The sequence below is a fragment of the Amycolatopsis sp. NPDC006131 genome, from assembly GCF_040614175.1.
Classification (GTDB): domain Bacteria; phylum Actinomycetota; class Actinomycetes; order Mycobacteriales; family Pseudonocardiaceae; genus Amycolatopsis_E; species Amycolatopsis_E tucumanensis.
The window spans coordinates 1-55,825 of sequence record NZ_JBEXTX010000036.1 but is presented as its reverse complement, the minus strand read 5'-3'; the positions used below and the strand labels follow the sequence as shown (position 1 = coordinate 55,825).

Annotated in this window: 56 protein-coding genes and 4 tRNA genes (1 of these 60 cut by a window edge); 21 read left to right on the top strand and 39 right to left on the bottom strand. The window is 72.6% G+C overall.

The annotated features are described in order from the left end of the window. Positions 1 to 765, bottom strand: partial view of a glycosyltransferase gene (locus ABZ215_RS20125; RefSeq protein ID WP_020420725.1) — the 5' portion only. 72 nt of this gene lie to the left of the window's left edge; 765 of the gene's 837 nt are visible here — the first part of the coding sequence; its start codon is at positions 763 to 765; the stop codon falls past the left edge of the window. Between the two features lie 68 nt (positions 766 to 833). Here ABZ215_RS20125 and ABZ215_RS20120 point away from each other — a divergent pair, with 68 nt between their 5' ends. Beyond that, a complete protein-coding gene (locus tag ABZ215_RS20120; protein WP_354950764.1) occupies positions 834 to 2,171 on the top strand; it encodes a hypothetical protein in 1,338 nt (445 codons plus the stop codon). A 5-nt stretch (positions 2,172 to 2,176) separates the two neighbouring features. Here ABZ215_RS20120 and ABZ215_RS20115 read toward each other — a convergent pair whose 3' ends face one another. The 15 genes from ABZ215_RS20115 to ABZ215_RS20045 form a co-directional block, all read right to left on the bottom strand. Next, entirely contained in the window at positions 2,177 to 2,407 is a 231-nt protein-coding gene (locus tag ABZ215_RS20115; RefSeq protein WP_020420727.1) for a hypothetical protein, read from the bottom strand. Then, complete coding sequence (locus ABZ215_RS20110) at positions 2,404 to 2,967, bottom strand: DapH/DapD/GlmU-related protein (protein WP_017987940.1); 564 nt, start codon at positions 2,965 to 2,967, stop codon at positions 2,404 to 2,406. Before ABZ215_RS20110 ends, ABZ215_RS20115 begins: the two co-directional genes overlap by 4 nt. Then, positions 2,964 to 4,973, bottom strand: a complete 2,010-nt coding sequence (locus ABZ215_RS20105; protein WP_354950762.1) for a hypothetical protein — start codon at positions 4,971 to 4,973, stop codon at positions 2,964 to 2,966. Before ABZ215_RS20105 ends, ABZ215_RS20110 begins: the two co-directional genes overlap by 4 nt. Then, on the bottom strand, positions 4,970 to 6,211 hold the full coding sequence (locus ABZ215_RS20100; protein ID WP_354950760.1) for an oligosaccharide flippase family protein: 1,242 nt from the start codon (positions 6,209 to 6,211) through the stop codon (positions 4,970 to 4,972). The genes ABZ215_RS20105 and ABZ215_RS20100 overlap by 4 nt, the downstream gene beginning before the upstream one ends. Further along, positions 6,208 to 6,567 carry a hypothetical protein gene (locus ABZ215_RS20095; RefSeq protein ID WP_354950758.1) on the bottom strand — a complete coding sequence of 120 codons (360 nt, stop codon included), beginning with the start codon at positions 6,565 to 6,567 and terminating at the stop codon, positions 6,208 to 6,210. The genes ABZ215_RS20100 and ABZ215_RS20095 overlap by 4 nt, the downstream gene beginning before the upstream one ends. A 31-nt stretch (positions 6,568 to 6,598) precedes the next feature. Beyond that, entirely contained in the window at positions 6,599 to 8,755 is a 2,157-nt protein-coding gene (locus ABZ215_RS20090) for a glycosyltransferase family 2 protein (protein ID WP_354950756.1), read from the bottom strand. Beyond that, a complete protein-coding gene (locus ABZ215_RS20085) occupies positions 8,752 to 9,678 on the bottom strand; it encodes a glycosyltransferase family 2 protein (RefSeq protein WP_354950754.1) in 927 nt (308 codons plus the stop codon). The genes ABZ215_RS20090 and ABZ215_RS20085 overlap by 4 nt, the downstream gene beginning before the upstream one ends. A 72-nt stretch (positions 9,679 to 9,750) precedes the next feature. Further along, entirely contained in the window at positions 9,751 to 10,776 is a 1,026-nt protein-coding gene (locus ABZ215_RS20080; RefSeq protein WP_354710619.1) for an SDR family oxidoreductase, read from the bottom strand. After that, on the bottom strand, positions 10,776 to 11,579 hold the full coding sequence (locus ABZ215_RS20075) for a glucose-1-phosphate cytidylyltransferase (protein WP_020420734.1): 804 nt from the start codon (positions 11,577 to 11,579) through the stop codon (positions 10,776 to 10,778). The genes ABZ215_RS20080 and ABZ215_RS20075 overlap by 1 nt, the downstream gene beginning before the upstream one ends. Next, positions 11,580 to 12,854: a class I SAM-dependent methyltransferase gene (locus tag ABZ215_RS20070; protein WP_020420735.1), complete on the bottom strand. Its 1,275-nt coding sequence runs from the start codon at positions 12,852 to 12,854 to the stop codon at positions 11,580 to 11,582. It lies immediately after the preceding gene. Between the two features lie 216 nt (positions 12,855 to 13,070). Beyond that, positions 13,071 to 14,144 carry a methyltransferase domain-containing protein gene (locus ABZ215_RS20065; protein ID WP_354710621.1) on the bottom strand — a complete coding sequence of 358 codons (1,074 nt, stop codon included), beginning with the start codon at positions 14,142 to 14,144 and terminating at the stop codon, positions 13,071 to 13,073. Next, positions 14,141 to 14,806 (bottom strand): PIG-L family deacetylase, encoded by a 666-nt coding sequence (locus tag ABZ215_RS20060; protein WP_237335652.1) that lies wholly within the window; start codon positions 14,804 to 14,806, stop codon positions 14,141 to 14,143. Before ABZ215_RS20060 ends, ABZ215_RS20065 begins: the two co-directional genes overlap by 4 nt. A gap of 17 nt (positions 14,807 to 14,823) precedes the next feature. Then, complete coding sequence (locus ABZ215_RS20055) at positions 14,824 to 16,347, bottom strand: sugar transferase (protein ID WP_020420738.1); 1,524 nt, start codon at positions 16,345 to 16,347, stop codon at positions 14,824 to 14,826. 568 nt (positions 16,348 to 16,915) lie between these two features. Beyond that, the gene (locus ABZ215_RS20050) at positions 16,916 to 17,722 is read right to left on the bottom strand and encodes an IclR family transcriptional regulator (RefSeq protein WP_354950751.1); all 807 of its coding nucleotides are present in this window, start codon (positions 17,720 to 17,722) and stop codon (positions 16,916 to 16,918) included. A 215-nt stretch (positions 17,723 to 17,937) separates the two neighbouring features. Next, a tRNA-Val gene (locus ABZ215_RS20045) sits at positions 17,938 to 18,012 on the bottom strand. A gap of 385 nt (positions 18,013 to 18,397) precedes the next feature. Here ABZ215_RS20045 and ABZ215_RS20040 point away from each other — a divergent pair. The 6 genes from ABZ215_RS20040 to ABZ215_RS20015 all read left to right on the top strand — a co-directional run bounded on the left by ABZ215_RS20040 (position 18,398) and on the right by ABZ215_RS20015 (position 21,052). Further along, a complete protein-coding gene (locus tag ABZ215_RS20040; RefSeq protein WP_017987927.1) occupies positions 18,398 to 18,823 on the top strand; it encodes an SsgA family sporulation/cell division regulator in 426 nt (141 codons plus the stop codon). 113 nt (positions 18,824 to 18,936) lie between these two features. Beyond that, positions 18,937 to 19,009, top strand: a tRNA-Gly gene (locus ABZ215_RS20035). Between the two features lie 25 nt (positions 19,010 to 19,034). Further along, positions 19,035 to 19,105: transfer RNA gene (locus tag ABZ215_RS20030), tRNA-Cys, on the top strand. 1 nt (position 19,106) lies between these two features. Beyond that, positions 19,107 to 19,181 (top strand) — tRNA-Val (locus tag ABZ215_RS20025). 164 nt (positions 19,182 to 19,345) lie between these two features. Further along, on the top strand, positions 19,346 to 19,864 hold the full coding sequence (locus tag ABZ215_RS20020; RefSeq protein WP_020420740.1) for a hypothetical protein: 519 nt from the start codon (positions 19,346 to 19,348) through the stop codon (positions 19,862 to 19,864). A 579-nt stretch (positions 19,865 to 20,443) separates the two neighbouring features. Next, entirely contained in the window at positions 20,444 to 21,052 is a 609-nt protein-coding gene (locus tag ABZ215_RS20015) for a LysE family translocator (RefSeq protein WP_354950749.1), read from the top strand. 21 nt (positions 21,053 to 21,073) lie between these two features. Here ABZ215_RS20015 and ABZ215_RS20010 read toward each other — a convergent pair whose 3' ends face one another. Further along, positions 21,074 to 21,946: a LysR family transcriptional regulator gene (locus ABZ215_RS20010; protein WP_020420742.1), complete on the bottom strand. Its 873-nt coding sequence runs from the start codon at positions 21,944 to 21,946 to the stop codon at positions 21,074 to 21,076. A gap of 74 nt (positions 21,947 to 22,020) precedes the next feature. On the opposite strand from ABZ215_RS20010, the gene gabT reads away from it, so the two are divergent. Beyond that, positions 22,021 to 23,349 carry a 4-aminobutyrate--2-oxoglutarate transaminase gene (gabT, locus tag ABZ215_RS20005; protein ID WP_354950746.1) on the top strand — a complete coding sequence of 443 codons (1,329 nt, stop codon included), beginning with the start codon at positions 22,021 to 22,023 and terminating at the stop codon, positions 23,347 to 23,349. 212 nt (positions 23,350 to 23,561) lie between these two features. Here the strand turns inward: gabT and ABZ215_RS20000 are convergent, their stop codons facing one another. The 6 genes from ABZ215_RS20000 to ABZ215_RS19975 are packed head-to-tail and all read right to left on the bottom strand — an operon-like array spanning position 23,562 to position 27,450. Continuing rightward, complete coding sequence (locus tag ABZ215_RS20000) at positions 23,562 to 23,837, bottom strand: muconolactone Delta-isomerase family protein (protein ID WP_020423184.1); 276 nt, start codon at positions 23,835 to 23,837, stop codon at positions 23,562 to 23,564. 13 nt (positions 23,838 to 23,850) lie between these two features. Further along, complete coding sequence (locus tag ABZ215_RS19995) at positions 23,851 to 24,552, bottom strand: alpha/beta fold hydrolase (protein ID WP_354950744.1); 702 nt, start codon at positions 24,550 to 24,552, stop codon at positions 23,851 to 23,853. After that, positions 24,549 to 25,397 carry a class III extradiol dioxygenase subunit beta gene (locus ABZ215_RS19990; RefSeq protein WP_354950742.1) on the bottom strand — a complete coding sequence of 283 codons (849 nt, stop codon included), beginning with the start codon at positions 25,395 to 25,397 and terminating at the stop codon, positions 24,549 to 24,551. The genes ABZ215_RS19995 and ABZ215_RS19990 overlap by 4 nt, the downstream gene beginning before the upstream one ends. After that, positions 25,390 to 25,734 (bottom strand): protocatechuate 3,4-dioxygenase, encoded by a 345-nt coding sequence (locus ABZ215_RS19985; RefSeq protein WP_354950740.1) that lies wholly within the window; start codon positions 25,732 to 25,734, stop codon positions 25,390 to 25,392. The genes ABZ215_RS19990 and ABZ215_RS19985 overlap by 8 nt, the downstream gene beginning before the upstream one ends. 10 nt (positions 25,735 to 25,744) lie before the next feature. Continuing rightward, positions 25,745 to 26,608, bottom strand: coding sequence for a formyltetrahydrofolate deformylase (gene purU / locus ABZ215_RS19980; protein WP_354950738.1), 864 nt, complete (start codon positions 26,606 to 26,608; stop codon positions 25,745 to 25,747). Beyond that, positions 26,605 to 27,450 carry a methylenetetrahydrofolate reductase gene (locus ABZ215_RS19975; protein WP_354950736.1) on the bottom strand — a complete coding sequence of 282 codons (846 nt, stop codon included), beginning with the start codon at positions 27,448 to 27,450 and terminating at the stop codon, positions 26,605 to 26,607. The genes purU and ABZ215_RS19975 overlap by 4 nt, the downstream gene beginning before the upstream one ends. Before the next feature lie 162 nt (positions 27,451 to 27,612). Here ABZ215_RS19975 and ABZ215_RS19970 point away from each other — a divergent pair, with 162 nt between their 5' ends. From ABZ215_RS19970 to ABZ215_RS19960, 3 genes are read left to right on the top strand one after another with little or no spacing between them, the layout of a single operon-like run. Beyond that, positions 27,613 to 28,332, top strand: coding sequence for a PIG-L deacetylase family protein (locus ABZ215_RS19970; RefSeq protein WP_354950734.1), 720 nt, complete (start codon positions 27,613 to 27,615; stop codon positions 28,330 to 28,332). After that, positions 28,329 to 29,027, top strand: coding sequence for a 4-carboxy-4-hydroxy-2-oxoadipate aldolase/oxaloacetate decarboxylase (locus ABZ215_RS19965; RefSeq protein ID WP_354950732.1), 699 nt, complete (start codon positions 28,329 to 28,331; stop codon positions 29,025 to 29,027). The genes ABZ215_RS19970 and ABZ215_RS19965 overlap by 4 nt, the downstream gene beginning before the upstream one ends. Next, positions 29,024 to 30,427, top strand: coding sequence for an aminomethyl transferase family protein (locus ABZ215_RS19960; protein ID WP_354950730.1), 1,404 nt, complete (start codon positions 29,024 to 29,026; stop codon positions 30,425 to 30,427). The genes ABZ215_RS19965 and ABZ215_RS19960 overlap by 4 nt, the downstream gene beginning before the upstream one ends. Before the next feature lie 49 nt (positions 30,428 to 30,476). Here ABZ215_RS19960 and ABZ215_RS19955 read toward each other — a convergent pair whose 3' ends face one another. Beyond that, a complete protein-coding gene (locus ABZ215_RS19955; protein WP_354950728.1) occupies positions 30,477 to 32,087 on the bottom strand; it encodes a DASS family sodium-coupled anion symporter in 1,611 nt (536 codons plus the stop codon). Positions 32,088 to 32,358: 271 nt separating this feature from the next. Further along, positions 32,359 to 32,952: a TetR/AcrR family transcriptional regulator gene (locus ABZ215_RS19950; protein WP_020423195.1), complete on the bottom strand. Its 594-nt coding sequence runs from the start codon at positions 32,950 to 32,952 to the stop codon at positions 32,359 to 32,361. A 75-nt stretch (positions 32,953 to 33,027) separates the two neighbouring features. Between ABZ215_RS19950 and ABZ215_RS19945 the strand changes: the two genes are divergently transcribed. Next, a complete protein-coding gene (locus ABZ215_RS19945) occupies positions 33,028 to 34,350 on the top strand; it encodes a cytochrome P450 (RefSeq protein WP_020423196.1) in 1,323 nt (440 codons plus the stop codon). Positions 34,351 to 34,386: 36 nt separating this feature from the next. Here ABZ215_RS19945 and ABZ215_RS19940 read toward each other — a convergent pair whose 3' ends face one another. Then, entirely contained in the window at positions 34,387 to 35,184 is a 798-nt protein-coding gene (locus ABZ215_RS19940) for a sigma-70 family RNA polymerase sigma factor (RefSeq protein WP_354950725.1), read from the bottom strand. A gap of 64 nt (positions 35,185 to 35,248) precedes the next feature. Between ABZ215_RS19940 and ABZ215_RS19935 the strand changes: the two genes are divergently transcribed. Then, complete coding sequence (locus tag ABZ215_RS19935; protein ID WP_354950723.1) at positions 35,249 to 35,899, top strand: nitroreductase; 651 nt, start codon at positions 35,249 to 35,251, stop codon at positions 35,897 to 35,899. A gap of 21 nt (positions 35,900 to 35,920) precedes the next feature. Here the strand turns inward: ABZ215_RS19935 and ABZ215_RS19930 are convergent, their stop codons facing one another. The 5 genes from ABZ215_RS19930 to ABZ215_RS19910 form a co-directional block, all read right to left on the bottom strand. Then, entirely contained in the window at positions 35,921 to 37,081 is a 1,161-nt protein-coding gene (locus ABZ215_RS19930; protein WP_354950721.1) for a hypothetical protein, read from the bottom strand. Further along, a complete protein-coding gene (locus tag ABZ215_RS19925) occupies positions 37,078 to 37,644 on the bottom strand; it encodes an RNA polymerase sigma factor (protein WP_354950772.1) in 567 nt (188 codons plus the stop codon). Before ABZ215_RS19925 ends, ABZ215_RS19930 begins: the two co-directional genes overlap by 4 nt. A 58-nt stretch (positions 37,645 to 37,702) precedes the next feature. Then, entirely contained in the window at positions 37,703 to 38,734 is a 1,032-nt protein-coding gene (locus tag ABZ215_RS19920; RefSeq protein WP_354950719.1) for a zinc-dependent alcohol dehydrogenase, read from the bottom strand. Between the two features lie 28 nt (positions 38,735 to 38,762). Next, complete coding sequence (locus ABZ215_RS19915) at positions 38,763 to 39,029, bottom strand: DUF1876 domain-containing protein (protein ID WP_237337807.1); 267 nt, start codon at positions 39,027 to 39,029, stop codon at positions 38,763 to 38,765. Between the two features lie 79 nt (positions 39,030 to 39,108). Beyond that, entirely contained in the window at positions 39,109 to 39,840 is a 732-nt protein-coding gene (locus tag ABZ215_RS19910; protein ID WP_020423203.1) for a peptidase E, read from the bottom strand. A 53-nt stretch (positions 39,841 to 39,893) separates the two neighbouring features. Here ABZ215_RS19910 and ABZ215_RS19905 point away from each other — a divergent pair, with 53 nt between their 5' ends. Both ABZ215_RS19905 and ABZ215_RS19900 read left to right on the top strand, forming a co-directional pair. Next, a complete protein-coding gene (locus ABZ215_RS19905) occupies positions 39,894 to 40,529 on the top strand; it encodes a GntR family transcriptional regulator (RefSeq protein ID WP_354950716.1) in 636 nt (211 codons plus the stop codon). Next, positions 40,526 to 40,987: an OsmC family protein gene (locus ABZ215_RS19900; protein WP_020423205.1), complete on the top strand. Its 462-nt coding sequence runs from the start codon at positions 40,526 to 40,528 to the stop codon at positions 40,985 to 40,987. The genes ABZ215_RS19905 and ABZ215_RS19900 overlap by 4 nt, the downstream gene beginning before the upstream one ends. Positions 40,988 to 41,027: 40 nt before the next feature. Here the strand turns inward: ABZ215_RS19900 and ABZ215_RS19895 are convergent, their stop codons facing one another. Next, the gene (locus tag ABZ215_RS19895; RefSeq protein ID WP_237337810.1) at positions 41,028 to 41,720 is read right to left on the bottom strand and encodes an alpha/beta fold hydrolase; all 693 of its coding nucleotides are present in this window, start codon (positions 41,718 to 41,720) and stop codon (positions 41,028 to 41,030) included. Positions 41,721 to 41,812: 92 nt separating this feature from the next. On the opposite strand from ABZ215_RS19895, the gene ABZ215_RS19890 reads away from it, so the two are divergent. Further along, on the top strand, positions 41,813 to 42,799 hold the full coding sequence (locus ABZ215_RS19890) for an NAD(P)-dependent alcohol dehydrogenase (protein ID WP_354950714.1): 987 nt from the start codon (positions 41,813 to 41,815) through the stop codon (positions 42,797 to 42,799). Here the strand turns inward: ABZ215_RS19890 and eda are convergent. The 6 genes from eda to manD all read right to left on the bottom strand — a co-directional run bounded on the left by eda (position 42,789) and on the right by manD (position 49,974). After that, on the bottom strand, positions 42,789 to 43,394 hold the full coding sequence (eda, locus tag ABZ215_RS19885) for a bifunctional 4-hydroxy-2-oxoglutarate aldolase/2-dehydro-3-deoxy-phosphogluconate aldolase (protein ID WP_354950712.1): 606 nt from the start codon (positions 43,392 to 43,394) through the stop codon (positions 42,789 to 42,791). The two genes, ABZ215_RS19890 and eda, sit on opposite strands and share 11 nt — an antisense overlap. A 572-nt stretch (positions 43,395 to 43,966) precedes the next feature. Next, positions 43,967 to 44,938, bottom strand: coding sequence for a sugar kinase (locus ABZ215_RS19880; protein ID WP_354950710.1), 972 nt, complete (start codon positions 44,936 to 44,938; stop codon positions 43,967 to 43,969). Continuing rightward, on the bottom strand, positions 44,935 to 45,969 hold the full coding sequence (locus ABZ215_RS19875) for an L-idonate 5-dehydrogenase (protein ID WP_354950708.1): 1,035 nt from the start codon (positions 45,967 to 45,969) through the stop codon (positions 44,935 to 44,937). Before ABZ215_RS19875 ends, ABZ215_RS19880 begins: the two co-directional genes overlap by 4 nt. Continuing rightward, positions 45,966 to 47,333, bottom strand: coding sequence for an MFS transporter (locus ABZ215_RS19870; protein ID WP_020420513.1), 1,368 nt, complete (start codon positions 47,331 to 47,333; stop codon positions 45,966 to 45,968). Before ABZ215_RS19870 ends, ABZ215_RS19875 begins: the two co-directional genes overlap by 4 nt. A gap of 35 nt (positions 47,334 to 47,368) precedes the next feature. Continuing rightward, positions 47,369 to 48,769: a mannitol dehydrogenase family protein gene (locus tag ABZ215_RS19865; RefSeq protein WP_354950706.1), complete on the bottom strand. Its 1,401-nt coding sequence runs from the start codon at positions 48,767 to 48,769 to the stop codon at positions 47,369 to 47,371. Continuing rightward, positions 48,766 to 49,974, bottom strand: coding sequence for a D-mannonate dehydratase ManD (gene manD, locus ABZ215_RS19860; protein WP_354950704.1), 1,209 nt, complete (start codon positions 49,972 to 49,974; stop codon positions 48,766 to 48,768). The genes ABZ215_RS19865 and manD overlap by 4 nt, the downstream gene beginning before the upstream one ends. A 93-nt stretch (positions 49,975 to 50,067) precedes the next feature. Between manD and ABZ215_RS19855 the strand changes: the two genes are divergently transcribed. Next, on the top strand, positions 50,068 to 50,775 hold the full coding sequence (locus ABZ215_RS19855) for a GntR family transcriptional regulator (protein WP_027936229.1): 708 nt from the start codon (positions 50,068 to 50,070) through the stop codon (positions 50,773 to 50,775). A gap of 39 nt (positions 50,776 to 50,814) precedes the next feature. Here the strand turns inward: ABZ215_RS19855 and ABZ215_RS19850 are convergent, their stop codons facing one another. After that, complete coding sequence (locus ABZ215_RS19850) at positions 50,815 to 52,377, bottom strand: AMP-binding protein (protein WP_354950701.1); 1,563 nt, start codon at positions 52,375 to 52,377, stop codon at positions 50,815 to 50,817. Positions 52,378 to 52,510: 133 nt separating this feature from the next. Between ABZ215_RS19850 and ABZ215_RS19845 the strand changes: the two genes are divergently transcribed. The 4 genes from ABZ215_RS19845 to ABZ215_RS19830 all read left to right on the top strand — a co-directional run. Then, positions 52,511 to 53,749, top strand: a complete 1,239-nt coding sequence (locus tag ABZ215_RS19845; RefSeq protein ID WP_354950699.1) for an acetyl-CoA acetyltransferase — start codon at positions 52,511 to 52,513, stop codon at positions 53,747 to 53,749. A 105-nt stretch (positions 53,750 to 53,854) separates the two neighbouring features. Next, positions 53,855 to 54,469 carry a TetR/AcrR family transcriptional regulator gene (locus tag ABZ215_RS19840; protein WP_354950697.1) on the top strand — a complete coding sequence of 205 codons (615 nt, stop codon included), beginning with the start codon at positions 53,855 to 53,857 and terminating at the stop codon, positions 54,467 to 54,469. A gap of 106 nt (positions 54,470 to 54,575) precedes the next feature. Continuing rightward, positions 54,576 to 55,553, top strand: coding sequence for an amidohydrolase family protein (locus ABZ215_RS19835; protein WP_354950695.1), 978 nt, complete (start codon positions 54,576 to 54,578; stop codon positions 55,551 to 55,553). Between the two features lie 13 nt (positions 55,554 to 55,566). Further along, a partial coding sequence (locus ABZ215_RS19830) for an SDR family NAD(P)-dependent oxidoreductase (protein ID WP_354950693.1) occupies positions 55,567 to 55,825 on the top strand: 259 nt, incomplete at its 3' end.

Below are 55,825 nucleotides of genomic sequence, written 5' to 3'. Positions count from 1 at the left end.
CGCCGCGCCGACGAGCCGGTCGACCGGCCGCACGCCCCACACCGGATCGCTGGCCAGCCCCTCGGACAACGCGCGCTGCTCGGCGTACTCCGCGCGCTGGGCCCGCGCCGACAGGGAGTCCCGCCCGATCCGGAACGCCGCCAGCGACTCGCGCTGGCCGAAGAAGTCGCCGTGGCCCAGCAGCCCGATCCACAGCGCCAGGTCCATCGGGAACTTCCAGCGCGCGTCCCACCCGCCGACCGCGTCGAACTGCGCGCGGCGGAACAGCGCGCCGCCGGGCTCGCCGAGCGGGTTGCCGCCGTGCCGGACGACCTTGCGGATCACCGTGCTCGCCTCGTGGCGGCCGATCAGCCCGCGCAGCCCCCGGTTCGCGGCGAGCACCTCGCCGGTCTCGTTGATCATGTCGCGGCGCGAGCACACCAGCGCGATGGCCGGGTCGGTCGCCAGCACCTCGTACTGGCGGCGCAGGCAGTCGGGATGCAGCAGGTCGTCAGCGCACACCAGCTTCACGAAGCGGCCGCTAGATTCGGCCACCACGCGGTTCCAGTTCTCCGCCAGCGGCAGGACGCGGTCGTTGCGGAGCACCTTGAGCCGCGGATCGGCGAAGCCCCGCAGGACGTCCGGGGTCTCGTCGGTCGAGGCGTTGTCCAGTACGACGAGCTCGAAGTCGTCGAAGGTCTGGGAAAGGACGCTGGAGACGGTGTCGGCGATGTACCGGCCGGACTGGTAGGCGGGGACGCACACGGAGACCGCGGCCGCGCTCACTGCTTTTCCCCCTTCCGGGTGTAGCTCTGAACAGGCAAAACGGTGATGGGTCACGCATGCTGGCACGCGTGGGGATCTTGGCGATGGTTGCCCTGCTCGTGGTGGGGCTGTTCGGCGGCTGGCCTCCGGCTGATCGGGACGACCCCCCGGTGCCACCGGCCGTGACGCTGCTGCCCGGCGCCGGGGATGGGCTCGTACTCGGCGTGACGCACGCACAGTACAGCCTCGACTCGTGGCTCACACCCGGGCAGCGCACGAGTGGGGAACAGATCCTCGGCGCCACCCCGATGCTGCAGAACCAGCACATCATGGGCTTCGGCGTGGGCAATCCCGAGCCGGCGCCCGGCAGCTTCGACTGGTCCCGCCTGGACGAGCGGATGGACCTGATCGAGCGCACCGGCGGCACCCCGGTGATCACCCTGTGCTGCGCGCCCGACTGGATGAAGGGCGGCGCGCCCGGCACGACCGACTGGGACGACCTGGCCGCCGCCCCGCTGCCCGCGCACTTCGACGACTTCGCGCGCCTGTCCGCGACGGTCGCGAAGCGCTACCCGCAGGTCAGGTACTTCCAGGTGTGGAACGAGCTCAAGGGGTTCTGGGACGCCGAGGCGGGCGCCTGGGACGTGAAGGGCTACACCGACCTGTACAACCAGGTCTACGACGCGGTGAAGGCGGTGCGGCCGGACGCGCTGATCGGCGGCCCGTACGTCGTGCTGAACACCTGGTCCTCGGCCGCGGCCACGGATCACCCGTCGGAGATGCGCGGCCCGTACGGCGTGGTGGACCAGCGGTCGCTGGACGTCGTGGAGTACTGGAACCAGCACAAGCACGGCGCCGACTTCGTCGCGCTGGACGCCTCCACCGGCACCCGGGACAAGGGCCTGATCACCACGCCGGACAAGGCGAGCCAGCTCTACGCCGACGCGACCCGCTGGGCACGCAGCCTCACCGGGCTGCCGGTGTGGTGGTCGGAGTTCTACCCGGAGACCGCTCCCCCGCCCGCCAGGACCTGGTCCACCGCCGAGGGCGCCGAGGACACGGTGCCGGTGGACCAGGCGCGGGCGGTGGCCACGCTGGACGCGGTGGCCCGGGCCGCCGAGGCCGGCGCGGCCGCGATGCTGCTGTGGCAACCGGAGGCCAGCGACGACCTGCCCTACGCCGCGTTGTGGTCCGCGGCGCGGCCCGGCACGAACGTGCTGCGGCCGACGAGCCTGACCGCCGCGTGGACGTGGCTGGCGCCGCGGTTGCGCGAGGGGCTGGTCGACGTGCAGCGCCCCGCGAACCTGGTCCAGTTCAGCGCGCCCGGCGGCGAGGTCGTGGTCAACCCGCGGGCCGAGAGCGGGCTCGTCCGGTCGGATGGTCTGAGCGTGCGGGTGCCCCCGCTGACGATCCGGTTGCCGGGCTGAGCCGGTCACAACGTCAGTCCCACCACGATCCGCCAGATCGCGCCGATCGCGGTGAGCACGGTCAGCCCCACCGCCACCAGGTCCAGTGTGCGGATCCGCTCGGTGCGCGCGGAGGCGGTGTCGGTCGACCGGCGGCCGACGGCCATCTCCTTGAGCACCGTCCGCACCACGAGCACGACGAGCAGCGCCACCCCGAACAGCGCCGTGACCAGGGTGAGGAAGTCGGCCTGGCTCACGCCGGCTCCGCCACGACGGACGTCTGCCGCACCAGGCGGGCAGGCACCCCGGCGTAGACGCCGGGCACCGGGCAGTCACGCGCCACCACCGCGCCGGCGGCGATCACCGCGTCGTCGGCGATGCGCACGCCGGGCAGGATCTGGGCCCGCGCGCCGACCCACACCCGGTCGCCGATCACGACCGGGCGGGCCTCGGCGACGCGGGACACCGTGCCGTCGGGCAGCGTCGGGTGGTGCGAGGTGATGATCATGACCTGGGGGCCGAACTGGCAGGCCGCGCCGATCGTGATCGGCCCGACCGACTCCAGGTAGCACTCGGCGTTGAGGAACGTGCGGCGGCCGATCTCGACGTTGCGCAGCGCGCCGTGGATCCGCAGCCCCGGGAAGATGTTCCCGGAGTGGATGCGCGCGCCGAACGCGCGGTAGCCCAGCAGCCGCAGCGGCCGCGGCACCAGCGCGCTGCCGAGCAGGCCGTTCACGATCGCGCCGACGGTCATCGACCACAGCTCGATGTGCACCTGGTCCTTCAGCCGCCGTCCCAGGGACCGGGTCTGGTTCACGTGTTCCCTCCGCCACTGCCCTGCACGAACCGGTCGGCGGGCGTCGTCCGGCCGAGCACCAGCGAACCCTGGTCGTCGAACACCAGGCGGTACAGCCCGGTGGCCTCGAGCTCGCGCACGAGGTCGGCGCCGTAGGTGTCGGGCACCTGCTCGAAGATCTTCATGTAGGCCCACTGCGGCTCGGTGAGCACAAGATAATCGGGGCCCTTCAGGCGCAGGCAGGCGACCAGCGCGGGGACGTCGTCCATGACGTCTTCGCAGTAGCCGTCGACCTCGAACTGGGACACCTCGCCGACCCGCGCGAACGACAGCGGCACCGAGTTGACCAGCGAGTCCACCCGCTGCCCCGGCTGCGCCTCGTGCACCGCCCAGCTCGCGGCGGCGATGTCGCTGGCGTGGAAGCTGATGTAGGCGTCGTTGCCGCCGCGCGCGGTGACCGTCGAGGCGAGCAGCCCGGTGAGCACGACCCACGGCACCCCGGCGGCGAGGACCGTGTGCCCGGGGCGGTTGCGCCAGCGCAGCCTGCGGGCCGCGGTGACGGACTTCTCCAGCGCGAGCGACGCGGGCAGGGCCATCACCGGCAGCGAGAAGAGGAAGCAGCGCATGAACACCTCGCCGCCGTAGGGCTGGGCCACGGCGAGCCCGAACGGCGCGACGCACAGGGCGGGCAGCAGCCACGACTTCAGCGAGTCGCGGCGCATCAGCCAGATGCCGTAGGCGGCCATGCCGGCGACGAACAGCGTGATCCCGATGCGCACGGTGAGCACCACGAGCCGGCCGGGGCTGCCCGCGAACCGGGCCACGATGCCCTCGTCCACCGAGGACCCGACGTCGCCGAGCGGGCTGAGGATCATCTGGACCAGCTGGCCGCTCCAGAACTCCGACGCGCCCAGCGAGAACCACACCACCGCGCCGCCGAGGACCACGAACGGCATCCACGCCGGCCACAGCCGCCCGAACACCAGCAGGAGCAGCAGCAGGACCCCGAGCACGTACGGGGTCAGCTGGTGGGTGGGCGCGAGCGCGAGCCCGATGAGCACCACCGCGCCCTGCGCGACCAGCCGCGCCTTCGGGCTGGACCGCGGCGCGAGCCGGGCCCGCAGCCGCGCCTTGACCGGTTCGGTGAGGCGGGGCCGCACGAGGTGCCGGAAGGTCAGCGTCAGCGCGGCGAGCATCAGGATCATCGCCGTGCCCTGCGGCGAGAAGTAGTCCTGCTCGGTCCAGTTCGCCACGAGGTAGAGCCACGGCGCGATCCACGCCGCGCGCCGGTTGCCCAGCGCGGACACGGCCAGCGCGCGCACGCCGAGCACCGCGAGCCCGGACAGCAGCACCGGCGCCCAGTTCAGGAACGGGATCGCGTCGGGCAGCCCGGCCGCGCGGGTGATCATCGCGACCAGGGCGAAGAACCCGGCCCAGGAGAACCGCGCGTCGTAGTCGTGCAGGATGTCGCCGTGTGTGGCGATGTAGTCGGCGAACCCGGCGTGCAGCCAGGCCACCGGCAGCCGCGCGACCTCCTCGACCGCGGGTTGCAGCCCGTAGACGCCGAGCACGCCGACGAGCGTGTAGAGCGAGAGCAACCAGGTGCGCGGGCGGTACCGGAGCAGTTCCAGCACCACCGCGGCGACCAGCAGCGGGTAGGACAGCAGCGTGGGCACCGACAGCTCGGCGACGAGCCCGAGCCCGCCGATCGACTCGGGCGGGATCGGGTGCAGCCCGATGATCCACAGCACCACCGCGACCCCGGCGAGGCCGGGACCGAAGAACGGGTCGGCGAGGAACGCGGGCCGTCCGGCGCCGGTGCCCAGCCGGGGCCGGGACTCGACCGCGCGGGACGGCGGTTCCGGCTTCGGCTGCGGAGCGAGCCTGCCGGAGGCCGGGATGTAGCGGGTGGGCGTGCCCGCCGGGGGCGGCTGCGTGAACCGCATCGGCTCCCGCGGCCGGGGCGAGGGGCGGCTGGTGCGGTTCGGGCGGACCGGGCGCAGGAAGCGGGTGGGCGGTTCGGTCACGGACGCGCCCCGAACACCCGGCGCCGCAGGTCGGCCAGCACCGCGGCGGCGATCACGGCCTGCGCCACGAGCATGCCGACCCCGAAGCCGAACTCGGTCGGCACCAGCAGCGCGAGCACGACGGCGGAGGCGGCGGTCACGGCCTGGAGCACCGCGACGCCGGCGCCCCGGCCCGCGGCCAGGTGCACGGCCACGCCCAGCACCACGACCAGCCGCGGCACCTGGGCGGCGAGCAGCACCCGCAGCAGGTCGGTGCCCGCGGTGTACTCCGCGCCGAAGATCGCCAGCATCACCCAGGCCAGCGCGGCGCCGACGGCGAGCAGCGGCACGAACACCAGCACCAGCCGCTTGCCCGCGTCGGTCACCAGCGACCGGGCGTGGCCCGGCTCGGCGGACAGGCGCACCACGAGCGGGTTCACGAACGCCGTCGCGGCGACGTCGAGCGCGTTGATCGCGGTCCAGACCACGAAGAAGACGGCGTTGGCCTCGGCGCCGAAGCGGTGCAGCACGATCAGCGGCACCAGGTTGTACAGCACGACCACGCACACCATGGCCGGGTAGCTCGGCGCGAGCAGCCGCACGATCTCCCGGCGGCCGGGCAGGACTCCCGGCGCGAGCGCGGGCGAGGTGCGGCGCACCGAGCGCCAGATCAGGACGGTCACGACCACGACCCCGATCAGCGTGGGCACCGCCCAGGACAGCACCAGCCCGAGCGCGCCTGCCAGCGGCCCCAGCCCGGCGAGCAGTCCCAGCCGCGCCACGGAGAACGCGGTGTTCTCCACCGGCACCCAGCGGGCCAGGCCGAGCCCGGTGAGCACCTCGTCCTGGAACTGGAACACGGTCCAGCCGATCCCGGCGACGAGGAACCAGGCGACCCCGGCGGGCACCCGGTGCACCACCTCGGCCCCGGCGGGCACGAGGACGAACACGACCGAGCCGACGACGCCGCCGGCCAGGACCGCGAGATAGGTGCGCAGCAGCAGCCGCGGCCGCTGCGCGCCGGCGCGGGGCAGCCAGCGCAGGACCGCGGGCCCCAGGCCGAGCTCGGCGATCCCGGCGACGAGCAGGAACCCGGACACGAACGCCGAGGTGTCGCCCACCGCGGCGGGCGGCAGCAGCCGCGCGGCCAGCACCCAGCCGATCATCCCGGCCAGCGCGGTGATCGCGGCCGAGGCCGACAGCGCGAGGCCGTCGGCCACCATGCCCTTGCCGGGGGCGGTCTCCTTGCCGACCGTCATCGCGCCTCGCCGGGACGGCTTCGCAGCACGTGGTGCGCCAGTGGGAGCGCGGTGAGGAACGCGAGCACCACGACCGCGGCCTCCGGGTGCCAGAACCGGGTCAGCACCAGCACCTGCGCCACGATCAGGGTGATCGCCAGCGAGATGCCGACCGCGCTCACCCAGGTCACCGACAGGTGCCGCACGTTGACGTAGGAGATCAGGGCCCAGCCGGGCGCGGTGAGCACGAACACCAGGACCGCCAGCGGCCGCAGGAAGAAGTCCAAACCGGACCAGACGAGCACGATCGTGACGAGGCAGACAGCAAGCAGCCCGTAGGCGGTGTACCGCCGGATCCTCAGCTGCTGCTCGACCACACGCGCCCTTCCTGCCCGTCGCCCTCCATCTTCACCGGCGGCCGGTTCCGGCCTCACCCCGGGCCCGCATCAGCGCCGCCGCGCCGCCGAGCAGGCCGAGGCGCTCGTCGCGGCGCAGCTGCCGCAACCGCGACCGGGCGGCGCGGTCGGACAGCGGGAGTTCCGGGGTGCGGGACGCGAGCCGGGCCGCCCCGCGAGGCACCCGGCGCAGGATCGAGAACGCCGAAACCGGGCGGCGGCGCACGGACAGCACGAGCATCGCGGCCAGGCCGACGCCGTAGCCGCGCATCCGCTCCCGCAGTTCCAGCCAGTCCGCGCGGTGGATGTGCCGGGCCACGGCGTGCGGGGTGTGGACCACCGCGCCGCCGGCGTAGGCCAGCCGCACGAACAGGTCCAGGTCCTCCCCCGCCATCGTCGGCGTGCCTGCGCCGAGCAGCGGGTCGAAGCCGCCGAGCTCCTCGAAGACCTCCCGCCGCCAGGTCGCGCAGCTGCCCGGGCCGTAGCGCGCCATGGACAGCGGGTAGAGCGGGTCCTCGCGCGCGGTGTCCCGGTCGATCCGCTGCCACCGCACCGAGTTGCTGTAGCCCTTGAGCCGTTCGAACAGGACCTCGGCGTCGGTCTCCAGGCTGGCGGGCAGCACGAGCGAGGTCACGCACCCCACCGCGGGGTCGGCGGCGAACTCCTCGGTGACCGCGTCGAACCAGCCGGGTTCGACGGTGATGTTCTCGTCGACGAACGCGATCAGGCCGTGGCTCGCGACGCGGGCGCCGGTGTTGCGGGCGACGCTGACGCCCTTGCGCGGCTCCACCACGTACCGCGCGCCCAGCGCCTCCACCTCGCCGCGCAGCCAGTCGTCGCCCTCGGGCAGCCGCGGCAGGTTGTCGACCACGATCACCTCGAGGTCCGGGTAGCCGGCCGCCAGCGCGGCGCGGGCGCTGGCCACGGCCTGCCGCTTGCGGTACGCGGTCGGGATCACGACGCTGACCGGCGGCCGGGTGAACTCCGGCCGTCGCCGCGGGGCGGGCGCGGTGGCCAGCTTCGGCAGCCGCACGACGCCGCGTTCCACCGGGAGCAGCAGGACGTCGAGGGTGCGGTCGCCGTCGCGGACGAGCACCTGCGCCGCGCGGTAGTGGCCGACCGGCCGGTGCGGCACGGGCAGCTCCTCGGGGGCGGTGCGGGCGTCCACGGTGGCGATGTGGATCGGCCCGTGCACCAGCGACGACGACGGGCGTGGCCGCGCCGGGCGGATCTGCGCCTTGCCGCGCAGGTACCCGGCGGCGGTCGAGGACACCACGGTCACCAGCCCGAGCACGCCGGCCGCGCCGGAGGTGCGGAACAACGCGAGCCGCCCGAACTCGCGCACCGCGGCGGCCGGGATGGTCCGGCTCAGGTAGTCGCGCTCGGTGGACAGCGCCGCCTCGCTGCCGACCAAGCGCGAGACGTAGGCCTTGGAAAGCCCCTCGCCCCAGCCGCGGCGGCGCAGGTACGCCCACGTGGTGCGCTCCGGGGTGACGCGGTGGCGCACCACCGCCTGCGGCCGGAACACGATCCGCGCGCCGGGCGAGGCCTGGCGCAGCCGGATGCACAGCTCGGTCTCCTCGCAGCCGAGCGGCGTGCGCCCGATGCGGCCGAGGTCCTCGGAGAACAACCCGGCGAGCGTGAACGCCTCGCGGCGGAAGGACATGTTGCAACCCATCAGGTTGCGGACCGGCGCCTCCGCCGTGGGCTGCCCGGTGTAGGTGCAGCCGACGACCCAGTCCAGTTCGCCGTGCACCGACCCGCGGCCGGCGGGGAGCTTGGCCGGCCGCCGCCCGCCCGGCCAGCGCGGGCGGGCCGAGCCGCCGACGGCCAGCACGTCCCGGTCGCGGTAGCCGGCCAGCAGCTGCTCCAGCCAGTCCGGCGCGGCTTCGGCGTCGTCGTCGAGGAACGCGATCACGTCGCCCTTGGCGAGCCCGACCGCGGTGTTGCGGGCGCCGGACAGGCCGCGCCGCCCGGCGTTGGGCACCACCGTCACGCCGACGAACTCCGCGGCGGCCCGCCGCTCCAGCTCCGGGTTGTGGTCGATGACCACGATGATCTCGCGCGGCGGCGCGGACTGGTCGCGGGCGGAGGCGACCGCCGCGGTCAGGTCGTCCCAGCGCTCCTCGGTGTAGGCGCAGATCACCACGGTGGTGTCGAACGAGGTCATGCTTCGGGCGCTCCCGTGTCCAGCGCGAGCGCCGCCGGGGTTTCCACGACCGGGTCCGGGGTGAACAGGCCGAACCGGCGGCTGCGGCGCTGGCGGCCGACCCGCTGCCACTCCGCGACCAGCGTGCGCAGCACCCGGCCGCCGTCGGAGAAGGTGCGCAGGTTGGTCTCGCCGTGCAGGCGCGCCCGCTCGACGCTGGGGACCTCGGTGATCCACAGGCCCAGCGCGGCCATCCGGCAGTTGATGACGGTCTCGATCTCGAAGCCGTCGCCCCACAGCATCTCCTCGCCCGCGGGCGCGAACACCGGCGGCAGGTTCAGCAAGGCAACCAGATCCCGCCAGAACGCGTTGTAGCCGTAACAGAGATCGGTGAACCCGGCGCTGAAGAGCGTGTTGGACAGGCGGTTGAGCCCGGCGTTCCCCGCGGCGCGGAGGTGGGTGATGTCGTGGCTGCCGCCACCGGGGGCGAACCGGGTGCCCTTGGCGAAGTCGGCGCCGTCGGTGAGCGCTTCCACGAACCGAGGGATCTCCGCCGGATCGGCCGAGCCGTCGGCGTCGAACATCACGATCACGTCGCCGGACGCGGCGAGGAAGCCGCAGGCCAGCGCGTTGCCCTTGCCGCGCCGGGTCTGCTTGATGACCCGCACGCCCGGCCGCGCGGCACGCGCGATCTCCGGTGTGCCGTCACCGGTGTCGGCGTCGACGACCAGCACCTCGTGCACGGGCGGCAGCTCGGGCAGGATCTCACGCAGGTTCGCCGCCTCGTTCTTCGCCGGCACCACGACGGTGACGCGCGGGTCGGGCCCGCGGCGGGGCGGGTGCGCGGCGGCGAAGGCGAACGCGTCGCCCAGGTTCTCGTAGTCGGTGACGGGACTGGGGGAATCCATGATCGTCAACGCCGTGCTGTCCTTGCTGGCGGGCACACCGGGTCGGCTGGTGCGCGGGTCGGGGAAGTGCGGGGCTGGTGCTCGATCGTGTGACGCGCGGCCCTGCGGTCAGGTTCGGTGTCTTCGCAGATCTTCCGCGAGACGGCCGCCTGCCTGCTCGGACTTCAGCCACGCGAGGCGGGTGTAGCGCTGCGTGAACGCGTCCATGGTCAGGCCGTGGCGGGTGTAGTGCCCGGCCAGCTCGCGGGCGCCGTCCTCGACGGACCAGACGGCCGCGTACCCGGGAAGCGCTTCCCGGATGCGGGAGAAGTCCACCCGGTAGGAGCGGGGATCGGGGCCCGCCTCGCCGGTGATGAGCAGCTGCGAGCCCGGCACGGCGGTGACCACGGACTCGGCGATCTGGCGCACCGTGAGGTTGTTGGCCTCGGTGCCCACGTTGAACGCCCGGTCGTGCACGGCTTCGGCGGGCGCGGTGAGCGCCGCCGCGAACGCCGTGGCGATGTCGTGCGCGTGCACCAGCGGCCGCCACGGCGTGCCGTCGGAGAGCACCCGCACCTGGCCGGTGAGCACGGCGTGGCCCACCAGGTTGTTCAGCACGATGTCCGCGCGCAGCCGCGGGGAGAACCCGAAGGCGGTCGCGTTGCGCAGGTACACCGGGCTGAAGCCGGAGTCGGCGAGGTCGTGCAGGTCGTCCTCGACGCGCACCTTGGACTCCGCGTACGGGGTGACCGGGCGCAGCGGCGCGTCCTCGGTGACCAGGTCGTCCCCCGCCGCGCCGTACACGGAGCAGGTCGAGGCGTACAGGAAGCGGCGCACGCCGGCGTCCTTGGCGAGCTTGGCCAGCTGCACCGAGGCGGTGTGGTTGATCTCGTAGGTCAGCTCCGGCGCGAGCGCGCCCAGCGGGTCGTTGGACAGCGCGGCCAGGTGGATCACGGCGTCCACACCGGACAGCCGGTCGGCCGTGACGTCGCGCAGGTCCACCGGGTCGCCCGGCGGGTCGTCCGGGGCGGGCCCGAGCACGCACGCGGCGAACAGGCCGGAGTCCAGGCCGAGCACCTCGTGCCCCGCCTCGCGCAGCACCGGCGCCATCACCGATCCCAGGTAGCCCTGGTGGCCGGTCAGCAGGACCCGCATCAGCGCACCTCCGCCGGGATCGGGGACGGGCGTTCCCACAGCATCCACGGGCGCGCGCCGCTCTCGTAGGCCGCGTCCAGCGCCGCGCGTTCCTTGAACGTGTCGGCGGGCTGCCAGAAGCCGCGGTAGGGGTAGGCGATCAACCGGTCCTTCTCGGCCAGCGCGGCGCAGCCGTCCTCGACCAGGTCGCCGTTCTCCGGGAGGTGGTCGAAGATCTCCTGCCGCAACACGAAGTAGCCGGCGTTCTCCCACAGCGGCAGACGGCTGGCCGAGCTGATCCCGGACACGCGGTTGGTGCCGTCCCGGAACTCCACGCAGTGGAACGACGACTGCGGCGGCACCACCATCATCGAGGCGCCCGCGTCGGAGGCGGCGAGGTTGTCGACCATGACGTCGAGCGGGGCGTCGGTGAGCACGTCGGCGTAGTTGGCGAGGAACATCTCCTCGCCCTCGACGTGCTTGCGGACCCGGCGCAGCCGCTCCCCGATCGGCGACTCGACGCCGGTGTGCACGAACGTGATCGACCAGTCGCTGATGTCGGTGGACAGCAGCTCGACCTCACCGCCGCGCAGCACGAAGTCGTTGGACGCGGTCTCGGTGTAGCTCAGGAAGAAGTCCGTGATGTGCCGCGCGCCGTAGCCGAGGCACAGGATGAAGTCGGTGTGCCCGAAGTGCGCGTAGTACCGCATCACGTGCCACAGCAGCGGCCGCGGGCCGACCATCTGCATCGGCTTGGGCACGTCGTCCGCGGGGCCGTTGCGCATGCGCATGCCGTAGCCGCCGCAGAAGAGCACCACCTTCATTCAGTTCACCTCGACAGCGTGCAGCACGGGATTTCTCGGGGAGACGATCTCCAGCTCCGGGATCGCGAACACCAGGCGGCCGCCCCAGTCCGCGACATGGGCCAGTTGTTCGGTCAGCTCGGCGCGCAGGTTCCACGGCAGCACGAGCACGTAGTCGGGCCGGTCCGCCGCGATCCGCTCGGGCTCGTGGATCGGGATGCGCGTGCCGGGGGTGAACCGGCCGTGCTTGTACGGGTTGCGGTCCACTGTGTACTCGAGCAGGTCGGGCCGGATCCCGCAGTGGTTGAGCAGGGTGTTGCCCTTGCCCGGCGCGCCGTAGCCGACGACCCGCTCGCCCCGGCGCTTCGCGCCGATCAGGAACTCCAGCAGCGACAGCCGGATCTCCTCGACGCGGCGCGCGAAACCGGCGTAGCCGGACAGCTCGTGCAGCCCGGCGGCGCGCTCCCGGTCGAGCACCTCGGCGACCCGCGGGGACGGCTCGCCGGCGGCCTCGGCCGGCCGCGCCCACACGCGGATCGAGCCGCCGTGCGTGTCCAGCAGTTCGACGTCGGTCACGGCCAGGCCGCCGGTCGCCAGCGCCCGCTGCGCGGAAGCGAGCGTGTAGTACTGGAAGTGCTCGTGGTAGATCGTGTCGTACTGGGTCAGCTCGACGAGGCTGAGCAGGTGCTGCACCTCGATCGAGACCCAGCCGTCGTCGGCGACGAGCGCCCGCAGGCCCTTCGTGAAGCCGAGGACGTCCGGGATGTGCGCGTAGACGTTGTTGGCCACCACCAGGTCCGCGGGCCCGTGCTCGGCGCGGACCGCGGCGCCGGTCTCCGGGGTCAGGAACGCCGTCAGGGTCGGCACCCCGGCCTCGCGGGCGGCCGCGCCGACGTTGACCGACGGCTCGATGCCCAGGCAGCGCAGGCCGCGGCCGACGACGTTGCGCAGCAGGTAGCCGTCGTTGCTGGCGACCTCGACGACGAAGGAGTCCGGGCCGAGCCCGAGGCGGCTCACGGCGGTGTCGACGAACTTCCCGGCGTGCGCCAGCCAGGAGTGGGAAAACGACGAGAAGTAAGCGTATTCGGTGAACGTCTCGACGGGATCGATCAGGGGCGGCAGCTGGGCCAGCAGGCACTCCGGGCAGATCCGCAGGTGCAGCGGGTACGCCGGCTCCGGCGCGTCGAGATCCGCCGCGGCGAGGAACGACTCGCAGGGCGGGCTCGCGCCGAGGTCGACCACGCTGCGCAGACCCGGCGAACCGCACAGGCGGCAGGACAGCGTCTGGGCTGACATGGTGCGGCTTGCTCCCCGGTGATCGATCCTCCCGCCCCGGAAAAGGGGCCTATGTCAACGTGACTATAGGGATGGCAGTGGCCAGCGTTACGAGCAACCGGGTGATCAGTTCACCCCGATCGGGTGATCACTACCACTCGCCGCAGTGCCCGAACTCACGAGAAGTCACCACGACGAGATCATCTTCGCGTTTTGACCGGTTTGACCGGCCACGATTCACGCCACGATCCACTCGCAGTGGTCGCCGTCGAGCTGCGGGAAGGCGGCGCGCACCTCGGGCTCGAGATCGGGGACGAACAGCAGGACGGCTCGCGGGATCGGGTGGGTGAGGACTTCCGTTGATACCACCGGAATCCGGGTACCGGGCATCCGCCGACCGTGCTTCGCGGGCGAGACGTCCGCGATCTCCGGCAACAGATCGATATCGATTCCGGCGCGGCGCAGCAACACCACCGCCCGGGACGCGGCGCCGTAGCCGACCACGCGCTGCCCCGCGTGCTCCCGCAAGCGCGCGCGGATGCGGTCGCAGCCCGCTTCGACGGCCCGGCCGAGCCCGGCGACGACCGGGATCCGGTCGGCGCCGGCGGCGCGTTCCCCGGCCACCAGGCCGTCGGTCTCCGCCGCCGGGCTCGCGTCCCGGGCGAGTTCGAGGAGCACGGTGCCGCCGTAGAGGTCGAAGGTCCAGCTGCGGCCGGGCCGCAGGCCCGCGGACGCGGCGAGGGTGATCGCCGCCGGAGCCGAGTAGTAGGCGAAGTGCCCGTGCCGCAAGGCGTTCCACTGCCCCTGCCGGACGATCGAGGCCAGCGAGTGGAACTGCATCAGCAGGGCGCCACCGGGGGCGAGCCGCGCCGCGCGCCGGGCCATGGCCGCGCGCTGGTCCGGTTCGTGCATCAGCCCGAAGCAGTCGACGACCACGTCCGCTGGCTCGTCCGCGGCCGCCTCCCGCATGCCCGCGGCGCGCAGCAACGGCAGCCACGAACCGCCGTGCGGGCTGCCGAACTCCGCCACCGTCGCGCCCGGCCGCACCAGCCCGGCACCCGTGAGCCGGGTGACCGCGGCGGCGGCCTGGTCGGTCAGCGCCTTCGGCTCCACCCCGGCGGGTTCCTCGGCCGTGCCCGGATCCTCGGCCAGCTGGGCAAGCGCGCACCGCGCGCACATCCACATCCGCAGCGGCCACACCGGATCCGGGCCGGGGTCGGCCGCGGGCGGGAACAGGTCGCACGGCGGCTGCTCCCCCAGGTCCAGCACGACCTCGCCGTCGGTGGCGCCGCACGCCCGGCAGGTGATCACCGCGACCCCTCCCCGAGCGCCAGCGCGAGCTTGTCCACGTAGAAGGCCTCGGCGTAGCGGGTGTGCTGCTGCACCCCGCGCAGCCGGGCGAGGCCGAGGAACGCGTCGCGGGTGTACCAGTCGCGGCCGTGCTGCGACGGGTAGTGCTTGGCCAGCAGGTCGGCCTTCGCCTCGGCGACCTCCTCGGTGAGCGGCTGGTACACGGTCGGCTGGCCGAGGTCGCCGTCCCACTTGAGGATCTCGTAGCCGAGCACGGGCTGGTCGCGGAACACGGTGGGCACGATCTCGGCGAGCAACCGGTGGTCCTGGTGGCGGTCGCCCGGCTGCGGCGCGAACACCAGGTCCGGGGTGACCCGGCCGCGCAGCGCGGTGACCGCGTCCTTGACCGCGTTCCAGTGCGCGGGCATCCGCCCGTCGGGCAGGTCCAGCACGGTCAGCTCGACGCGCGCCGGCGCGCAGAACTCGGCCAGCGCGGCCTCCTCCTCGGCGGCGCGCTCGGTGCCGCCGCCGGACAGGACGAGCGCGTGCACCTCGAGGTCCGGCCGGCGCGCGCACAGCGTGAGCAGCGCGCCGCCGGCGCCGATGGCGAGGTCGTCGCAGTGGGCGCCGAGCAGCGCGACCGAGCGGAGACGGGGGAAGGTGAGAGCCTGCACGTCGGGCAAGGGTGCCAGAGGCGGCGTCAGTACGCGCCCCGGCCTCCGGTGACCGCGCGGAAGGTCTTCCACAGGATCGCCATGTCCAGCGCCAGCGACCAGTCCTCGACGTACCGCAGGTCGAGGCGGACGCTCTCCTCCCAGGACAGGTCGCTGCGGCCGCTGACCTGCCACAACCCGGTCATGCCCGGCTTGACGAGCAGCTTGCGGCGCGCGGCGCGCTCGTAGTTCTCGGTCTCGGCGGGCAGCGGCGGCCGCGGGCCGACCAGCGACATGGTGCCGCCCAGGACGTTGAACAGCTGCGGCAGCTCGTCCAGGGAGTACCGGCGCAGCACCGCGCCGACGCGGGTGATGCGCGGGTCGCGGCGGAGCTTGAACAGCGGGCCGGAGCCCTCGTTGTCGCCGAGCAGGCCGTGCCGCAGGCGGTCGGCGTCGATCACCATGGTGCGGAACTTGACCATCGTGAAGGTGCGGCCGTCCCGGCCGACGCGCAGCTGGCGGTAGAACACCGGGCCGCGGTCGTTGAGCTTGATCAGCGCCGCGATGCAGAGCAGGAGCGGCGCGGCCAGCACGAGCAGCGCCGCGGCGCCCATGCGGTCGACGACGTCCTTCACGACCCGGCGGCCGCCGGTGAACGTGGGCGCGGAGACCCGCAGCAGCGGCATGCCGAGCACTCCGGACACGTTGAGCCGGGGGCCCGCGATCTCCATCAGCACCGGGGCGACTACCAGTTCCGCGCCCGTGCCCTCCAGGTCCCACGCCAGCCGCTGCAGCCGCTCCGGTGTCCAATGCGGATCGGAGGTGACCGCCACGACCCGGTAGCCGCCGCGGCGGACCTGGTCGGCGAGCTCGTCGAGGCGGCCTGCCACCGCGATGCCGCCGATCTCGCCGGTGCCGCGTTCGCCCTGCCCGGTCGCGGTGCACACGGCCGACACCTGCCACCCGACGTGCGATTCGGTGCGAGTGCGCTCGATCAGGTCGCGCAGGGTGTCCGGCGACCCGGCCGCGATGACCGAGTGCATGCACTCGCCGGCGCGGCGCTTGCGGTGCAGCACCTGCCGCAGTCCGTACCGCAGCGGGAACGCGATCAGCGCGACGGCCGGGACCGCGTAGAAGACCCACGGCTGCACGTCGAGCGCGCCGAAGAGCAGCCCGGCGAGCGCGACGACCACCGCGGCGATCACGAGGCTGCGGCCGAGGCGGCGGAACTCCTCGGTGCCTTCGCCGAGCACGTGCTGGCTCCACGCGTGGTTGACCGGCAGCGAGCACAGGATCGCGAACGCGGTGCCCGACGCGTGCAGGAAGTAGGGCCGCCCGGTGATGTTGAGGATCAGCAGCGCGCCGGTCACGATGACCAGCAGCGTGGCGACCACGTCCGCGGTGATCACGTAGGCGCGGTACCGGGTCTCCCACGGCTGGGCGGCCGCGCGGGGGGCGGCCTTCTCGCCCGGGCCGACGGCGTGCAGCCGGGCGTGGCCCGCGAGGCCTCGCGTCTCGGAACCCAGGACCGCCTCCCCGAGCGGCATGGGCTTCCGCACCGGCTCTTCCATCCGACCTCCCGCGACGTCCGGCTGGGTGCCGGCGCGCCCCGATCACGCCGACGATTACGCAAAGTAATCGTGCTCTTTGCTCCGCCGACCCCGGCTGGGGTGGCATCTGCCCTGGAATCGGTGACGTTCAGAGTGGTGTTACAAGCCACTCCAAGGAATTTCCCGGTGGTCCGGCGACTCTCCGGCCACGGTTCGATCACGGCGAGATGACGGACCGCGGTCGTTGCTCAGCCGCAAACAACTACTCCTGGTAGCCGGTTAATTGACCACTTCCCAATGTGTTTCATCTAGTAAAACGTAGAAGCTGAAATTGCCCCGTTCGGGGCATTGCCGGAGGGTCGCCCGGCGGCGAGGATTGCTCCCGCCGCACGGTTGTTCCTCACCGGGGCGGCGGCCAGCTGTAGTGCCACAGCCATTGACACCCCGGCCGCGGCTGGTTGGCGAGGGAACCTCGGCGCACTTGCGTCTTTCCGCCCTCCCCGGTGCACCGGGGTTCCCTTCCCACCAAAGAATCTCCACGGCCCGCGGCGACCGCGGGCCGGAATCACGGAACGCACCCGGTGGACGCCTACGCCACCTCGCCGGAGGGCCGGGTGGAAATCTGCTCCGCGATGCGCCGCAACGCCTTCGCCGCCCCGGCCACGCCCCGCTGCGGGAACCGCGCCGCCGGGGCGCTCAGCGAGATCGCCGCGGGCAGGTTGGTCCCCAGCAGCGGCACGGCGACGCACCGCCCGTCGGCCTCGTTCTCCCCGTCGTCCACCGCGTACCCCTGGGCCCGGACCTTGTCCAGCTCGGCGAGGTAGTCCTCGACCGTGACGATGGTGCGTTCGGTGCGCGCCGGCATCCCGGAGCGCTCCAGCAGCTCGCGCACCCGCGCCTCGGGCAGGTGGGCGGTGATCGCCTTGCCCAGTGCTGTGGAGTGCAGCGGGTCGCGGTCGCCGCGGGAGGCGGCCAGCCGCACACCGCGGCGGCTTTCGATGATGTCGATGTAGATGATGTGGTCGCTGTCCAGCAGCCCGAGGTTCGCGGTCTCGCCGAACTCGTCCCGCACACCCTCCAGCCACGGCCGCACCCGCTCGCGCAGCAGTTCGAGGTGCCGGGACTGCATGCCGAGGAAGCCCAGGCCCAGCCGGCACAGGCCGGTGGCCTCGTCCCGCTCGACGTAGCGGTGGGCCTCCAGCGTCCAGAGGTAGCGGTAGGCCGAGGACTTCGGCATCCCGGTGGCCTCGACCACCTCGTTGAGGGTGATGCCGTCCACCGACTCCTGCAGCAGGTTGAGGATGGCGCACACCCGGTCGACGGCGCGCAGGGAGTAGTCGCGATCTTCGGCGGGGGGAGGTTCGTCGGAGTTCCGGTGCGGCGACAGCGAACTCACCTCGTTTCAGCAGCAGGAGCGAGCGTTTCATGTTACCGCGACCACGCCGCTTCACGCAGCCGTCACACCGGATCGGCCTGGCGAACGAGAGGGAGGTGACGGCGGTCTCCCGCGCCAGAGTGACGTGGAACCAGTGCCGGAATGAAACAAAACAGCCCCAGGTTGGAAGCCTTGGGACTGGACGTCAGAGTGGCTTCACCTGGGGCCGGTTTCGGTGGTGGGCGATACTGGGATCGAACCAGTGACCTCTTCGGTGTGAACGAAGCGCTCTCCCGCTGAGCTAATCGCCCCCGTCCGTACGAGAAGGAACTCTAGCGGATAGCCTGCCGGGCACTGCAAACGGGTGGTCTTTGGACCACACGCTGCGGATATGACCCGACACGCTGCGGAGAAGCCCGAGGTGATCGAGGTCGGCCCCGGCCGTGGAGCGATCCAGGTCACGTGCCGGGCGGCGAAGCCACGCTGTCCTGCCCGCGTTAAACCGAGCAGTATGTGTGGGTAGACGATCAGCGAGGCCGGTCCCGCAGGCCGGTACCGCGCGAGCGCGAGTGCGAGAGGTGCCGCGAACCCGTCCGGGTGAAGCCCGGGGATTTCGCGAAGCGAGACGGCGGGTACGTGCGTCTCACACTCGAAGCTCGGCCGAGCGGGCCGTGAAGGGAGACGAAAGGTAAGACGATGCGCAACGACCACGTGACGCTCCGCTCCACAGCGGTGTTCGACCTCCTCGCGCCGCGTGCCCCGGCCGTGCCGGTGAAGGTGGAGCTGCGGTACGACACCCGCGACCCGTACGCGGTCGTCGCGGCGTTCCGCACCGGCCGCGCCGGCTGGGTCGAATGGGTGTACGCCCGCGACCTGCTCGCCGACGGCCTGCTGGCCGAGGCCGGGGACGGCGACGTCCGCATCCGCCCGTCGGTCGAGGACCCCGAGTCGGTGATGATCGAGCTGAACTCGCCGTCCGGGCACGCCGTGTTCGAGGCGTCCGCCCAGGAGCTCGCCGACTTCCTGGACCGCACCTACGACGTGGTGCTGCCGGGCAACGAGCACCTGTGGATCGACATGGACGACGCCCTCACGCACCTGATTCCAAACGATCTTGGATAGCACCCGCGCGGGGGGCGCGGAACACCCACCCCCCTGTTTTCGCGGGTTGCCGGGTCGGATATTGTTCTCTCACACCACGACGACGGGACCTTCGGAACCCGGAGTCACGGTAGGCGGACGTAGCGCAGCTGGTAGCGCATCACCTTGCCAAGGTGAGGGTCGCGGGTTCGAATCCCGTCGTCCGCTCGGAGGAGCCCACTCAGGCCCGCACGGTGGAGTGGCCGAGAGGCGAGGCAACGGCCTGCAAAGCCGTGTACACGGGTTCGAATCCCGTCTCCACCTCGCGCGATTAGCTCAGCGGGAGAGCGCTACCTTGACACGGTAGAGGTCACTGGTTCAATCCCAGTATCGCGCACCACCTCCGCAGAACGCGACGATCTTCCGATCGTCGCGTTTTTTGCGTTCGGGGTGTTCGCATGACCGCGGTCACGACGGCTGTGACGTGCGGCAAAAGTGCGCCGGAAGGGCCGCGGCGAGCTGTTAGCGTGCTCGGACCCCCACGTTTCCGGAAGGTGCTCGGAAGTGTCCGCCGACCTGTCGTCCGTCATCGCGGCCACCGCGCAGTGGCTGTTGCGCGCGTACCCGCCCGAGCGCGGCCCGCTGAGCGCCGCGCTGGCGGAGGCGCAGTGCCGCCAGGCCGCGACGGTGGCCGCGTGGCTGCGGTACCCCACGGCGCTGGACGCGGGGCTCCTCGGGGTCGTCGGGCCCGGCGGGTCCGGGCGGCTGGACTGGGTGGCGGGCGTCGACGTGGTGCCGGGCGAGGACACCGCGTGGCGCACGTGGGTGGACGAGGTCGTCGCCAGCTGGGCGGCGTGCCTGCTCGCGGACCGCGCCCTGGCGGTGGCCGCGGCCGCGACGGTGAGCGGCTCGGTCCACGCGGCGGGCCTCGCGCCGGACTTCCGGCGCCTCACCGACCCAGACCTGCGCGACCGGCAGGCCGCCGTACTGCTGCGGCACCCCGACCTGCTGTCCCCGGTGGCCGACCTGCACCGGGACGACCTGCTGACCCGCCTCGGCCGCGGCGCGGCACGGGCCGCCTGAGGATTCGTTCCGGACGCGAGCCGCGCCGGCCGCCGCCCGCGACTCCGGTAGGCGGACTGACCGAGCGGCGGGCGGCACGCGCAGCCCGACTCCGGTAGGCAGAGTTCGGCCACCTGCACGAGACGAACCTGCCCGCCCACCTCGACGCAAAGCCGCCCTCCCCGCGCAGCCCACGGGGCCACCCGCCTCCCGTAGGCAGAGTCGGCAGCCACCCACGCCGGACGAACCTGCCCGGCCGCGCGACCCACCTGACCGCCCCGAGTCCCGCAGGCGAAGCCGCCCACCCGCGCCAACCCAAACCCACCCGACCCACCTGGCCGCCCGCCCCCGTAGGCGAAGCCGCCCACCCACCAAGGCGAACCTGCCCGACCGGCACGGCCCACGTAGCCGCCCGACCCCCTAGGCGAAGCCGCCCACCCACAAAGGCGAACCTGCCCGGCCCCGCGCCTCCGTGGGCGCCCCTCACCTGACGATCAAGCCGCCACCGGCGCCGCGCGAACCATGCCCGTCTCGCAGGTCCACTGTGGACCTCTCCGGAAAACCGCGTGCGGGCGACCACCCTGGCGGTATCGTCGCCGGATGACCATGACCCAGCTCGCGGCGCTCGGGGGTGTCATCGTGCTCGCCGCGATGGCGCCGGGGCCGGACTTCCTGATCGTCAGCAAGAACGCGCTGGTGTCCGGGCGGCGGGCCGGCATGGCCTGCGCGGCGGGGATCACGACCGGCGTGTTCTGCTGGGCGATCGTGACCGCGCTGGGCCTGGCCGGGTTGCTCGCCGCGTCCGCGGTCGCGTTCACCGTCGTCAAGCTCGCCGGCGCGGCGTACCTGCTGGTGCTGGGCATCCGGACCCTCCTCACCGCCCGCCGCGGCCGCTACACCGCGCCTGGACCGGCCGCGGGCACGGGCAGCGCGTTCCGCCAGGGGCTGGTGTGCAACCTGCTCAACCCCAAGGTGGCGGCGTTCTTCCTGGCGCTCCTGCCGCAGTTCGTGCCCGCCGGCGCCGGGGCCGGTGACCACCTGCTGCTGGCCGTCGTGGCGTCCGGGGTCACCCTCGTCTGGTACCTGGTGCTCGCGAACGTCGTCGGCGCACTGCGGCGGGTGCTGTCCGCGACGCGGGTGCGGCGCGCGATCGACGCCGTGATGGGCACGCTGCTGGTCGGGCTCGGCGTGCGCATCGCGCTGCCGTGATCGCCTTCCCCCAACGAGCGCTCACCCGTACCGCTCCCCCACGAAATCACTCAAGCGCTCGGCGAACACCTCCAGCGTCGCCGCCGCCTCGTGGCGCGCATCCCACGCCGCGGTCAGCTTGATCTCCAGCCGGCGCTCGCCCGTGCGCACCCGCAGCGGCACCAGCCCGAACCGCGGGTCGTCCGACACCAGCGCCACGCCCCGGCCCGCCGCCGCGTGTGCCTGCGCCACCGTGCCGTTCGCGGCCTCGATCACTCGCGCGTAGGTCGTCCCCAGCTCCAGCAGCGCCGCGTCCAGCGACTGGCGCGCGGTGAACGCCGGCGGCAGCACGATCACCTGCTCTTCGAGCACCTCCGCGAGCGGCACGCTCCCCCGGCCGCTCCACGGGTGCCGCTCCGGCACGTACGCCCACACCGGCAGCACCGCCAGCCGCCGCGACCGGTAGGGCGCACGTGGAGCGGCCGTGGCGATCGCGAGGTCGGCGCCGCGCGCCAGGGTCTCCACCGCGGACAGCCCGTCCGCGCCCAGCACGTCGATCGTCGGGTCCTCGGGCGCCAGCGTCGCGATGAACGGGGCCACCACGTCGGTCAGGGTCACCGTCGGCGCACCGATCGTGAGGCGGTCGATGCGCCCGTGCGCGTGGAACGTCGCTGCCGTCTTCAGCGCCGCGGCCCGCTCCAGCACGTCCCGCGCGTTCGCCAGCAGGGCCCGGCCGACCCGCGACGGCGTCATCCGCCGCCCGGCGCGGTCGAACAGCTCGGCGCCCAGCTCGTCCTCCAGCTGGCGCAGCTGCCGCGACAGGCTCGGCTGGGTGATGTGCAGCAGCTCGGCCGCCCGGCTGACCGTGCCGGCCTCGCAGGTCACCACGAAGTACCGGAGGTGCCGCAACTCCATATATGCCTCCTGGGCATCAAAATTCTGCCGACCAAGTATTGGACAGCATGACGCGTCGCTCCCGAAACTGGGGCATGACCACGAGCACGAGCACAGGAATCCACCAGCAGCGGCGGCTGGAGACGGCGATCCCGGGACCGCGATCCCGCGAACTGATGGCGCGCAAGGGCGCCGCGGTCGCCGCGGGGGTCGGCACCACGATGCCGGTCTTCGCATCCGCGGCAGGCGGCGGCATCGTGGTCGACGTCGACGGCAACCACCTGATCGACCTCGGCTCGGGCATCGCGGTCACCACCGTCGGCGCGAGCAACCCGCGGGTCGCGCGCGCGGTGCGGGAACAGGTGGAGGCCTTCACCCACACGTGCTTCATGGTCACCCCGTACGAGGGGTACGTGGCCGTCGCCGAGGCGCTCGGCCGCCTGACGCCCGGCGATCACGAGAAGCGCACGGCGCTGTTCAACTCGGGCGCGGAGGCCGTCGAGAACGCGGTCAAGATCGCGCGGGCGCACACCGGCCGCGGCGCGGTGGCCGTGTTCGACCACGCCTACCACGGCCGCACCAACCTCACGATGGCCATGACCGCGAAGTCCATGCCCTACAAGCACGGGTTCGGGCCGTTCGCGCCCGAGGTCTACCGCGCGCCGCTGTCCTACCCGTTCCGCGACGGCGGACTGTCCGGGGCCGAGGCCGCGAACCGCGCGCTGGACGTGATCGAGAAGCAGGTCGGCGCGGCGAACCTGGCGGCGGTGGTGATCGAGCCGATTCAGGGCGAGGGCGGGTTCGTCGAGCCCGCGCCCGGTTTCCTGCCCGCGCTGGCCTCGTGGTGCCGGGCGAACGGGGTGGTGTTCGTCGCCGACGAGGTCCAGACCGGGTTCGCCCGCACCGGCGACTGGTTCGCGTGCGACCACGAGGGCGTGGTGCCGGACCTGATCGTGACGGCGAAGGGCATCGCGGGCGGGCTGCCACTGTCGGCGGTGACCGGGCGGGCGGAGATCATGGACGCCGTGCACGCCGGTGGGCTCGGCGGCACCTACGGCGGCAACCCGCTCGCGTGCGCGGCCGCGCTGGCCGCCATCGAGACCATCGAGCAGGACGGGCTCGTGGCCCGCGCGCGGGAGATCGGCTCGCTGCTGAAGTCCCGGCTGCGCGGGCTAAACGACCCGCGGATCGGCGACGTGCGCGGTCGCGGCGGGATGATCGCGGTCGAGCTGGTGCGGCCAGGCACGACCGAGCCGACCGCGGCGCTGGCGAAGGCGGTCGCGGCGGCCGCCCACGAGCGCGGGGTGATCGTGCTGACCTGCGGCACGCACGGCAACGTCCTGCGTTTCCTGCCGCCGCTGACGATCAGCGACGACCTCCTGCACGACGCGATGGACGTGCTCGGGGAGGCGCTGCTCGCGTAGCGCTCTGGGGGCGCTGGGCACGGCCGGAGGCGGGCAGCGCCATCGCAGCCGGAGCCCGCCGCGGCGAGGCAAGCGGCGCCCTGCCCAGCGGCGACGCGGTGCGCCTCCCCCGGGGACGCGCAGGGCGGCCTGCACTTCCGGGAAACGCTGCGCACTCAGCGCTCCCAGGAACGCGCCGGGAGCGCCCGCTCCTCCGGGAAGCCCTGGCGCGTTCAGCGCTCCTGCGGATGCGTGGCCAGTGCCTCCACCGTGACATCCATCCACGGCCACATCGGCAGCGACGTCAGCGCGTCGTGCAGGGCGGCGGGGTCCTCGGCTTCGTAGAGGCCGATCGTGGCGTTGCGGCCGGGGACCCGCCACAGCCGCTTCAGCACGCCGTCCGCCCGCAGCTCCATCGCCCGCTCCCGCTCCGCCTTGCGCAGCTGGTCGCGGGTCTGGCCGGGCGTGTCAGCCGGCAGCCGGTTCTCGGTGCGGACCAGGAACTCCACGAAAGACTCCTCCTCAGACCAGGGACAACAGCAGGCCGGCCAGTTCCTTGGGCGCGGTGACCATCGCCTCGTGGCCGGTGGCGATCGTGTGCACCGGCCAGCCCCGCGCGGCGGCCCGCTCGGCGTGGGGCTGGAAGACCCGCATCCAGTCGGTGCACTCGGCGAACGCCGCGGGCACCCGCTCCACCGCGCCGGTCAGGCGCAGCGGTTCGGTGTAGCTCAGCCACGGGTGCGGGGTCAGCCGCGCGCTCAGCCAGTCCACATCGGACTGCTCGGTCACCCCGAGCACCTGCAGCGACCGCACCGGGATCAGCCACCCGAACCCGGCCGTGGCGACCGACTCGCGGTAGTGCCCGGCGATCGTCTCCGGCTGCAGGTCGACCGCGGCCTCGCCGTCGTCGCCGACGAAGGCGTCCAGGTACACGCGCCGCGCCACCCGGTCCGGCACCCGGTCGGCCACGCCGGTGATCACCTGCCCCGCGTAGCTGTGCCCGACCAGCACCACGTCGTCCAAGTCCCACGCCTCGATCAGGGCCACGACGTCCTCGACGTGCGTGCCCAGCCCGACCGACGGGCTCAGCAGGTGCGCGCGATCGCTCACCCCGGTCAGCGTCGGCGTGTGCACCTCGTGCCCGGCGGCGCGCAGCAGCGGCGCGACCCGCTGCCACACCCAGCCGCCGTGCCACGCGCCGTGCACCAGCACGAAGGTGCTCATGCGCCCAGCTCCTCGAACAGCGCCATCCCGGCGGCGGTGTTGGACGCCGGCACGTGGTAGGTCTCGTGCACCCGCCGGATGTTCTCGCTCAGCGCGCCGCGCATCACCAGCCACATGATCAGCTCGATCCCCTCCGTCCCGGCCAGCCGGATGTAGTCCTCGCGGGTCAGCGCGGCCAGCTTCGCCGGCTCGGTCTCGATCGCCGTCAGGTACATCCGGTCGAACTCGCTGTTGATCAGCCCGGCACGCGCGCCGGCCAGCTGGTGCGACATCCCGCCGGTGCCGAACACGGCGACCTTCTCCGCGCCGGGGAATGACCGGATCGCCCGCCCCAGCGCCTGCCCCAGCGCGTAGCAGCGGGCCGCGGTCGGCTGCGGGTACTGGATCACGTTGACCAGCAACGGGATCACGCGGCACGGCCACGCCTCGCCCGGCTCCGGGCAGTACACCGACAGCGGCACGGTCAGCCCGTGATCGACGTCGAGGCGGTGGAAGGTGGCCAGGTCGAACCCCTCGTCCACCAGCTCGCGCACCAGGTGCTCGCTCAGCTCCGGTGCGCCCTTGACCACGGGCACCGGGCGCGGGCCCCAGCCCTCGTCGGCCACCTGGTAGGACTCCGCGGTGCCGATGCCGAAGGTGGGCACCAGGTCCAGGTCGACCGCGTTGGCGTGGTCGTTGTAGACCACGATCGCCACGTCCGGCGTGTGCCGCGCCATCCACTCCCGCGCCGGGGCGTAGCCGTCGAACAACGGCTTCCAGTACTCGTCGCCGGTCTTGCCGTTGTCCATGGCCGCCCCGATCGAGGGCACGTGCGAGGTCGCCAGACCCCAGATCACCTCAGCCAAACTTCCGCCCTCCCGAACGCAGCGCCGCCGCGAACTCCTCCGCGGTCATCCCCGTGAACACGCCACCGAGGTACTGCATCGACTTCCGGTCCATCATGGCCAGCTTGTAGGTGTAGAAAATGGACGCTCCCAGGTCGAGCATCCCGGTCCAGTCCCGTTCCAGGACCGCCTTCTTCTGCTCCGGCGACAGCCCGTAGGCATCGCAGTAGGCGGCCTCGTCGGCGCTGAACCGCTCGCGGTTGGCCGCGTCCTTCAGCGACAGGCACATCCGGTTCAGGACGTAGCCCCGCCTGCTGGCCGCGAGATCCAGGACGTAGTCGTCGCGTGCCTGGCCCATGTCCCCTCCTTCAGAAGACGACGGTGGTGTTGCCGTCGCGGATGACTCGGTCGTCGCAGTGCCAGGACACGGCGCGGGACAGCACGAGCCGTTCCACGTCGGCGCCGCGGCGCTGCAGGTCGCGGGCGGACTCGCGGTGCGACACGCGGATGACGTCCTGCTCGATGATCGGCCCCTCGTCGAGGTCCTCGGTGACGTAGTGGGCGGTCGCGCCGATCAGCTTGACGCCGCGTTCCTTCGCCCGCTGGTAGGGGCCCGCGCCCATGAACGCGGGCAGGAACGAGTGGTGGATGTTGATCACCGGCACACCCAGCTCGTCCAGGAACCCGCCGGACAGGATCTGCATGTAGCGGGCCAGCACCACGAGGTCGACGTTGCCCTTGAGCAGGTTCAGCTGTTCCTTCTCCGCCTCGGCCTTGCGCTCCTTCTCCACCGGCACGTGGAAGAACGGGATGCCGAACTGCCGGACGTCGTCGCCGAGATCGGGGTGGTTGGAGATCACCATCGGCACCGTCATGCGCAGCTCGCCGCGCCGTTGCCGCCACAGCAGGTCCAGCAGGCAGTGGTCCAGTTTGGACACCAGGATCGCCACGCGCTTGTGCCGCCGCGCCTCGACCAGCCGGAAGCTCAGGCCGAGCTCGTCCACCAGCTTCGCGTCCAGCGCCTCGCCCAGCGCGGGCAGCTTCGACGGCAGGTCCGGCAGGTGGAAGACGGTGCGCTGGAAGAACCGGCCGCCCGCGGGGTCGCTGGTGGACTGGTCAAGGGCGACCACGTTGGCGCCGTGCCCGGCCAAGATCACCGACACCGCCGAGACGATGCCCGGCCGGTCGGCGCCCTGCACGATGAGCCGCCCGTAGTCCTTGGCGACGATCATGACCGGCCGTCCCGGGCGCCGAGCGCGGCCAGCAGGCCCTGCCGCCACCGTTCCGTGCCCTGGAGCTCGTTGAACGTGAAGATGTGCAGGCCGCGGATGTTCCCGGCGGGCCGGGACGCGAGCCGCCGCGCCAGCTTGCCGGGCTGGTAGGCGCCGGGCAGCAGGAACCGCCACAACAGGTTTTGCTGCTTGCGCAGGAACCGCGCGGACTGGCCGAGACCGAGGCTGGCCGAGATGCGGATCAGCTTCTGCCGGTTGACCGGGCCGGGGATGCCGACGTGCACGGGCAGGTCGATGCCGGACGCGGCGATCCGCTCCGCCCACGCGTGCGTGGTCGCGGCGGTGAAGCAGATCTGCGTGAGGATCCGCGTGGCCAGCGGCGCCTTCTGCTTCAGCGCTAGGTCGACCGCCTCCTGCGGGATCGTGCCGTGCCCTTCGGGATAGCCGCCAATGCCGACCTGGCGGAAGGAGTGCCCGGCGCGCTCCAGCGCCTGCAGCAGCGAGTACGCGTCCGGGAAGCGACCGGCCGGAGCGGGTGCGTCGCCGCCGACGACGAACACCGAGTCGGCGCCGGCCTCCCGCAGGCGGGAGGCCACGTCGGCGACGTGCCGGTCGTCGCGGAACAGCCGCGCGGCGAGGTGCGGAGTGGCACGGTAACCGTGGCCGAGCAGCCGTTCGGTGAGGTCGAGGGTGGTGTCGAGCCCCTTCGCCTCGGTGACCGTGACCGTCAGCGGCACGGTCACCGGCACGTGCTCGAGGACCTTCCGTTCGGTGCTCGCGAACGGCATGACCTCGTAGCTCATGGCGCGCACGAGATCCGCCAGGCGACCGGAGTGGCTCATGCAGCCCAGTAGACCCGAGCCGGCGCGGGGTTTCGCCCGGCATCGAGACAGCCCCGGGCGCGACAAATGACGCACGCCGGAGCCGCCTGGAGGACCTCACGGCGGCCCTGCGCGGCTCCTAGTGTCCATCGTGGGTGCCGACGACGACACGAGGAGAAGGCGATGACATTACTGGTGGTCAGCGCGCACGCGGGGGATTTCGTCTGGCGCGCGGCGGGTGCGATCGCCCTGGCCACCAGCCGGGGCCGGCGGGCCAAGGTGCTGTGCCTGAGCTTCGGCGAGCGCGGCGAGTCCGCGAAGGCCTGGCGCGAGGGCAAAACGCTGGACGAGATCAAGAAGATCCGGCGCGGCGAAGCGGAAAACGCCGCCGGAGTCCTGGGCGCGGAGATCGAGTTCCTCGACGCCGGCGACTACCCGCTGCAAGAGACCCCGGAGCTGGTCGACCGGATGGTGCGCGTCTACCGGGAGGTCAACCCGTCGGTGGTGCTGACCCATCCGCTGGCCGACCCCTACAACGGCGACCACCCCGCGGCCTCCCGGATGGCGTTGCAGGCGCGAGTGCTGGCGCAGGCCATCGGCTACGACGCACCGGGCGAGCCGTTGGGCGCGCCGCCGGTGTTCTTCTTCGAGCCGCACCAGCCGGAGCAGTGCGACTTCAAACCGAACGTGCTGCTGGACATCACCGAGGTGTTCGACACCAAACGCAAGGCGATGGAGTGCCTGCCCGCGCAGCAGCACATGTGGGACTACTACACCGATCTCGCCAAACGCCGTGGCGTGCAGGTCAAGCGCAACGCCGCGCCCAACCTCGGGCTGCCGCACCACACCATGGGCGAGGCCTACATGCGCCTCTACCCGCAGGTCACCGGGGAACTCGCATGAGGACGGTCGTCGTCACCGATCCTCCGCGCGCTCCCATCGAGGAAGTGGACGCGCTCGCCGAATTCGGCGTGGCGACCGTGCACGAAGCCTTGGGGCGCACCGGTTTGCTCGGCCCGGAGCTGCGCCCGATCCAGGACGGCGCCCGGGTCGGCGGCACCGCTGTCACGGTGTTGTGCTGGCCGGGCGACAACCTGATGATCCACGCGGCCGTCGAACAGTGCCGGCCCGGTGACCTCCTGGTCGTCACCACCACGTCTCCCTGCCAGGACGGGTTGTTCGGCGAACTGTTCGCCACCGCCCTGCAGTACCGGGGCGTGCGCGGGCTGGTCACCACCACCGGCGTCCGCGACGTGGCCGACCTGCGTGCCATGGGCTTCCCGGTGTGGTCGGCCGGCGTGTCCGCGCAGGGCACCGTCAAGGCCACCGCGGGCGCGGTCAACGTGCCCGTCGTCGTCGGCGGGCAGCTGATCCACCCCGGCGACGCGGTCCTCGCCGACGACGACGGCGTGATGGTCGTGCCCCGCGCCGACCTCGACCGCGCCCTCGACAAGTCCCGCGCCCGCGCGGAGAAGGAAGAAGCCACGCGGAAGGCCTTCCGCGACGGCGAACTCGGCCTCGACCGCTACGGCCTGCGCAGCAAGCTCACCGACCTGGGCGTCACCTACGTCCCCTACCAGAACGGATCACCCGCATGACCGCCAAGAACCTGCAGGAAGTGCTCGACCAGGCAGGCAACCCGGTCGAGCTGCTGCGCGACTCCCAGCTCGGCGCCTACATCTACCCCGTCGTGCCGAGCGAGTTCACCAACTTCCGCCGCGAGGTCACCGCCTGGCGCGAGACCGCGGTGCTGTTCGACCAGAGCCACCACATGGTCAACCTGTTCGTCTCCGGCCCGGACGCGCTCAAGCTCATCTCCGACACCGGCATCAACAGCGTCGCCAAGTTCCCGGTCAACACCGCCAAGCAGTTCGTCCCGGTCTCCCCCGAAGGCGGCGTGATCGGCGACGGCATCCTGTTCCACCTCGCCGAGGAGGAGTTCGTCTTCGTCGGCCGCGCTCCGGTCGCCAACTGGCTCACCTACCAGGCCACCCGCGGCTACAACGTCGACCTGCGCCTGGACCAGCGCTCCCCCTCCCGCCCCTACGGCAAGCCCGTCGGCCGCGACCTGTGGCGCTTCCAGATCCAGGGCCCGCGCGCGTGGGACGTCATCGAGAAGGTCAACGGCGGCCCGGTCGAGCAGGTCAAGTTCTTCCGCATGGGCTACCTGACCATCGCCGGCGAGCGCGTCCGCACCCTGCGCCACGGCATGGCCGGCGCTCCCGGACTGGAAATCTGGGGCCCGTACGAGACCTACGACAAGATCCGCGACGCCATCCTGGAGGCCGGCCGCGAGTTCGGCCTCGAACCGTGCGGCGCCCGCGCCTACTCCTGCAACACCCTGGAATCCGGCTGGATCCCCTCGCCGCTGCCCGCCGTCTACACCGCCGAGGAACTGCGGCCGTACCGGGAGTGGCTGCCCGCCGAGAGCTACGAAGCCACCAACGCGCTCGCCGGCAGCTTCGTCTCCGACGACATCCGCGACTACTACCTCAACCCGTGGGAGCTCGGCTACGGCGGCTTCGTCAAGTTCGACCACGACTTCATCGGCCGCGACGCCCTCGCCGCCATCGACCCGGACACGCAGCGCCGCAAGGTGACCCTGGCCTGGAACGCCGAGGACGTCGGCAAGCTCCTGGCGAACCCGGTCGCCAAGGACGGCCCGGTCTACCAGTTCTTCGACCTGCCCAACGCCAACTACGGGTCGTCCAACTTCGACTCGATCCTCGACGCGGACGGCAACGTGATCGGACTGTCCCTGTTCACCGGCTACAGCGCCAACGAACGCACCGCCCTCTCCCTCGCCACCATCAATCCCGACGTTCCGCTGGGCGCCGAGGTCACCGTCGTCTGGGGCGAGCCCGGCGGCGGCAGCCGCAAGACCACCGTCCAGCCGCACGAACAGTTCGCCGTCCGCGCGATCGTCAGCCCCGCGCCGTACTCGGTCATGGCCCGCGAGACCTACCAGCCGGGCTGGCGCACTGCCGTGACCGTCTGACCCCGGGCCGGCCGGTCGCCACCCGACGGGGGTGGCGACCGGTCATCCATCACGCGAACCCGACCGCGGCGACCATCACCGGGATCAGCAGCATGATCAGGATCGCGCCGATGACGTCGAACGCCGCGCCGGAGCGGATCATCTTGGTGATCGGCACCGCGCCGGAGCCGTAGACGATCGCGTTCTGCGGCGTGGACACCGGCAGCATGAACCCGAACGACGCGGCGAAGGTCGCGGCCAGCGCCGGGGTGAACGGGTCGACCCCGGCGGCGATCGCGATCGGGATGACGATCGGCACGACCACCGCCGCCGACGCGGTGTTGGAGGTCGTCTCGGACACCAGGATCGCCAGCAGCACCGCGAAGACCGTGAGCGCGATCCCGCTGCCGATCCCGAGCGCGCCGGCCAGCCCGTTGCCCACCCGTTCCGCGAGCCCGGTGTCGGCCAGCAGCGAGCCGAAGATGATGCCGCTGCCGAACAGCAGGATGGTGCCCCAGTCGATGCGGGCGGCCTCGGACCAGGTGAGCGTGAACCGGCGCTCCCGCCAGTTCGTCGGCAGCACGAACAGCAGCGCCGCGCCGAGGACGGCGACGATGCCCTCGTCGAGCCGGTCGCTGACCAGTTCGTAGGCGCGGGAGTCGTTGCCTGCCACCAGTGCCACGATGCCGGGCGTCACCCACAGCACGACGGTGATGCTGAAGGCGATCAGGGTGTTGCGCTCGGCGGCCGAGAACCCGCCCAGCTTCGCCCGCTCGCCGGCCACGTACTCCTCGACGCCGGTGAGCTTCTTGATCTCCGGGCGGTTGAGCAGGATCAGCAGCACGATCAGGACGACGAACATCGCCGCGCAGGCCGGCAGCGCCATCGTGGTCCACTGCAGGAACGAGATCCGCTCGCCGGTGGCCTCCTCGATCAGGCCGCGGCCGATCAGGTTGGGCGGCGAGCCGATCGGCGTGAGCAGCCCGCCGACGCTGGCGCCGTAGGCGAGGACGAGCATCAGCGCGATGCCCACCCGCAGCCGCAGCGGGTCGAACCGCTCCACCTCCGGCGTCCGGGTGCGGATCAGCTCGGCGATGACGGTCAGCAGGCCGACCGCGGTCGGCAGCAGCATCGCGACGGTCGCGGTGTTGGAGATGAACGCCGACAGCACGCACGTGACGAACCCGAGCGCGGGGATGACGCGCCAGGTGCTGCGGCCGACGCCGGGGACGGAGAGGATGAAGAAGGCGAACCGGCGGGCCAGCCCGTGCCGGAGCATCGCCTGGGTCAGGATGAACGCCCCGATGAAGACGAACACCGTCGACGAGCCGAACGGCTCCAGCACGTCGTCGGCGGGCAGCACGCCGAGCACCACGATGGCGGCGACCCCGATCAGGCCGCCGATCGGGATCGGCACCGGTTCGCACACCCACAGCACCACCACGCCGAGCAGCACCGCCGCCAGGGTCTGCTGGCTGGAGTCCAGCGCGGTGGGCACGAACAGGAAGACGATGGTCACGAGCGGCGCGAGCACGAAGCCGACGGTCCGCCGGGCCCGCTCGAACCGCTCCTCCGCCGGGGACAGCTTCTGCTCCGCGAGGCCCCGGTAGGTGCCGCCGGTCAGCAGGGCCGAGGTCACGCTCTCCGTGCGCTCTCTGGTGCGTTCCTCACTTGTGGACATAAAGGGACGATAGCGACGAACGTGACCCACGTCACTCTTTCGTGTCCGGTCTCGGTCGGCTGTTCACGAACCGTGCACCGATCGTGAGGGAGATGTCCCCGGGGGGGCAACAGGCTGCCGCGGGAGGTGGACCTCGGCGAGGGCCTTGAGTTCGCGGGCATGGTGCTACCGCGGCACCGCGGTCATGGGCAACGCCTGATGCTCGCACCGGTGAACGGGATCGTCGTCCCGCGGGACCCCCGCCCGGCGAGCGTGACGGCCGTCGAGCAGGTCAGCGTGCCCGGGGGCCCATGATCAGCATGACGACCTCGGTCGCCACGTCCACCGTGCCCGCCAGGTTCCCGCCCTCCTCCAGGGTGATCGCGATCAGCTCGCGCAACCCGCCGAACAGGGTGATCGCCAGCTCCCGCGACGGCGGCACCACGCCGGCCGCCCGCAGTTCGGGCGTGTCCGCCAGCGTGCGCATCAACGCCACGAACGAGTCCATCGTCTCGCGGGACAGCGCGCGGCCCGCTTCGCCCAGCGACGGCGCCGCCCGCATCCAGCTCAGGCACAGCGCGGGATCGCTCTCCATCGACGCGATCAGCGCCTCCACCGCCTGGCGCGCCTGCGCCTGCCAGGGCGCGTCCCGCTCGACCGCGGCCGCGATGTCCCGGATCATCCGCGCGTTGGTCTGCCGCAGCAGCTCGACGAAGCACTCCTGCTTGCTCGCGAACTGCTCGTAGAAGGTGCGCTTCGACGTGCGCGCGTGGTTCACGACGTCGGCGATCGTGACGTCGTGGTAGTCCCGTTCGCGCAGGGCGGCGGCCATGCCCTGCAGCAGCCGGTCGCGGAACCCGGTGCCCGCCACGTCGACGTCCGTCACGCGGTCAACCTAACCCAGCCGCTTGACCGGGCGGCACGTCCGGCTCTACCGTGCCTGGTACTCGGCGGTACCACGGTGGAGGTGGATGTCGTGACGACCCGGCTGCAGGACGGCCTGAAACCGGTGGTGCGCTGGGGCATCGGCCACGCGCTGCCCCGCACGGTCCTGCGCGCCGCGGCCCGGCGCGGCGACCTGCAGGCGCGGCTCGTCGCCGAAGCCGCGGTCTCCCCCACCGCCGCGTTGTCCGGCCTGTTCGACGAGATCCGCGGCCACGGCCCGCTCTACAAGGGCTCCTTCGCCTACGTCACGACCAGCCACGCGGCGGTGCGGGAAGTGCTGACCAGCAACGACTTCCGCGCCGGCGTGGGCGCCGGGTCCGACGGGGTGCTGGCGCGGCTGAGCGAGTGGTCGGCGTCGGACACGCTGCACCCGATCGCGCCGCCGTCGCTGCTGGCGACCGAGCCGCCGGACCACACCCGCTACCGCAAGCTGGTGACCCGCGTGTTCACCGTCCGCGCGGTGGAGAAGCTGCGGGCCCGCACCGAGGAGATCGCCCGCGAGCTGCTGGACGCGCTGGACCCGGACCGGCCAGTGGACCTCGTCGAGGCCTACTGCGCGCTGCTGCCGGTGACCGTGATCGCCGAGATCCTCGGGGTGCCGCCGGAGCAGCGGCAGCGGGTGCTGGAGCTGGGCACCGCCGCCGCGCCGAGCCTGGACCTCGGTCTGCCGTGGCGGGAGTTCCGCGCGGTCGAGTCGGCGCTGGCCGACTTCGACGCCTGGCTCGGCGACCACCTGGACCGCCTGCGCGCCCACCCCGGCGACGACCTGCTCAGCCAGCTGGTCGCGGCACGCGAGGACGGGGTCGGGCTGACCGATCTGGAACTGCGGGCGACCGCCGGGCTGGTGCTCGCCGCGGGCTTCGAGACGACGGTGAACCTGCTCGGCAACGGCATCACCCTGCTACACGACCACCCCGAGCAGCTCGCCGCGCTGCGCGCGGAGCCGTCGCTGTGGCCGAACGCGGTCGACGAGATCCTGCGCGTCGACCCGCCGGTGCTGCTCACCGGGCGCACCTGCCTGCGCGACACCGAGATCGGCGGCGTGCGGGTCCGCGGAGGCTCGGTGGTGACGACGATCCTGGCCGGCGCCAACCGCGACCCGGAGGTCTTCAAGGACCCCGCGAGGTTCGACGTCCGCCGCGAGAACGCCCGCGAGCACATCTCGTTCTCGGCGGGCAGGCACTACTGCCTGGGCGCCGCGCTGGCCCGCATGGAGGGCGAGGTCGGTCTGCGGACGCTGTTCGACCGCTTCCCGGACCTCCGCCTCACCCCCGGCGCGACCCGCCGCGGCACCCGCATCCTGCGGGGCTTCGAACACCTGCCGGCGCGGCTGCGCTGACCCCGGTCAGAGCACGTTGACCGTCCGAATCGGACCTCACGCCAGAGCCAGTGCGGTCCGCGCCAGGCGGGCGGGGCTGCTGATCAGCTCGTAGCCGGCGACCAGTCCGCGGCTGATGGTGAATCGGATCGCCAGCCGGAGGCGGCCGTCCGGCGCGATCACCAGACCCGGTTCGCCGTCGACGAGAGCGAAGTCGGCGAACCGCGCGTTCCGGCCGAACACGACGATCTCCTCCGCCACGTGGCGGGCGCCCCGCACCTCGGGGCGGCCGTCGGCGCGGCGCACCACGTCCGGGCTCAGCACCGCGACGATCGCGTCGAGGTCGCCGGTCCGGGACGCCGCCAGGAACGCCTCGATCACCCTCCGCTGCCCGGCCGCGTCCGGGCTCGGGGAGGTGCCGCGGACCTTCGCGCGTGCCCGGCTGGCGAGCTTCTTCGCCGTCGCCGTGGTGCGGCCGACGATCGGGGCGATCTCGTCGAACGGCACGGCGAACACGTCGTGCAGCACGAACGCGACCCGCTCGTCGGGGCCCAGCCGGTCCAGCACCACCAGCAGGGCGCGGCCCACCTCGTCGGCGAACAGCACTTCCCGGTCCGCGCCCGGCGCGGGATCGGGTTCCTCCACGGGCTCCTGTCGGGCGCGCTGCCGGAGCATGTCCAGGCACACCCGCGACAGCACCGTCCGCAGCCAGCCGGCGGGATTGCGCACCTCGCTGGTGTCCGTGCGCGCCATCCGCAGCCACGTCTCCTGGACGGCGTCCTCGGCGTCGGTGAGCGAGCCGAGCATGCGGTAGGCCACGCCGGTCAGCTGCTCGCGATGCGCTTCGAAGTCCACCGGTCACCTTTCGCCGCCGTCGGTCGTCACCACTTTAGGACCACTCACGAGCGGAAAGGACACTGTGGACGTTTACGAAGCGGTCGCGACGCGCCGGGCGGTGCGCTCCTTCCGGGGCACGCCCGTCCCACACGAGGTGCTTTCCCGGGTGTTGCGGGCGGCGGCGCGGGCGCCGTCCGGGGGAAACCTGCAGCCGTGGCACGTGTTCGTGGTGACCGGCGAGCCGCTGGCGGATCTGAAGAAGCGGACGCTCGAACGCGTCGCGGCAGGCGACCCCGGCGACCCGCGCGAGTACCCGATGTACCCGCCCGATCTGCCGTCCCCGTACCGGGAACGCCGGTCCGCGGCGGCGGCCCGGCGCTACCGGAACATCCCCCGGGACGACACCGCCGCCCGGCAGGCCACGGTCGCGCGCAACTGGGACTGCTTCGGCGCCCCGGCCGCGTTGTTCTGCTACCTCGACCGGATCATGGGCGCCGCCCAGTGGGCGGACGCCGGCATGTACCTGCAGACGGTGATGCTGCTGCTCCGCGCGGAAGGGCTGGACAGCTGCCCGCAGATGGCGTGGTCGGTCTACCGCACGACGGTGGCCGAGGTGGTGTCACCGCCGGAACGGCTGGTGCTCTTCTGCGGCCTGTCCATCGGCTACGCCGCCGTGACCCCGGAGCGCACCGAACGCGCCCCGCTCACCGAGACCGTGACCTTCCTCGGCTGAGTCACCGTCCACTGTGGCCGGTCACCGCAGCACGACCGGGCCGTTGTAGAGGGCGGCGCCCCGCGCGTCCAGCACCCGCACCCAGGCCTCGCCCGTGTCGGGGTACACCGGCTTCGCGCCGTCGGGCAGCCAGGCCGCGAACGTCCCGTTCACGACGGGCACGGTGACCGGCTCCCCGGCGCCGAAGTCGGCGACCACGCTCGTGGCCGACCGCGGCGCGAGGCCCACGAAGGGCACCTTCCCGGCCTGCGCGGGCACCGACAGCCGACGGACCGGGATCGACCTGCCCAGGAACGTGTCGACGTGCAGTGACGATCCGGTGGGCGCGGTGACGCACGCGATCATGTGCTCGGCGCTGCGCCCCAGCACCACGCGGTACGGCCCGTGCTCCAGCAGGCCGCCGGGCTGGTAGGCGTCGGCGTCGGCGGGCGGCGCGGTCAGCGCGGCCAGGCATTCGCCGAGTGCGCGCCCGGCGGGCGAGGTCCGGTCACCCGGCTGGTCGACGATGCTGACCAGCGGCGCCGGGGCCGGCGGCAGTTCGACCCGCGGACCGGGGCGGGTCCGCTGGCCCTCGACCGACTTCCCGGCCCACAGGGTGGTGGTCGCCGGGTCGGTCGCGGTGAACGCGGTGAACACACCGGTCCCCGGCGTGACCGGCTCGACGGTGATGCCGAGGCCATCGGGCAGGGACAGCTCGATGCTCGGCCACGACGGATCGGCGATCCCGGCGGCCAATCCGGTCCCGGTGTAGAGCAGCAGCCCGGTGCGGCTGCCGGCGGCATAGGCCGGTTCGGCGGACGGATCGGACACGGTGACCGTGGTCGCCGTGGTCTCGCAGAAGACCGGCCTGCCGCCGGCGAGGTAGGAGGTGACGACGTCGTCGCCGAGCACGCGGCTGCCGGTGGCGCGCCACTCCTCCCGCGGCGGGACCTGCCCGGTCTTGCCCGCGGACTCGATCGCGCCCCAGCACCGGTCGTCGACACCACCGGAGCCGACGGGAACCGGCGCGGACGACCGGAAGAACTGGGCGCCGACCAGCACGCCGGCGACGAGCACGATCACGGCGGCGCCGGCCACGAGGGCGCGGCCGCGGCGGGGGGCCATCCCGGCTCGCACGGTGGCGCGCATCCGTTCGCGCACCTCGGGCGGCAGCTCACGGCGCGGCGGCAGGGTGTGGCTCATTTCTCCTCCAGCAGGGCACGGAGCCGGGCGCGGGCGCGCGACAGGTGCGCGCGCACGGTCACCTCGGCGACCTCGAGCAGGGCGGCGGCGTCGGCGACCGGCAGCTCGCCGAGCAGGCACAGCTCGACGACCTGCCGTTGCGCCGCGGGCAGGGCGCGGACGGCGTCGATGATCAGCCGCAGGCGCGCTTCGCCGTCGAGGCGGTCGGCGACGCCGTCGGCGTGGTCGGACACCGGCGCGGGATCGGGCATCCGGCGCAGCAGCCGCAGCCGCCGCGTGCGGCCGCGGTGCTCGTCGCGCGCGAGGTTGCCCGCGACGGTGAACAGCCAGGGCAGCGCGCTGTCACGCACCAGGGTGAGGTCGGCGCGTTTGCGCCAGGCGGTCAGGAAGGTCGCGGAGGTGAGGTCCTCGGCGCTGGCCCAGGAGCCGGTCAGCCGGTAGGCGTGGTTCCACACCGCCTGCGCGTGGCGTTCGAAGAGCACCGCGAAGGCTTCGCGATCACCCCGCGCCCACAGATCGGCGTCGCCCGGCTCCACCGGTACCCCCAGCCCGGTCAGTTGCATGGTCACACCGGACAGTGGCCGGCACGGCGCTCGATGTTGTCACCGGGGCCCGATGTTGTCACAGGGACCAGAGCGACGCGCCGAGGTCGAGCACGACCCTGGCCGGGATCTCGCCGGCCCGCAGCTCGGCGAGGCAGGTGTTGACGTCCTCCAGCGCGCGGGTCTCGGCCACCACGCAGGTCCGCCCGGCGGCGTGCAGCGCGAACACGTCGGCCGTGTCGCGGCGGGTCCCGCCGATCGAGCCGGTCACCGTCTTCCCGCCGGTCACCGCGTCGAACAGCGGCACCGTCAGTGCGCCGCGGGCGGGCAGCGCGACGCACACCAGCCGCCCGCCGCGCCGCAGCGACCGGTAGGCCTGGGCCACGGACTCCGCGGACGGGGCCAGCGCGAGCGCGACGCCGGCGCCGCCGAGGAGGCCGATCTCCACGGACGGGTCGGCGAACCGGGCGTCGACGAGGTGGTCGGCGCCCACCCGGCGGGCCAGGTCCAGCTTCTCGTCGTCGACGTCAACCGCCACCACGCGGCCGCCGGCCATGCGGGCGTACTGGATCGCGAGGTGCCCGAGCCCGCCCACGCCGAACACCGCGACCAGCTCACCCGCGGCAAGCCGGGACACCTTGACCGCCCGGAACGCGGCCGTCCCCGCGCACGTCAGCGCGGCGGCGTCCACAGCGGACAGTTCCTCCGGGACGGCCACGGCGTACCGGTCGTCGGTGAGCGCGTACTCGGCGAAGGTGCCGTCCGCGGAGCACCCGGTGTCGCACTGGTCCTCGCACAGGTTCTCCCAGCCGGACACGCAGTGCTCGCAGTGCCCGCACGCCGAGCCGAGCCAGCTGATCGCGACGCGCTCCCCCGGCCGGTGCAGCGAGGCGCCGGGCCCCAGCTCCTCCACCACGCCGACGCCCTCGTGCCCCGGCACGGTCGACGGGCGCGGCCGCAGCGGCCAGTCGCCCCGCAGGAGGTGGACGTCGGTGTGGCACAGGCCGCTGGCGAGCATCCGGACCAGCACCTGGCCCGGTCCCGGCTCCGGCACCGGGCGGTCCCGGATCTCCAGCTTCGCGCCGGTCTCGGGCACGACGGCCGCTTTCATCACGGTCCTCCCCTGGCCGGCCGCGCTGTCAGTACCGCAGGTGCGCGGGCTGGTGCGTCACTTCCTCGATGTCGCCCGCGGCCGCGTCCAGCAGCCGGTGCGCCAGGTCGCTGAGCGCCCGCGCGGTGGCCAGCTCGTCCCCGATCTCGGGCACGTTGGTGTCGGCCGGGTTGAGGCGGGCGGTCCCGATCCCGACCAGGCTGGTCCGCTCGCCGGTGTGCAGTCGCGCCGTGGCGCGGGTCCGCGTCTCGTGCTCGTCGATCACGATGTCGACATGCCAGTTCTTGTCCCGCATGGCAGCCTCCCGGTGGTCTCCGGCTTCCACGCTGCTCCGCCCGGCGGGGCGCAGGAAGGGCCGGAAGTCACCGCGTGCGTCAGCGGATCCGGCGCACGTCCAGGGGTGTCTCGACCGCGCCGCCGTCCGGGCCGCGCTCCACCCGGTACGCGCCGGCGCGGTCCCGCTCGGCGAGCGCCTCGGCGAGTTCGCCGCCGCGGTAGAGCAGTCCGGCTCCGTCGTCGGTCGCGTAGCCGGGTGGCAGGGTGCCGTCCGCGACCAGCGACTGGAACAGCGGCCGCCGGGCGGGTTCGCTGTCGTGGTGGACGCCGTTGGACCACGGGAGCAGGCCGAGCCCGTTGGTCACCGGCCGCAGCTCGGGGCCGAACGAGTCGGTCGTGCCCCCGGTGTGCCAGCAGATCGAGCCCGCCGACACGCCGGTGAGAACCACCCCGGCCTGCCACGCGTCGCGCATCACCACGTCCAGGCCGTGCAGCCGCCACAGCGCCAGCAGCCCGGCGACGCTGCCGCCCCACACCCAGATCACGTCCTGGGACAGCAGGTGCCCGGCGAGGTCGGCGATGTTCGGCATCGGCAGCAACGCCACGTGGCTGCCCGCCCACCCCTCGCGCCACGCGTTCTCGTAGAAGGTGGCGGTCAGGCGGCGGTCGTCGCCGCAGGCGGTGCCCAGGAAGCACACCCGCGGCGCGCGGCCGGTGACGCCGGCGAGCTCGACCGCGTACCGCGTCAGGGGGCCGGCCTCCCAGTCCAGTCGCGCCGAGGCCCGGACGCCGCCGGAGGTGGCCAGGATCGTCGGTTCGTCGGCTGCCATGCCGTGATCCTACGGACTGGCGCCGCTTGCATGCATTGTATACAGTGCATGCCGTGGAGACGACGTACGACCGCGTGCGGGAGCTGATCGTCGGCGGAGCCTTCCCGCCCGGGCAGCGCCTCACCGAACTGGACCTGTCGCAGCGGCTCGACGTGAGCCGCACGCCCGTGCGGGAGGCGTTGCGGCGCCTGGAAAGCGACGGCCTGGTCGAGAGCGGGCAGCGGGGCGTCACCGTGATCCGGCTGAGCGACGCGGAACTGCGGGAGGCCTACCTCGTCCGCGCCTCGCTGGAAGCGCTTACCGCCGAGCTGGCCGCCCAGCGCCAGCAGGCCGGCGAGATCGCGCCCGCCGCGCTGGCCCGGCTGACCGGCTTCGCCGACGACGCCGACCGCGCCACCCGGGCCGGCGACCTGATCACCGGCGTGCGGCACAACCGCGAATTCCACCGGCACGTCGCGGTCCTGGCCGGGAACTCCCTCGCGCTCGGCTTCCTCGACCGCGTGTGGGACCGGATCCTCGTGTCCACACAGGATTCCCTGACCGCCCCCAGCCGCACCGGCCAGGTCGACGACGAGCACCGCCGCCTCGTCGAAGCCATCACCAGCGGGGACGGGCCGTCGGCCGCGGCCCTGGCCCGCGACCACGTCCTGAGCACCCTGTCCGCACTACCCGGAGGAGCACCCCGATGAGCAAGGAACACGGCTACGAGGTCACGGTCACCTGGAACGGCTCCACCGCCGGGGGTTACCGCGCCTACGACCGCGGCCACGACGTCACCGCCGAGGGCAAGCCGCCCATCGCGGCGACCGCGGACCCGGCCTTCCTCGGCGACCCGGCCCGCTGGAACCCCGAGGAGCTGCTGGTGGCGTCGTTGTCGCAGTGCCACCTGCTGACCTACCTGGCGTTGTGCGCCCGGCACGGCATCACCGTCACCGGCTACCGGGACGCCGCGACCGGCCGCATGGCCGAAACCCCCGGCGGCGGCGGGCACTTCACCGAGGTGACCCTGCACCCCGAAGTCACGATCACCGACGCGAGCGCGGCGGACAAGGCCGCCGAACTGCACCACCGGGCGCACGAGCTGTGCTTCATCGCGAACTCGGTGAACTTCCCGGTCCACCACGCACCGGTGATCCACGTCGCCTGACGGGAGTGGCCTGGCCGGCCGCGGAGACGTCCGGAGTGGACTAACCGAGCGCGGCCACGATCGCCGCGCCGAGGTCGGCCGGCCTGCTGAACTGGGGCCAGTGCCCGGTCGGCAGGTCGACCAGCTCCACGTCGCTCATCGCCGCGAGCTCGGCCACGTACGGGTGCTGCGCGGCGATCAGCTCACGCACCTGGGCGGACGGCATCGACGTGCAGATCACCGTCGCCGGGATCGCGCGGCGGCGCTCGTCGGACAGCTCGACCGGTTCGCGGGTCACCGCGGCGGGCTCCGGGACCGCCTCGGCACGCATCCGCTCGCGCAGCTCGCCGGTGAGCCCGGCCAGCTCGGCTTCCTCGAAGGCCGCCCAGTCCGGCAGCGGCACGTCGGCGCCCTCGGCGGGCAGGGCTTCGTTGATCGAGGCGCCGCTGGACAGCGGCCCGGCGTCGACGAAGACGATCCGCGCCACGCGGTCCGGGCGGGCGTCGGCGGCGGCGTAGGCGAGGGGCCCGCCGCCGGAGTGACCGACCAGGACCACCGGCTCGTCCTCCGCGTCGATCGCGGCCACGATGGCGGCGACGTGGTCGCGCACGCCGATCCCGTTGCGGTCGGCGGCCGCTTCGAGGCCGGGCAGGGTCAGCGCGCGCACGGTGTGGCCGGCGGCGGTCAGCGCGGGTTCGACGTCGCGCCACGAGGACGCGCCGAGCCAGAAGCCGGGGACGAGGATGACGATCATCGGCAGAGCCTAGAACGTCAGGGGTGTCCCCGATACCGGATTTACCGGGATCGCCTTACCGTCGCCGTACCGCCACGACACGGAGGCTTCCGATGAAGGCGATCGTCCAGGACCGGTACGGCTCACCCGACGTGCTCTCCCTGCAGGAGACCGACCAGCCGAGGCCGTCGGCAGGCGAGGTCCTCGTCCGCGTGCGCGCGGCCGCGGTCAACGCCTACGACTGGCACATCATGCGCGGCGACCCCTACGTCCTCCGCCTCGCCGCGCGATCCCTGCGCGGCCCGCGGTTCCGCATCCGGGGCCGGGACGTGGCCGGCGTCGTCGACGCGGTGGGGGACGGCGTCACCGGCCTGTCCCCCGGCGACGAGGTGTACGGCGACACCGGCGAGTCCGACGGCGCCTTCGCCGAGTACGTGTGCGTGCCGGCGGAACGGCTGGCGCCCAAGCCGGCGAAGCTGACCTTCGAGCGGGCCGCCGCGGTGCCGCTCGCCGGCAGCACCGCGCTCGTCGGGCTGCGGGACGCCGGGCGGTTGCGGGCGGGACAGCACGTCCTGATCAACGGCGCGTCCGGCGGGGTGGGCACGTTCGCGGTGCAGATCGCGAAGGCGCTGGGCGCGACGGTGACCGCGGTGTGCAGCACGCGCAACGTCGAACTGGTGACCTCGCTCGGCGCGGACCACGTCGTCGACTACACGCGCGAAGACTTCACCCGGGGCGCGAGCCGCTACGAACTGGTGCTGGACCTCGTCGGGAACCGCTCGCTCGCGGACCTGCGCCGGGTCCTGACGCCGGAGGGCACGCTCCTGCTCTCCGGCGGAGGCGTGTCGCGCGGCGGCAGCGTGTTCGGCCCGATGGGATTGATCACCCGCGGGCGGCTGGCGTCGCGGTTCACCCGGCAGCGGATCGCGGACTTCTCCGGCTCGTCGAACCGGGAGCTGCTCACGGCGCTGAGCGAGCTGATCGAGGCGGGCCGCGTGGAGCCGGTGATCGACCGGGACTTCCCGCTGGAGAAGACGGCGGAGGCGATCCGCTACCTGGAGACCGAACACGCGCGGGCGAAGGTGGTGATCACGCTCTGAGGGCCGCCGCCGCGCGGGCGGTGACCTCGTCCCAGCGGCCCTCGCGCAGCAGCGCAGGCTCGGCCATCCAGCTGCCGCTCACCGCGGGGACCATCGGCAGCGCCAGGTAGTCGTGCATGTTGCCCGCGGTCACGCCGCCGGAGGGCATGAACGAGACACCGCGGAAGGGGGCGGCGAGCGCGCGGATCGCCGCCGGGCCGCCGAGCAGGCCGGCGGGGAAGAACTTCACCTCGCCCACCCCGAGCGCGGTGGCCGCCATCAGATCGGTCGCGGTCGCCACGCCCGGCAGCGCGGGAACGCCGTGGGCGGCGGCGCGGGCGACCACGTCCGCCGACACGCCCGGGCTGACCAGGAACCGAGCGCCCGCCTCGACAGCCGCGTCCACATGCGACGGAAGCAGCACCGACCCGGCGCCGGTCAGCAGCTCCGGCAACGCCGACAGCCGCCGGATGCCCTCCAGGCCCGCGGGCGTGCGCAGGGTGATCTCGACGACGCCGATGCCGCCGGCGAGCAGCGCATCCCCGAGGGGCAGCGCCTGCGCGGGCTCGTCCAGCACGACCACAGGCACGACCGGGCACCGCGACAGCAGGCTCACCGGACCACCCCCGCCGACCCGAGCGGCTCCGCCGGGCACCCCGACAGCAATCTCAATGGACCAGCCTCGCCCGGCTCGAGCGCCACCGAGCGCCGCGACAGCAGGTTCACCGGGCCACCTCCACCGGCCCGACTGGACGGGGCGGCAGCAGCCTCACTGGACCACCCCCCGCCGATCCGCCCAGCACCACCAGACCCCCAACCAGCACCGGACCACCCTCGCCCCGCCAGCACCCCACGGACGCCAACCGGCCCCGTGACAGCAATTTCACCGAACCACCCCCACCGCTCGCCCAGCACCAAGACAGCCCTCACCGAACCACCTCCACCGGCTGGGCAGGACGGCAGCAGCCTCACCAGACCTCACCCGCCGATCCGCCCAGCACCACCGGGCCCCCAACCAGCAACTTCACCGAACCACCCCCACCGGCCCGGCTGGCCAGGGCGGCAGCAGCCTCGCCAGACCACCCTCGCCCCGCCAGCACCCCACCGATGCCAACCGGCGCCATGACTGCAACCTCACCGAACCACCCCCACCGGCTCGCCCAGCACCACCCGGCACCAAGACAGCCCTCACCGAACCACCTCGACCGGCTCCTCGGCTGCGGGCTCCTCGGCGCGCAGCTCCTCGCGCGTGGGCAGCCCCTCCCAGTCCCCCGGCACCCGGCACACCGCGGCCCCCGCCGCGTTGCCCAGCCGCAGGCACCCGGGCACCGGCTCGCCGGCCACCAGTCCGCTCAGGTAACCCGCCACGAACGCGTCACCCGCGCCGACCGGGTCGACGACGGTCACCGGCACCGCCTCCGCCCGGTGCGCCGAGTCCCCGTCCACCGCGACCGCGCCCAGCGCGCCGAGCTTCACCACCGCCGTCCGCGGGCCGCTTCCCGCCAGCTCGCGCGCCAGTTCCTCGCCCAGTTCGAACGACACCTCGCCCACCGGCAGGCCGAGCAGCAGCGCCGCTTCCTCCGGGCCGGCGAACACGAGGTCCGCGGCCCCCGCCAGCCGCGTCAGCACCAGCCCGGCCTCCTCGGGCGGCCACAGCGTCGCGCGGTAGTTGACGTCGAACGACACGAGCGTCCCGGCCTCCCGCGCCACCCCGATGACGTGGTCCAGCGTCTCCCGCGGGCCGGGGCCGAGCGCCGCGGTGATCCCGGACACGTGCAACACGTCGGCGGCCGCCACGGCAGCGGCGTCGATGTCCGAAGGGGACAGTCGGGACGCGGCGCTGCCCCTCCGGTAGTACCGCACCCGCCACGGTTTCCCGCCGCGCATCTCCTTCAGCATCAGCCCGGTCGGCGCCTCCGGATCGCGCCCGGCGAGCACCCGCACGCCCTCGGCGCGGATCTCGCGGGTCACCAGCGCGCCGAACGCGTCGTCCCCGACCCGGCTGATCCACGCCGACGGCACACCCAGCCGAGCCAGCCCGATGGCCACATTGGACTCCGCTCCCCCGATGCCCACCGGCAACGCGGACCCGCCGGTCACCCTGCCCGAGTCCGGTGTGGACAGCAGTGCCATCGTCTCGCCCAGGGTCACCACGCTCATCGCCGCTCCCCCAGCCGCAGCAGCACCTTGCTGCTGCCGCTCGACCGGTCCGCGGCGACGGCCAGCGCCTCGCCCGCCCGCTCCAGGTCGAAGGTGTGCGTGATCAGCGGCGACACGTCGAGCCCGTCGCCGAGGGCGCGCACCGCGTCGGTGATCTCGTCGACGAACCGGTACGAGCCGATCCAGGTGATCTCTCGCGTGACCAGGTCGCCGAGCACCGCGGTGGCCGGCTCCCCCGGCAGGTTCCCGACCTGCACGAGCGTCCCGCCACGCGCGGTCGCCCGCAGCGCGCCACCGAGCGCACCGGGAGCGCCGGAGGCTTCGAAGACCAGCTCCACGTCCTCGGGCAGGGCGTCCCCGGCGGCGAGGTCGACCACCTCGTCCGCCCCGACCCGGCGCGCGATCACCAGCGCCGAGGGCGACAGGTCCGCCGCGATCACCGTCGCGGCGCCGCGGTGCTTCGCGGCCGCCGCGACCAGGCACCCGATCGGCCCGGCGCCGTTGACCAGCACCGTGCGCCCGGTGACGTCCCCGGCGCGGCCGACCGCGTGCAGCGCCACCGCCAGCGGTTCGGCCAGCGCGCCCTGCCGCGTGCTCACGCCCGACGGCAGCGGCCGCAGCTGGTCCGCGCGCACCACCCGCAGCTCGCTGAAGCCGCCGTCGGTGTGCGGGTGGAACGCCGCCGAGCCGAAGTACCGCACGCGGGGCAGCAGGTTGGTGCGCCCGGCGATCCGGGCGGGCAGCGTGGTGTCCCCGACCGGCTCGGCCGGGTGGACGGTCACCGGCTGCCCCGGTTCGACACCGGTGACGCCGGGACCGAGCCCGGCGACGCGCCCGGCGACCTCGTGCCCGAGCACCAGCGGGTGCTTCAGCACGGCGGTGCCGGACGCGCCGTGGCGCCAGTAGGCGACGTCGGAGCCGCAGATGCCGCCCCACTCCATCGCGATCAGCACCTCGCCGGGGCCGGGCGCCGGGTCCGGCCGGGTGTCGATCCGGACGTCCCCCGGGCCGTGCACGACGGCTGCTCTCATGCGGCGTCCTCCAGACGGACCAGGTCACGCCCGCGGGTCTCCGGCGCGAGGTACGCCGAGACGAACGTGATGAGCGAGTAGGCGACGAGCATCGCCGCGATGGGCCACCAGTGACCGGTCAGCGCGGTCAGCGACGCGGCCAGCACCGGGCCGATCGCGGTGGCGAGGATGCCGCCGATCTCCTTGGCGACGGCCAGCTGGGTGAACCGGGTGCGCGAGCCGAACAGCTCGGCCATGGTCACGCTCTCCAGCGAGAACAGGCCCAGCACACCGACGTTGAGGCCGACGATCATCGCGACGGTCAGCGCCGCGGTGCCCCCGTTGGCGATCGTCAGCATCATCGGCGCGGCGATCACCACGGTCAGCAGCGACAGCCCCAGGTAGACCGGGCGGCGGCCGAACCGGTCGCCGAGCAGGCCGACGACGGGGATGGTGACGAACCCGAGCAGCGAGCCGTAGACGATCGCCGCGGTCGGCACCGACTTGTTCACGGCCAGCTCGGTGGCGATGTAGCCGACGAGGAACGTCTGCACCAGGCCGGAGTTGCCGGCCTGCCCGAACCGCAGGCCCAGCGCCAGCAGGAACGACTTGCCCTTGCGCTGCTTGAGGCCCGCCTCGATCGCGCTCTCGCCGGCTTCCTCGATCTCCTTGCGGCTCAGGGCGACGCCGTCGACGACGTCCGGCCGCTCCTCGAACACCGGGCTCTCCTTGAGGTTGGCCCGCATCCACACGCCGAGGACGAGCAGCACGAAGCTCAGCAGGAACGGCAGCCGCCAGCCCCAGCTCAGCAGCTGCTCGTCGGAGAGCACCGCGAGCAGCACGGCCCACAGCCCGGACGCGGCGAGCGTGCCGGAGTTGGTGCCCAGCGACACCAGCGACGCGATCAGGCCACGGCGCCTGGCCGGCGCGTACTCGGCGAGCATCACGGTCGCCCCGGCGATCTCCGCGCCCGCGCCGAAGCCCTGGACCAGCCGCAGCGCCACGAGCAGGATCGGCGCGGCGATGCCGATCATCGAGTACGGGGGCAGCACGCCGATCAGCGTCGTGGAAACGCCCATCAGCGCGATCGTGACGAACAGGACCTTCTTGCGTCCGATCCGGTCGCCCATCCGTCCGAAGTAGACCGCGCCGGCCAGGCGCGCGACGTAGCCGACGCCGTAGGTCGCCATCGCCGCGATCAGCCCGATCGCCGGGCTGACGTTCGGGAAGAAGATCTTGTTGAACACGATCGCGGCGGCCAGCGAGTACAGCTGGAAGTCCATGAACTCCATGGCGGTGCCGAGCCAGCCGGACATCGCGGCCCGGCTGAGGTCCCGGGTCGTGCGGGTCACCGCTCCCGGCGCCGTCTGGGTGCTGTCGGTCATCGTGCGCTCCTTTGCTTCACGGGTCTCGCGGTGGTCTACGGGTCGATCCGCCCGGCCTCGACCGCGGGCAGGCGCCGCGCGATCGCGGCCACCAGCGCCGGGTCGCCGGCCAGGTCGGCGCCGCCGATCGCGGTGAGCAGCCGGGCGACCACGGTCGCGGTGTCCGGCGCCGCGTCCCAGCACGCGGCGAGGGACTCCGCCAACGGATCGGTGATGCCGAACGGCTGCCGGGTGGCGTGCACCCACGCCGCCAGGGCCAGCGCCAGCACCGGGCCCGCGCCGCCCCGCTCCCGCAGCACGGGCAGCCAGCGTTCGGCGATCTTCAGCGAGCCGTCCGAACCGATCTGCCGCAGCCGGTGGCCGATTGCGGGATCGGCGAACCGCTCGACGAGTGCGTCGACGTAGGCGGGCACGTCCAGGTCCGAGGCAGGCAGGGTGGGCGCGACCTCCGCCGTGAAGCCGCGGACCATCCTCTCACCCCACCCGGTGGCGAGGACGTCGGCGACCGTCCGGCAGCCCGCCGCCAGACCGAGGTAGGCCAGCGCCGAGTGGGAGCCGTTGAGCAGCCGCAGCTTCATCAGCTGGTGGGGCGCGACATCGGCGACGAACAGGGCGCCGTCGGCCTCCCACGGCGGGCGCGGCGCGGCGAAGGAGTCCTCCAGCACCCACTGGCGGTAGGGCTCGGCCGCGACCGCCATCTCGTCGCGCACGCCGAGCGCGGCCGCCGCCGCGTCCACGGTGGCGCCGGTCACGGCCGGGACGATGCGGTCGACCACCGTGGCCGGGAAGGCGACGGCGGTGCGCAGCCAGTCCTGGACGGCCTCGCGGTCGGGCCAGTCCGCCGCCGCGGCGAAACCGGTGATCACGTCGGCCAGCGCGCGGCCGTTGCCTGCGGCGTTGTCGCAGGACACGACACTGATCGGGGCGCCGGTGGCGCGGAAGCGGGCGGCCAGCGAGGTGGCCAGGCGGCCGATCACGGTGCGCGGCGGACGGCCCGCGAGATCGGCGGCGATCTCCGGGTTCGCGGTGTCCAGGCGCCCGGTGGCCGGGTCGCGGAAGTAGCCCTTTTCGGTGACGGTCAGGGTAACGACGGTCACCTCCGGCGAGGTGAGCAGCTCGTCGACCCGGCCGGCGTCGGGCACCATCCCGAGCGCCTCGACGACCGAGCCGACCACGCGCGTGCGCCGGTCGGTGACCGAGAACAGGCAGTCCTGGGCGCGCAGGCGCTCGACCGGCTCCGGCGACCGCGGGTTGACCGCGGCGATCCCCCACGGCTGCCCGGACGCGGCCGCGGCGGCCTCGGTGTAGAGGGCCTGGTGGGCCCGGTGGAACGCGCCCAGTCCGAAGTGGATGACCCTCGGCGCGAGGTCGCGCGGGTCGGTTTCCGGCCGGTGCTCCGGCTTCAGGGAGTCCAGTGTGGACAGGCTGAGCGTCACCAGTCGTGCACCGAGCCGTCGAGGCGGCGCGCCACCGGCAGGTAACGCGGCTGGTAGGGGAACTTCGCCGCGGCCTTCTCGTCGTACTCGACGCCGAGGCCGGGCTGCTCGGACGGGTGCAGCATGCCGTCGGCGAAGGTGACCCCGCTGCGGAACACCTCGCCGGTCTCCGGCACGTGCGGCATGTACTCCTGGATGCCGAAGTTCGGCACCGCGATGTCGACGTGCACCGCGGCCGCGAGCGTGACCGGCGACAGGTCGGTGGCGCCGTGCGAGCCGGTCCGGACCTGGTAGAGCGCGGCGAGGTCGAAGATGCGGCGCAGGTGCGTGATCCCGCCGGCGTGCACGACCGTGGTGCGCACGTAGTCGATGAGCTGCTCGGTGATCAGGTGCTGGACGTCCCAGATGGACGTCAGGTTCTCCCCGACCGCGACCGGGGTGGTGGTGTGCTGCCGGATCAGGCGGAAGGCCTCCTGGTTCTCCGCCGGGGTCGGGTCCTCCATCCAGAACAGGCGGCAGTCCTCGACGCGCTTGCCGAACCGGGCCGCCTCGATCGGGGTGAGACGGTGGTGGACGTCGTGCAGCAGGTGGAAGCCGAAGCCGAACTCCGCGCGGACGGCCTCCAGGTACGTGGGCGCGAAGTCGAGGTAGGCCTCGGTGGACCAGGGCTGCTCGTCCGGCAACGCGGTCGCGGCGGGTTCGTAGACCACGCCCTTGCGTACGCCGTAGCTGCCGCCGATGCCGGGCACCGCCGCCTGGGCGCGGATCGCCTGGTAGCCCTGGTCGCGGAAGCGGGCGACGTCGTCGAGCAGCTCGGCGACGTCCGAGCCGCTGGCGTGGGAGTAGACGAGCACGCCGTCGCGGGAGCGGCCGCCGAGGAGCTGGTACACCGGCAGGCCGGCGACCTTGCCCTTGATGTCCCACAGCGCGGTGTCCACGGCGGCGATCGCGGTCATCGTCACCGGGCCGCGGCGCCAGTACGCGCCGCGGTAGAGGTACTGCCACACGTCCTCGATGCGCGCCGGGTCGCGGCCGATGAGCAGCGGCGCGACGTGGTCGCGGAGGTAGCTCGCGACGGCCAGCTCGCGGCCGTTGAGGGTCGCGTCGCCAAGGCCGGTCACGCCGTCGGAGGTGGTCAGGCGCAGGGTGACGAAGTTGCGGCCCGGCGAGGCCACGAACACCTCGGCCCGCTCGATCGTGCTCACGTTCGCTCCTTCAGTGTGGCAGCACTTGTATACAAGCACCTGTCGCGCAGAGCGTCAACTAGTCGGGCAGGGTTGTCGGCTAGTGTCGGCGTGGTGACCGAACGAGGGCGCACGAACCGCCGGCTCGTGTACGAGACGCTGCGGCGCAAGGTGCTGACGCTGGAGCTGGCGCCGGGCGCGGCGCTGTCCGAGAACGAGCTGGCGGCGGTGCTGGGGGTGAGCCGGACGCCGGTGCGGGAGAGCCTGATCCTGCTCGCGGAGGAGGGCCTGGTCCAGGTGTTCCCGCAGGTGGGGTCGTTCGTGTCGCGGGTGGACATGCGGCGGGTGGCGGACGCGCAGTTCCTGCGGGAGGCGGTCGAGCTGGCGGCCCTGGAGGACCTGCCGGAGACGCCCGACGCCGGGGTGGTGGCCGCGCTGGAGGCGAACCTGGCCCGGCAGCGGGAGGCGGACATCGACCTCGAGGAGTTCTTCGCGCTGGACGAGGAGTTCCACCGTGGCCTGCTGGAGCTGAGCGGGCACGAACGGGCGTGGCCGACGGTGGTGTCGGCGAAGGGGCACCTCGACCGGGCCCGCCGGCTGGGTCTCTACGAAGCGAACACGCCCGAGGTGTTCGCCGGGCAGCACGAGGAGATCCTGCGGGCCGTCATCGCGAGGGACGTGCCCCTGGCCCGCGCCACGATGCGCACACACCTGCGGGAGGTCTTCGCGGACATCGAACGCATCCGGGCGCGCAAACCGGAACTGTTCGCGTCGAACACGAACTCGACGCCGGTGCGCCGGAACGTGGTGGTCTGGGAGTAGGCCGGTCGAAACGCCGCGGCCACGACCGCGACCGGCGGTCTACCCGCGAGTTCCGAGCCGCACCTGTTTCAGTTGCCTGCCCGCCCGCTCGCGGTCCCACGTCCCCGCCGTGACCCCTTCGGCGCGGAGACGATGTTTCTCGATCTTGCTGGTCGGAGTCTTGGGGAGAGCGTCGACCACCCGGATGTAGCGCGGCACCATGAAGTGCGCGAGACGTTCCGCTACGAAGTCGAACACCTCCTCGGGAGTGACGGTTCCCCCGGGAACCGGAGCCACCACGGCCAGCACGTCGTCCTCGCCGTGCACACTCGGAACAGCGACCACCGCGCATTCCTGGACCGCCGGATGAGCCAGGATCTCGGCCTCGACATCGAAGGAGGAGATGTTCTCGCCCCGGCGGCGGATCGCGTCCTTGATCCGGTCCACGAAGAAGAACCGGCCGTCGCCGTCGCGGCGGAACGCGTCGCCCGTGTGGAACCACCCGTTCCGCCACGCCGCCGCCGTGGCTTCCGGCATCTTCCAGTAGCCGGAGTTCATCGCCCACGGCCGATCGGTCCGGAGCACGAGTTCCCCGGCCACCCCCGGCGGGACCTCGCAATCGTGCTCGTCCACCAGCCGCGCCTGCACGCCACGGCGGACCCGGCCGCACATTCCGGCGATGGCGGGATCGGGCTCGGAGATGATCGGGATTGACACCTCGGTCATGTTGTACATCGTCTGCACGGTGACACCGAAACGTTCGGCGAACCCGCGCACGTCGTCGATCAGGGGGATCATGATGACCCGCCGGAGCGGGTGCTCTCGATCCTGGTCCGTGGGCGGCTGCTTGGCCAGGAAGGTCGCCATGACTCCGAGCAAGGTCACCTGCGTGGTTCCCGTGCCTCGCACCGTCTCCCAGAACCCGGCCGTGTCGAACCGCTCCACCACCGCGATGGAAGCACCGGCCAGCAGCGCGGCATAGGTGCCGATGGTTCCGCCGGCGTGGAACAGCGGAAGATTGACCATGTAGCGGTCGGACGGGGTCAGCTCGGCGGCGAAGGCGACCGCGGCCGTGGTCGCCAGCTGGACGTAGGAGCAGATGACCGCTTTCGACGGCCCAGTGGTTCCGGATGTGAAGATCAGCGCGTACGGGTCCCACGGCTCGATCGGTCGTTCCGGCCGCACCTCCTCGCCTCTTCCGGTCCAGCTGTCCGCCGTGAACTCGATGACGTGCTCGACCCCGCTGACCTGGCCCGCGAGCCGGGGATGCGCCAGCACGACCCGCGCTCCGGACAGCTCGATCGCATGATCCAGCAGCCGGCCCCGGTAGGCGGTGTTGAGCGGCACGTACACGGCGCCGAGGAGGTTGATGCCGTACCAGGCGCGCACGGCCTCCGGGCCGTTGGGCAGCCACACCAGGACGTGATCCCCCTGTCGCACACCGAGCGCCCGGAGTTCACGAGCGACGGTGTTGGCCGCGGCCCAGGTCTGCTCGTAGGTCCAGGAGGATCCGTCCTCGAACACGGCGTGGACCTGCTCCGGGCGGTCCCTGGCCTGCCGTCGCAGGACTGGTGCAAGTACGCAGTCGTCGGCCGCGGGAAGCGCCGGACTCCACCAATCCATGCTGACTCCTATGACGAGCAGGCAATGTGTATGAACGTTTGTAAATAACAGGGCTCGTCCCTGTCAAGCACTTGCCAATGAACCCTCCACGGCTATTCTGTATGTACGTTCATTCACCGATCGGAGGTTCGCCGTGCCCGAACCGGTCTACCTGCTGGGCGGCAGTCAAACCGACTTCGCCCGGAACTGGTCCAAGGACAGCACCACCCCCCTCTTCGACATGCTCGAGGAAGCGGTGAGCGACTGCCTGGCCGCGACCCGCGTGACTCCGGAGGAAGTCGAGAGCGCACACGTCGGCAACTTCGCGGCGGAACGCTTCACCGGGCAGGCGCACCTCGGAGCCGTGGTGCCGATGCTCGATCCCCGCTGGTCCAGCCTGCCGACCGCCCGCCACGAAGCCGCGTGCGCGTCCGGGAGCATCGCGATCCTGGCCGGAATGGCCGAGATCGAGGCCGGCCGCTACGACGTCGTCCTCGTCGCGGGCGTCGAACTAATGCGCAACGTGCCCGGCGAGGAGGCCGCGCACCACCTCGGGTGCGCCGCCTGGACGCCGGAGGAGACCGTCCCGGAGTCGCTGCCGTGGCCGACCCTGTTCGACCGGATCTCCGACGAGATCGCACGGCGGCATGGTCTCGAACAGCAACACCTCAACCGGATCTCGGAGATCAACCGCACCAACGCGCGCCGCAATCCGCTGGCTCAGACGCGCGACTGGACCCTGTCGGCTGACCAGTTCACCGACGATGAGCTGGCCAACCCGGTCGTGACCGGGCGACTCCGCAAGAGCGACTGCGGCCGGATCACCGATGGCGCCGCGGCCGTCGTGCTCGCGAGCCGTGAGTTCGCCGAGAAGTGGGCCCGCCGGGGAGCGGGAGAGCAGACCGGCCCCAGCCGCATCCGCGGATGGGGTCACCGCAGCGCACCCTTACCCCTCAGTGCCAAGTTCGATCTGGCGGCCCCTGGTCACCACCTGTTCCCGAACGTGCGCAACGCCATCACCGACGCCTACCGGCGCGCTCACATCCCCGGTCCCCGCGCCCTCGATGTGATCGAGACCCACGACTGCTTCACCGTCAACGAATACCTGGCGCTGGAGCACTTCGGCCTGACCGCCCCGGGTCGCGCGTGGGAGGCGGTCGAAGAAGGCATCATCGAGTTCGACGGTCCGCTGCCGGTGAACCCGTCCGGCGGCCTCATCGGCGCGGGTCACCCGGTCGGCGCCACCGGCGTGCGGATGCTCCTCGACGCCCACCGCCAGGTCACCGGCGCGGCGGGCGAGTACCAGGTGCCGGGAGCGCGCACAGCGGCGACCCTCAACATCGGCGGCAGCAACAGCACCGCGGTGAGCTTCGTCGTGGGGGAGGCGACGTGAATGGTGCTTCCTGTGGCGATATGAACGCTCATAGAGCTGCTCCGCTATCGTCGGACCGGTACCGATACGCGGCGTCCGACACGGGCGGGAACGGCGGGGTGAGTCATGCGAGCGAAGGCCAAGGTACGGGTGACGTCGGACCGGCACCCCCGGGAGCGCTTGCAGGAGGCCGGCACCCTCCTGTTCTACGAGAAGGGCTTCCACGCGACCTCCGTGCGGGACATCACCGAAGCGTGCGGGTTGACCGCGGGCTCGCTCTACAACCACTTCGCCTCGAAGGAAGACGTCCTCTACTCGATCATCATGGACGCGCACGCGGCACTGGACCGCAGGCTCGGCTCCGTGCCGCCGGACGCTCCTCCCGCCGAGCGCCTCCGCGGCCTGGTGGAGGGTTTCGTGCTGCACCACACCCGGCTGAGCCGGGAGGCGATGGTCGGTGACGAGTGGCGAGCGCTCGACGAGGAGCACCGCGAGGAGGTTCGGGAGAACCGGCTGCGCGTGCGAGCCCTGTTCGAGGACACGTTGCGCACCGGAGCGAAGTCGGGTGACTTCAGCCTTCCCCCGCTGACCGTCGGCGACCCCGTGCGCATGGCGGCCATGGCCATCCTGGACATGGGTTTCCGCGTAGCGGGCTGGTTCCACCCGGACGGAAGCGTTCCGGACACCGAATTCGCCCGGTTCTACGCGAACCTCATCGTCCGGTCGGTCGCGGCGGACTGAGTTTTCCGATCCTGGAGGATCACCGGAACCATTGGCAGCGGAGCGGATCCGGACGTACGCTGCCCCCGCACTGTATGAACGATCGTACAGCCCCACGAGGTGAGCGATGTCTGATCACGTCCTGCCCACGCCCGTCATCGACATGGCCGGGATGGTCTTCGATGCCGAGTGCTGGGAGGCCTACCTCCTCGGATTCGCGGAGTCCGCACCCGACTACTTCCGCACTTTCGGCGCCCGCTTCGCCGCCACGGCCGGAGTCGACGCCGCGGAATTCCTGGCGCTCGCGGGACCCGACCCCGAGCAGGCGGTGGCCCTTCTGGCCGCCACCGGCGTGTTCGACCTGGACCTCGACGGCTACGCCGAGCGGCTCGCCGCCGAGGGGGTCCGGCACCAGGTGCTGCTCAGCAACGTGCGGCCACTGCGAACCGGTGGAGTCGTCAACGACCGGGTCGCCGAGTTCGCGCAGAAGTACCCCCGGCTCTTCCAAGCATGGGGATGCGTCGATCTGTCCGATCCGGACGGCGCGATCCGGGAGATCCGTAGATGCACGAACGAGCTGGGGATGCGCGGAGCGACCGTGACGCACTTCCTCGATGCCGCCGACCCGCTGTCGGAAGGAGCCCACGAGTTCTACTCGGCACTGGAGGAACTCGGGATTCCGATGTGGGTGCACACCGGGCACAACCTGTCTTCGCGCCTGCCGATGGACTGGTGCACGTGGCGGCATCTGGACGTCATCGCCCGACGGCATCCCGAGCTCGTCGTGATCGCCGGACACGGCGGCTGGCCCTGGATCATCGAGATGATGGCGCTGTGCCAGCGGCACCGCAACGTGTACCTGGAATTCTCCACCCACCGGCCACGGCACATGGCGCGTGCGGGCTCGGGCTGGGAACCGTTGTTCGCCCACGGGGCCACAACAGTGCGGGACAAGATCCTCTTCGGCGGGATCGAATGGATCCACGGTCTCACGACCGGCACCCTGGCCGCGGAGGCCGGCGCATTCGACATCAGCGATCGGAGCCGCAAAGCATGGCTGCACGACAACGCCGCCCGGGTGCTGGGGCTCCCGGACGCGGAATGACCAAGGAGAGCTGATGAACCCGGAACTGGCCGGCCGCGCTGCACTCGTCACCGGGGCCGGGCGCGGCATCGGGGCCGCGATCGCCGAAGAGCTGGCGACGGCAGGGGCTCGCGTAGCGGTGAACGACATCGACGCCGACAGCGCTGCTTCGACCGTCAAGCGAATCCGTGAGCGCGGGGCGAGGCTGATGCGGAGATCGAGCGGTGGTTCGCGGTCCGGCACGTCACGCCGGTGTGGCACCTGGACGGCCTGCCTCAGCAGACCGTGGGCGC

Excerpts from the sequence above, each read along its gene's own strand:
- ABZ215_RS20100 (WP_354950760.1), bottom strand. The coding sequence starts at position 6,211 with ATGACGGTCGGCAAGGAGACCGCCCCCGGCAAGGGCATGGTGGCCGAC.
- ABZ215_RS20090 (WP_354950756.1), bottom strand. The coding sequence starts at position 8,755 with ATGACCTCGTTCGACACCACCGTGGTGATCTGCGCCTACACCGAGGAG.
- ABZ215_RS20080 (WP_354710619.1), bottom strand. The coding sequence starts at position 10,776 with ATGCGGGTCCTGCTGACCGGCCACCAGGGCTACCTGGGATCGGTGATG.
- ABZ215_RS20075 (WP_020420734.1), bottom strand. The coding sequence starts at position 11,579 with ATGAAGGTGGTGCTCTTCTGCGGCGGCTACGGCATGCGCATGCGCAAC.
- ABZ215_RS20070 (WP_020420735.1), bottom strand. The coding sequence starts at position 12,854 with ATGTCAGCCCAGACGCTGTCCTGCCGCCTGTGCGGTTCGCCGGGTCTG.
- ABZ215_RS20055 (WP_020420738.1), bottom strand. The coding sequence starts at position 16,347 with ATGGAAGAGCCGGTGCGGAAGCCCATGCCGCTCGGGGAGGCGGTCCTG.
- ABZ215_RS20040 (WP_017987927.1), top strand. The coding sequence starts at position 18,398 with ATGCGCAACGACCACGTGACGCTCCGCTCCACAGCGGTGTTCGACCTC.
- ABZ215_RS20015 (WP_354950749.1), top strand. The coding sequence starts at position 20,444 with ATGACCATGACCCAGCTCGCGGCGCTCGGGGGTGTCATCGTGCTCGCC.
- ABZ215_RS20010 (WP_020420742.1), bottom strand. The coding sequence starts at position 21,946 with ATGGAGTTGCGGCACCTCCGGTACTTCGTGGTGACCTGCGAGGCCGGC.
- gabT (WP_354950746.1), top strand. The coding sequence starts at position 22,021 with ATGACCACGAGCACGAGCACAGGAATCCACCAGCAGCGGCGGCTGGAG.
- ABZ215_RS19995 (WP_354950744.1), bottom strand. The coding sequence starts at position 24,552 with ATGAGCACCTTCGTGCTGGTGCACGGCGCGTGGCACGGCGGCTGGGTG.
- ABZ215_RS19985 (WP_354950740.1), bottom strand. The coding sequence starts at position 25,734 with ATGGGCCAGGCACGCGACGACTACGTCCTGGATCTCGCGGCCAGCAGG.
- purU (WP_354950738.1), bottom strand. The coding sequence starts at position 26,608 with ATGATCGTCGCCAAGGACTACGGGCGGCTCATCGTGCAGGGCGCCGAC.
- ABZ215_RS19975 (WP_354950736.1), bottom strand. The coding sequence starts at position 27,450 with ATGAGCCACTCCGGTCGCCTGGCGGATCTCGTGCGCGCCATGAGCTAC.
- ABZ215_RS19970 (WP_354950734.1), top strand. The coding sequence starts at position 27,613 with ATGACATTACTGGTGGTCAGCGCGCACGCGGGGGATTTCGTCTGGCGC.
- ABZ215_RS19965 (WP_354950732.1), top strand. The coding sequence starts at position 28,329 with ATGAGGACGGTCGTCGTCACCGATCCTCCGCGCGCTCCCATCGAGGAA.
- ABZ215_RS19960 (WP_354950730.1), top strand. The coding sequence starts at position 29,024 with ATGACCGCCAAGAACCTGCAGGAAGTGCTCGACCAGGCAGGCAACCCG.
- ABZ215_RS19955 (WP_354950728.1), bottom strand. The coding sequence starts at position 32,087 with ATGTCCACAAGTGAGGAACGCACCAGAGAGCGCACGGAGAGCGTGACC.
- ABZ215_RS19930 (WP_354950721.1), bottom strand. The coding sequence starts at position 37,081 with ATGAGCCACACCCTGCCGCCGCGCCGTGAGCTGCCGCCCGAGGTGCGC.
- ABZ215_RS19925 (WP_354950772.1), bottom strand. The coding sequence starts at position 37,644 with ATGCAACTGACCGGGCTGGGGGTACCGGTGGAGCCGGGCGACGCCGAT.
- ABZ215_RS19920 (WP_354950719.1), bottom strand. The coding sequence starts at position 38,734 with ATGAAAGCGGCCGTCGTGCCCGAGACCGGCGCGAAGCTGGAGATCCGG.
- ABZ215_RS19915 (WP_237337807.1), bottom strand. The coding sequence starts at position 39,029 with ATGCGGGACAAGAACTGGCATGTCGACATCGTGATCGACGAGCACGAG.
- ABZ215_RS19910 (WP_020423203.1), bottom strand. The coding sequence starts at position 39,840 with ATGGCAGCCGACGAACCGACGATCCTGGCCACCTCCGGCGGCGTCCGG.
- ABZ215_RS19900 (WP_020423205.1), top strand. The coding sequence starts at position 40,526 with ATGAGCAAGGAACACGGCTACGAGGTCACGGTCACCTGGAACGGCTCC.
- ABZ215_RS19895 (WP_237337810.1), bottom strand. The coding sequence starts at position 41,720 with ATGATCGTCATCCTCGTCCCCGGCTTCTGGCTCGGCGCGTCCTCGTGG.
- ABZ215_RS19890 (WP_354950714.1), top strand. The coding sequence starts at position 41,813 with ATGAAGGCGATCGTCCAGGACCGGTACGGCTCACCCGACGTGCTCTCC.
- ABZ215_RS19880 (WP_354950710.1), bottom strand. The coding sequence starts at position 44,938 with ATGAGCGTGGTGACCCTGGGCGAGACGATGGCACTGCTGTCCACACCG.
- ABZ215_RS19875 (WP_354950708.1), bottom strand. The coding sequence starts at position 45,969 with ATGAGAGCAGCCGTCGTGCACGGCCCGGGGGACGTCCGGATCGACACC.
- ABZ215_RS19870 (WP_020420513.1), bottom strand. The coding sequence starts at position 47,333 with ATGACCGACAGCACCCAGACGGCGCCGGGAGCGGTGACCCGCACGACC.
- ABZ215_RS19850 (WP_354950701.1), bottom strand. The coding sequence starts at position 52,377 with ATGGATTGGTGGAGTCCGGCGCTTCCCGCGGCCGACGACTGCGTACTT.
- ABZ215_RS19840 (WP_354950697.1), top strand. The coding sequence starts at position 53,855 with ATGCGAGCGAAGGCCAAGGTACGGGTGACGTCGGACCGGCACCCCCGG.
- ABZ215_RS19835 (WP_354950695.1), top strand. The coding sequence starts at position 54,576 with ATGTCTGATCACGTCCTGCCCACGCCCGTCATCGACATGGCCGGGATG.